Genomic DNA, 57,671 nt, shown 5'->3' with positions numbered 1-57,671 from the left:
GGTGGGGAAGTCCTGGCCGGTCAGGGCGTGGATCTCGGCGAGGACGGCGGGTTCGGCGTCGACGGTGATGCGGCCCGCTCTGACCTCCTCGGCCCAGGCGTCCAGCGCGGGCCCCGGCCGGACCGGGCCCTCCTGGCGCACCGTCTCGTCGGTGAAGACGGTGACGTCCTGGGCCATGGAGTTCATCCAGAGCAGCGGGGACTGGTCGTGGCGCCAGACGCGCCCGCCCCCGGCGGGGTGGGGGTCCACGAGGTGGATGTCCAGCCGCGCGCCCTCGTACAGCTCGGCGGCGTTGGCCGCGATGCGCTCGATCAGACCGGTGCCGCGAGGTCCGGCGCCGATGACGACGAGGGTGGGTACGGGAGTCATCGGGCGTCCGCCGTTCCGCGTGCGTAGTAGCGCTCGACGTAGTGCTGGCCGATGCTGAGGAGGGAGGTGACGACGACGTACCAGATGGTGGCGACCAGCAGCAACGGGATGATCTGGTAGGTGCGGTGGTACACGAGCTGCACGGAGTAGAGCAGGTCCTGCACGGCGATGATGCTGACGATCGAGGTGCCCTTGAGCGCGCCGATCAGCATGTTCCCGGCCGGCGGCACGATGGACCGCATCGCCTGGGGCAGCACGATCCGGCGGAACCGGCGCCAGGGGCCCAGGCCCAGGGACTGCGCGGCTTCCAACTGCCCGCGTTCCACGGAGAGGATGCCGCCGCGCACCACTTCGGCGGCGTACGCGGCTTCGTGCAGGGTGAGTCCGACGACGGCGACGGTGACGGGGCCCAGCAGATTCACGGTGTTGACCCCGAGGATCTCGGGGTAGAGGGCGCCGATGTTGAACCAGAACAGCAGCTGGACCAGGATCGGGGTGGACCGGAAGAGCCAGACGTACCCCCAACTGGTCGCCCGCAGTACGCGGTTGCCGGAGAGGCGCATGACGGCGAGCAGGGTTCCCAGCGCGAAGCCGAGCACCATGACGACGGCTGTCAGCCAGAGGGTCAGACCGAGCCCCCGCAGCACCGAGTCGGTGGTGAAGTACTGCCCGACGACGTCCCATTGGAAGGCGTCGTTGCGGACCACGGAGACGAGGACGAGGCCGAGCAGGACGAGGACGACCGCGGCGGCCACCCACTGGCCCGTGCGGCGCACCGGGACGATGCGGGGGACGACGTCCGTGCCGGCGCGTTCGGACCGGGGCGGGTCCGCCGCGGATTTCGGGTCGGAGGAGAGGGACACGGAAGTGAGGGATTCTGTCTGCGCGGACATGCTGGGGCTCCGTGGATGCGGGATCGAACACGGGGCGCGGCTTCACAGCGAGCACGAGGCGGACCAGGCCCCTCAGCACTGGTCCTCCCCTGAGATAAGCGGCGTACGCGCTCCCCTGTCAAGCCTGTCCACACTGTGGGCCTCGGCCGGGCGGCAGTTGACGCACCACCGAATGCCTGTTCAACTGGGCGCATGTATTCGCAGCAGTGGCTGGTCACCCGCTCCCACATCGACTTCGGTCGTGTGTGGTCCTGTTCCTGTTGAGCTGACGCCCTGCTCCTCCTCGCACGCTCGCGCCTTCGCGCGTCTTCGAGCGTTCCTCCCCGCGTGACTTCACCCGCACGAGAGCACCCTCCCCTCCCCTCGTACCACTGACGACCTCCCGCTCCGCCCCGCGCTGCCCAAGGGCCGTGTCCGGCGGGGCCGGTCGGCATACCCCGGTACATCCACAACACCCTCTTTGGAGCAGCACGTCCGGCACGTCCGGCACGCCTCGGCGCGTCCGGCGCGTCCCGGCGCGCCCCGACGAATCTGGAGCAGCCGCACCATGCCCCGTACCCGGCACACCGTCGCCTTCGCCCTGATCACCGCCGCCACCCTCGCGCTCGCCGGGTGCGGGACGGGCGACCCCGCCACGGCGCAGGCGGCCGGCACCGCCGCCGCGGACACCCCGAAGAACGACGTGGTGTCCACTGTGAAGAAGGACGACGCGGCGGCGGCCCTGCTGCCCGCCGACGTCCGCTCGGCGGGAACGCTGAGAATCGCCAGCGCCGCGGGCGCACCGCCGGGAGCGTTCTACGAGGCGGACGGCAAGACCCTGTCCGGAGCGGACGTCGACTTCGCCGACGCGGTGGCCCGCAAGCTCGGCCTGAAGCTCCACCGCGAGGTGGCCTCCTTCGAGGCGATCCTGCCCGCGCTCGGCAGCGGCAAGTACGACCTGGGCACCGGCAACTTCGGCGTCACCGACGAACGGCGCGCGACGATCGACTTCGTCACGTACATCAATGACGGCCAGGGCTTCGCCGTACGCGAGGACAGCAAGCTGAAGGAGGTCACCGACCTCACCCAGCTGTGCGGGCTGAAGGTCGCCACGGGGGCGGGGACGACCTTCGAGGTGACGCTGGAGAAGAACAAGGGGCTGTGCTCCGCGGCGGGCGAGAAGCCCTACACCGTGCAGACCTTCGCCGATCCGACCTCGATCTGGATCGGCCTCCAGCAGGGCCGGATCGACGTGGTGATGTCGACCATCAACGGGCTGCGCTACGCGGTGACCCAGCAGAAGGACGTCCGCTTCCTCAACGAGTTCAAGCGGCTCGACGTCGGCTTCGCCTTCAAGAAGGGCACCCCGCTGGCCCCCGCCTTCCAGGCAGCGGTGAACAGCCTCAAGAAGGACGGCACCTACGACCGCATCCTGGAGAAGTGGGGCACCACCGAGTCGGCGATCGAGACCTCGCAGATCTCGCCGCCCGAGATCAAGTGAGACCGCGCGGCGCCGGCGGACAGGGGCAGCCCGCCGGCGGCGCCCGGCGGGCTCAGCAGTCGCAACCGCAGTCGCAGCAGCACCCGTCGCCGCAGTTGGAGCAGGAGTCGGAGCAGTTCGAGCAGCAGTCGCAGCAGTCGCAGCAGTCCCCGGGGTCGTTGCAGAGCCCCTCGCGCCGCTGCCGCGACCAGGGGCCGTCGTAGGTGCCGCAGCACATCTGGCAGGTGCAGGCGAGTCCGGCCCAGACCAGGCAGCCGGCGATGAGCCCGCGCCGGTCACGGGGAGGCGGCTCGGGCGGCGGTGCCGCCGGACCACCGGGGGCGTGCGGACCACCGGGGGCGTACGGGTTGCCGGGAGGCGGCCCGTACGCCCCCCGGTGCGCGCAGGAGTCGGTCGCGAAGGCCCGGTCCACCGCGCGGCGCAGTTCGTGCACCAGCAGCACGTGCACCAGCTTGCCGTCGCTGAACTCCGTGTCGGCGAGCGCCAGACGGACCCCCCGCACGGCGTCGTCGCAGAGCCGTCGGGCCTCGGCGAGCGGGGTCCCGGTGACGGTGAGCGGGTTCCACGCCCCGGCCTCGGCGTCGGCCCGCTGGTCCTCCACGGCGTCCAGCAGGTGCGCCAGCCGGCCGAAGAGCCGTCCCGCCTCGGCGAGCGGGGCCGCGTTGCCCGGCCGGCCGGCGAGGACCGCGGTGTGCGCGAAGGCGGCGGCGGTGGCCGTCTCGGTGGGTTCGGTGACGAAGAGCAGCCCGGTGCCCGTCACGGCCAGCGCCTCGATCCCGGCCTGCCGGTCCACCGCGTCCACCAGGACCGAGGTGTCGAAGCCGAGGGCCGCGCCGCTGCGGGCCCCGGCCCGGTCCCAGCCCGCGGCGACCCGGCGGGCGGCGGCGGCGACCGGACGGTGCGCCAGCAGCCCGTCCCGGTCCGCGACATGGTCGCGCACCTTGGCGGAGGCGAGCACCAGGGAGACCGCGGCGGCAAGCCTGGCACCCTCACCCCTGGCGACGGGAGCGGTCCGCATGGCGCGCAGTGGACAGGGACCGGCGGTGCGTCTTCCGCCCGCGACGCGGCCGGTCTGAGCCTCCGTCAGGACCGAGACGATCAGGCCGTCATAGTTCGTCACGATCCGGGCGAACTGCCCGTGATCGGAGCGGAGTGCGAGGCAGAGCCCGCAGAGATGGGCCATCCACTCGGCCTTGAGCCCTTCGCTCAGCCGGTGCGTACACGGCCTGACGATTCCGAACACGAACGTTCCCCCCGAGAACCTGAACGACCGGTCCGCGATTCGTCGCGCACCCACGCGTCGGTCATCGTACCGATCCGGTCGTTCACCCGTACGTCCTCTGCGTCACCCGTACGGACGGGAGCATCCTATTTTCTTCCTACAAGCCCCCTTATTCGGTCGGAACCCTGACGAACCGCCACATGTTCTGCATCAGTACCGTCACGAATCGCCTGCGCGCCGACTATCCACTTGGCGCGCTATCCGCATGATGGACGACCATAGGGATACGAAAGACATGCGGAACATCAGAGAACCGCGGTGAGAGGAGGCGTCCATGGGATCGGTACGCAAGGCGAGCGCTTGGCTGGGCCTCGTGGAGGACAATGACGAGCGCTACTACGACGACGAGTACTCCGAAGGCGCCGAGACGGGGACGCACGGCCAGGCATGGGTGACCGACCCCCGGGTGCAGGTCGCCTCCGAGGCCGCCGAGGAGCGGGAACGCCGCATCGCCACGGTGACCCCGGACAGCTTCCGGGACGCGCGCACCATCGGCGAGCTGTTCCGGGAAGGCGTCCCGGTGATCCTCAACCTCACGGCCATGGATCCCGCTGACGCCAAGCGCGTGGTGGACTTCGCCGCCGGGCTGATCTTCGGCCTGCGCGGTTCGATCGACCGGGTCGCCACCCGGGTCTTCCTGCTGACCCCTGCCCACACCCACGTGGTCAGCGGCGAGGCCTCCGGCCGCCGGACCGGCGGCTTCTTCAACCAGAGCTGAGCAGGGCGCTCGCCACGACGCTCCGGACGCCGGCCCGCAAAGGCGGTCGGCCCTACCGGAAGGCGTCCAGGCCGGTGAGCGCCTTGCCCAGCACCAGCTGGTGCATCTCGACGGTGCCCTCGTACGTGAGCACCGACTCCAGGTTCGTCGCATGCCGCATCACGGGGTACTCCAGCGAGATCCCGTTCGCACCGAGGACGGTGCGCGAGGTGCGGCAGATCTCGATCGCCTCCCGCACGTTGTTGAGCTTCCCGAAGCTGACCTGTTCCGGGCGGAGCGAGCCCGCGTCCATCCGGCGGCCCAGATGGTGGGCGAGCAGGATGCCCTTGTGGAGCTCCACCGCCATGTCCGCGAGCTTGGCCTGGGTGAGCTGGAAGCCTCCGATGGGCCGGCCGAACTGCTCCCGGGTCCGCGCGTAGTCGACGGCGGACTCGAAGCTCGACCGCGCGGCGCCCATGGCGCCCCAGACGATCCCGTACCGCGCGTGGTTCAGGCAGCCGAGCGGGCCGCGCAGCCCGCTCACGCCCGGCAGCACCGCGTCGGCCGGCAGACGCACCCCGTCCAGCACCAGCTCGCTGGTGACGGAGGCGCGCAGCGACCACTTGTGCCTGATCTCCGGCGCGGAGAACCCGGGGCTGTCCGTGGGGACGACGAATCCCCTCACGCCCCGTCCCGCGTCGCCCTCGTCGGTCTGCGCCCAGACGACGGCGACCCCGGCGACCGAGCCGTTGGTGATCCACATCTTGCGGCCGGTGAGGATCCAGTCGTCCCCGTCGCGCTTCGCGTGCGTGCGCATCCCGGCGGGGTCGGAGCCGTGGTCGGGCTCGGTCAGCCCGAAGCAGCCGATGACCTCGCCCGCCGCCATGGCGGGCAGCCACTGCCGCTTCTGCTCCTCGGAGCCGTAGCGATGGATCGCGTACATGGCGAGCGAGCCCTGTACGGAGACGAGTGAGCGGATTCCCGAGTCGGCGGCTTCCAGCTCCAGGCAGGCGAGGCCGTACTGGACGGCCGAGGCGCCCGCGCAGCCGTACCCCTTCAGGGACATCCCCAGCGCCCCGAGCGAACCCAGTTCGCGGGCGAGCTCACGGATGACGGGCAGTTCGCCCTTCTCGTACCACTCGGCGATGTGCGGCAGAACCCGGTCGGCCGCCCAGGCGCGGACGGACGCGCGGATCGCGAGGTCCTCGGGGCCGAGGAGGTCGTCGATGCCGATCGGGTCGCCCGGGTCGAAGGGGGGCGGCTTCGGACGGTCGTGCTCGGTGCTCCGCATCGTGCCTCCGGCAGGTCGCGCGGTGTCCGGGACCGGGACCGGGTACCGGAAACTAGCAGTGGTAGTCAGGCTCGCGGTCGACGCTACGGCTCAGCGGGGCGCGCGTCCAGAGCCGGAGACCTCGGCCGGCCGGCGTCGCGCCGCGGGTACCTCGCGGCCGGGCGGCAGGCCGGACCGCTCCTGGTGGGCCGCCGTGCGGGGGCCGGCGATCCGGGGCTCCACGCCGGTGCCGCACGGATCCGGCGCGCACTCCATGGACCGCGGCAGCCGCAGCGCGGCCAGCGCGCCGAGCAGCAGCAGTCCGGCGCTGACCAGCAGGGTGAGGTGCAGGCCGTGCACGAACGCGTGCCGCGCGGTGGACCGCACCAGTCCCCCGGCCGGGCCGCCGAGCCGGTCCGCCACCTGGTACGCCTCGCCGAGGCTGTGCGAGGCGGCGCTGCCCGCGGCGGCCGGTACGCCCTCCTTGTGCAGGGCGGAGAGGCCGGGGGCGTAGGCGGCGTTCATGACACTGCCCAGCAGGGCGATGCCGAGACCCGCGCCGAGCTGGTACGAGGTCTCCCCGATCGCCGCCGCACCGCCCGCGCGGTCCGCGGGGACGTCGTTCAGCATCGACTCGTAGGCGCCGAAGAGAGTGGTCTGCAGGCCGTAACCCAGCGTCACGAAGCCGGCGGTCAGCAGGGCCGGGCGGTCGTGGCCGCCCATCAGGGTCAGCAGCAGTACCGAGGCGGCCGTCAGCACGAAGCCGAGCCCGACCATCCTGCGGGGGCCGAGGCGGCGCAGCGTGTACGTGCCCGTGGCCCCGGCGGCCATCGCCGCGAAGGTCAGCGGGAGCAGCCGCAGACCGGTCCGGAGCGGGCTCAGGTCCAGGACGAGCTGGAGGTACTGGACGGCGACGAGTTCGAGGCCGACCAGGGCCAGCATGGCGAGGACGATGCAGCCGACCGCCGTGGAGAAGGCGGGGCGGGTGAACATGCCGATGTCGATCAGCGGATGCGTGCGCCGCCGCTGACGGCGGACGAACAGGACGAGGAAGAGCACGCCGGCCACCAGCGGGACGAGCGAGGCCGGATCGACGAGGCCCTCTCCCGCGCCCATCCGCTTGATGCCCAGTACGGCGCCGAGCACGCCGACGGCGGCCATCAGCGCGCCGAGCACGTCCCACGGGCCTTCGCCCGAGCCTCGCGACTCGGGCAGCAGCCGGCGCCCGGCCGGGAGTACCAGCGCCATCAGCGGAACGTTGATCAGGAAGACCGATCCCCACCAGTAGTGCTCGACGAGAAAGCCGCCGATGACCGGTCCGGTGGCCGCGCCGACGGCGGCGACCGCCGTCCAGACTCCGATGGCGACGGCACGCTCCCGGCGGTCGGGGAAGACCTGGCGCAGGATCGACAGGGTGGCCGGCATGATCATCGCGCCGCCGACCCCCAGCAGGGCCCGGGCCGCGACGAGTGTCCCGGGACTGCCCGCGAAAGCGGCGAGTACGGAGGCGGCGCCGAAGAGCGCGTATCCGCAGAGCAGCACCCGCCGTCTGCCGACCCGGTCACCGAGGGTGCCGAAGAGGATCAGCAGCGAGGCGCAGACCAGCGGGTAGGCGTCCACGATCCACAGCAGGGCGACCGGCCCGGGCCGCAGGTCCTCGGTGACGGCCGGAACGGCGACGTGCAGCACGGTCGAGTCCAGCGCGACGAGCAGCAGGCTGAGGCACAGGACCACGAGGACGACCCAGCGGCTCCTGCCGGAACCCCTCTCGGAGGCGGGACCCGCCGCGGAGGCGGGACCCGGACCGTGGGCGGAACCCTCCGCGGAGGGGGGTTCCGGGCGCGTACCGGAGCCGGAACTCGGGGTGGTGGCCGCGCGCGGGGCGCTTTCGGCCGCGTTCCTCCCGGGCATCTGCGTACCTCCCATGTGTCCCTCGCGCTCGGCGGACCGGAGCGGCATTGGTGCGCGGCGCCCCCGGGGCCCGGCATCGACGGGCGAGTGAGCCGTCAGCGTACGCGAGACCTCCGCCGTCACACGTGGCCCAACTCATACCCCCAGCAGCAGGTGTTGTGGCGTGCGCCACACCCGCACCCGCCCGGCGCCCGCTCCGCCGCGGCCGGCGCTTCCCCCGCGGAGGCGGGCCGGGACCCCTTCCTCCCGGGCGGTGGCGGGCGGAAAGAGAGCGGGCGAATGCGGGCCGCGCCTTATCCGGCGAATTGGACCGGCCGTCACGCGGCCTTGACGGAACTACCCGGAAGGAGGAGGAGACCCGATCCCGTTGTTTTTCCTCCGGGACCGTAAAACGGCACGTCCGGCGACATGGGTCACATCACATCGTCATCACAAACCCGTGGGATCGACCGGGTCACACACTCACTCGCTGTAACGTCGATTGGGTGCGTACCGACATCTTTGCCCGGCTGGACCGGGAGCCGGAACCGCCGAAGATAGAGATCCCGCGGATGAGTCGTCACCGTGTGGCCCTCTTCGGCGGGACGTTGGCGTTCTATCTCGTCATCGTCCACCTGGTCCTGATCTCGTCGTGGCTGGTGGCTCTGGACTGGAAGGTCATGCTCTTCCGGCCGTACCAGCAGTGGCCGTCGCTGCACGCCTTCCTCGACTACTACGTCGTGCTGGGACAGCGAGGACCGACCGCGGTGATGATCGCGAGCTGGCTCGGCTGGCGCTCCTGGCGGCAGCACACCCTGCGGCCGCTGCTCACGCTCGGCGCCGCCCTGCTGCTGCTCAACGCGTCGGTGGGAGGCGTCAAGCACGTCCTCGGGCGCCTCGGCCCGCACTACGCGACGCAGATCGGGTCGGCCGAACTCTTCGCCGGCGGCGATATATTCCCGTCCGGGCACACCGCCAACGCCGTCGTGACCTGGGGAATCCTCGCCTACCTGGCCACCACCCCGAGGGCCAGACGCTACCTGTCGGCCATCTCGGCGACGGTGTCGCTGGGCGTGGGGCTCACCACCGTGTACATCGGCACGCACTGGCTCAGCGACGTCCTGCTGGGCTGGGCGGCGGGGCTCCTGGTCCTGCTGGCCCTGCCCTGGACGGAGCCGCTCATCACCCGCACCGAGCAGCTGATCCTGGCCGGGCGCGAGCGCTGGCGGCAGCGTGGGAGCCGCGGGGCGGGCATCTCCGTCCCGGTCGCCACGGGCGGGCACCGGCCCGCACTGCCGTTCGCGGGCGCGGACGGTCCCGCCGCCGCACCCGGGGGGACGGAGGCCGTCCCGGGGCTGATGCCCGCCGGGGCCTCCGCCCGCACCCGCCCGGCCCCGCACGGGGCGCACCCGTTGCGTGCGGAGCGCTCCCCGGGAGCCCCGGCGGGTTCCCGGCGGCCGTCGCACCCGGGCGGGCCGCCCCGGGGCGCCACCACCCCGGCCCGCCCGATGTCGGGCGGCTGAGCGCGCCCCGCAGCACCGCGACGCACGGTTCAGGCCCTGGCTCCGGCCGGGGCCTGAACCGTGTCCGGGCCGCGGCGGGTACGGGTGACGGTCAGGGGAGGAGGGCCCGCGGGCGATCGGGCGACGGGGGCTCAGCCGATCCAGCACCGGGTCACGGTGTCGTTCTCGACCTGGAAGTTGATACGTCCCGTGCGGAACTCCATGGTCAGGAACGTGCCCGGCGGTACGGCCCGGACCGTGGTCCAGCCGTGCGCCGCGGCCCGCCGCTCGGCGGCTTCGGCACCCAGGCCGACGTACGGTCCGGGCTGGTCGTCGGGTTGGGCGGGCGGGGTCGGTAGGGATGCCATACCTTCCACCGTAGAGCGTGCGGGGCACCCCCGGGCAGGGTCCGACCGCGCCGGAATCCGTGCGGAACCCCCGCTCCCGGGCCCCCTGCGGGTGCGGCATCGGTCACACTTGTGTCACAAGATCCACATCCGCATTCCGGTCGAACAATTAACTCGAACAAGTCGTCCGACGAAGCGAAAAGGGAATGCGGGCGGCCGCCGCCACACCCGTCGACAGGACCGGGGAATTGTGCGCGGGTCCCGGAGGAAGGCCCGGCCCCGTACTTCTTCCGCATTTTCACGGACATGAGGAAGCCGCCCGGAATTCACTCGCCCTTATGTCGGACTTACCCGCCCACACCAATCCCTCACATCCTCCCGGCGCGTCCACTATGCGGAATGCCCCGCCCTGCGCAACGCCGAGGTCAGCAGATCGCGGGCGGCCAGGATGCGCCCGGTGAGCTCGGGCGGCTCCACGACCGCGAACTCGAACCCCGCCATCAGCACGTGGACAACCAGTGCGTCCAGGCTCGCCGCTCCCGCGGTGAGCAGACAGCTACCCGCGTCGACGGCCTCCAGTACGCCTGCGGACGGGCTGATCCTGGCGGCCGCCTCCTCCGCCGAGACCATCAGCCGGACCACCCCCCGGACCGGGTAGACGGCGGTCGAGACGCCCCGCGAGACGTAGGCGGCCAGGTCCTCCGCCGGAGGCGGGCGGGGCGTGAAGCGGGAACCGTGCGGAGGGGTCGGCGTGATCCGGTCGGCCCGGAAGGTGCGCCAGTCCTCCCGCTCCACGTCCCAGGCGACCAGGTACCAGCGGCGCTCCGCGCACACCAGCCGGTGCGGTTCCGCGTGCCTGCGGGACTCGGAACCCCCGTGGTCCCGATAGCTGAACCGGAGCCGTCGGCAGTCCCTGCAGGCGCCCGCGAGCTCGGTCAGCAGGCCGGGGTCGACGGCGCTCCCCTCCGGCCCGGGCCCACGCACCATGGGCACCGTGAAGGCGCTCAGCGCGCCGACCCGGCGGCTCAGCCGGTCCGGCAGCACCTGCTCGACCTTGGCGAGGGCGCGGACCGAGGTCTCGCCGATGCCCTCGACCCCGTTGCCCGCGGCCGTGCGCAGCCCGACCACCACCGCCACGGCCTCGTCGTCGTCCAGCAGCAGCGGGGGCAGCGCCGCCCCGGCACCGAGCTGGTAGCCGCCGCCCGTACCCGGGCTGGCGTGGACGGGGTAGCCGAGCTCGCGCAGTTTGTCGACGTCGCGCCGTACGGTCCGCGGGGTGACGCCGAGGCGTTCGGCCAGCTGGTGTCCGCTCCAGTCGCGGTGGGCCTGGAGGAGCGAGAGCAGGCGCAGCAGTCGTGCCGAGGTCTCCAACATGCCGGGGAGTCTGCCAGCACTCGCGGACACCTCCGGTCCGCGAGTGCCCCGGGGACGGAAGCGCGGAAGCAGAGTCCTCCCGGGAGCGGCCGGTGGACCGGTCCCGTCCGGACCTCCTGACGGACCGGACGGGCGGGCGCACCGTCGTCGATCGTACGGACGCTGCCCCCGATGCTGTACGCGCGACGGACCGGAAGGCCCCTGCCGGCACCCCGGTCACGCACGCGTGAATCGGGGGTGCCGGCACCCCGCGACGGGGGCCGACCGGGCACGGAGCCCGGAATCCCGGTCCCGCTCCTCGCCCGGCCGGCGGACCCGGCCGCCCGGCCCGGGCACCCTGCGAGCCCGGGTGCCGCCGTATCGGTGGGCCCGAGGGCGTGACCCGGGCGACGGATCGTCCGTTGTTCTTGCATGAGCCGGGACCCGCCCGGCCACGCACCGACTCCTAGGAGCGACCCGTGCCGCGCATGCTCGACGTCAGCGAGGACGTACGCGCCGAAATCGGCGACGCCGAAGCAGACCGGCTGCTCGTCGGCGACAACGCCCCGGGCAGCTACGACTGCACCTCCTGCCGCACCCCCGGCGACTCCGAGCAGGAACGCACCAGCACCGTGCTGTTCGTGGGCGACGAGACGGCCGTACTGGCCTTCGCGCACGCCTCGTGCATCCCGTCCCAGGTCGTGCGTGTCGCGGAGGACCAGCTCCAGGGCGCGGTGCGCAGTATCACCGGCAGCGAGCCGCAAGATCCGGAGGGTCCCATGCCCGAACAGGCCGTCCTCGGCGTCACCAGCGGACTCGTCCTCATCGAGGACGATCTCCGCCCGGCCCTGGTGGTCGAGCCGACCGGCCCGATCGCCCGGCCCGGCACCGACGGCAGCGGGGGCGACGAGTTCCTCCAGCTGCTCCGGGAGCAGGGCTTCCGCCAGTCCTACGACCTCGACCGGCTGCCCGGGCCGCTGCCCGGCTGGTCGGTGCTGCTGGCCGTGGGCCGGCTGCACGCGGTGCTGCAGCCGGGCTCCGGCGGCGGTACCCCCGTCGCCTGGTGGCAGGCGCACCAGCCGCTCCAGGTCACCGACGGGTGGCGGGCCGCGGTCAACCGGTCGCAGCAGGTGCTGGTCTTCGCCGCCCCGGCGGGCTCGATCGGCCAGCAGCCCCGGGAGGACCTGCTGAGGGACGCGCTGGACAAGGCGGCGGTCAACGGTCTGCTCGTCGCCGCCTCGATGCCGCTGGCCGGCACCTGATCGTGTCCACCCCTCCCCCGGACCCGGGCCGCGTGGCGATTTCTCCCTCGGGGCCGCATCCGACGGAGGCCGGGGTCGTTGGCCCTCATGTGCACTCATACGACCCGCCCCGCCAGCATCTGAGTCCGATCCCCGGCATGCGTCCCTCCAGGGACCTCCCGGGGGGCTCATCGCCCACCCCGATCTACGACGCGCTGTACTCCGAATATCTGCGGTCGTTCCGGGCGCTTCCGGGTGACCGCAGCGGCGAGGAGAGTCTGAGCTTCCTGAACTTCACGAGTCCGGGCAGACTCGTCGGACGCCCGGGAAGCCTCGGGCACGCCGCTGCCGCCGCGCAGCAGGGGCGTACGGCCGCCCAGAGCGGCGGCGGCATGGGCGCGGCCGGCGCCTGGCAGCGGGTGGGCCGGCACGCCGGGCGCCCGCAGCCCGCGGCCTTGCCCCCGGGCTCGCGGGAGCCCTGAGGAGCCGCCGCTCGGACCGCCGCCGCATCGCCGGGCCGGCCCGCTCGTGAACGTCCCGCGCGGTCCGAACATCCTGCGCGGTCCCCGTTACCCGGTCCCGGTACACGACGGAGCCCCGGACGCCTCCCTCCCCGACCAGGGGAGAGGCGGATTCTGGGGGTCCTCGCAACACCTGATGGCTTACGCGGCTGTCAGCAGATCACGCAGGCGCTCGGCTGGTGTTTTCCAGCCGAGCGTTTTGCGTGGTCGGCGGTTGAGTTTCTGGGCGACGTGTTCGAGGTCTTCGGGGCTGTGCACGGACAGGTCGGTGCCTTTGGGGAAGTACTGCCGCAGCAGGCCGTTGGTGTTCTCGTTCGATCCGCGCTGCCAGGGCGAGTGCGGGTCGCAGAAGTAGACCGGCACCCCGGTGGCCATGGTGAACGGCTTGTGCGCGGCCATCTCGCAGCCCTGGTCCCAGGTCAGCGAGCCGCGCAGGTGGGCGGGCAGGGTCTGGATCAAGGGCACCAGCACGTCGCGGACCTCCTCGGCGGTGTGCCCGCCGGGCAGGTGCCCGAGCAGGACGTAGCGGGTGGAGCGCTCGACCAGGGTCACGATCGCGCTCTCGCTGCGAGTGCCGACGATCAGGTCGCCTTCCCAGTGCCCGGGAATCGCCCGGTCTTCCACCTCCGGTGGCCGTTCGGAGATCATCACCATCTCGTCGACGAAGCGGCGGGTGCGCTGCTCAGGACTGCGATGCGGCTTGCGGCGGGTGCGTCCGGTGCGCAGGGCGAGTGCGACCTCGCGACGCAGTCCGCCACGGGCCTGGATGTAGATGGCCTGGTAGACCGTCTCCGGACTCACCCGCATGCTCTCGTCGTGGGGGAACTCCATGTCCAGAGCGTGACAGATCTGCTCGGGCGACCACTGTTCCTGCAGCTTGCCTGCGACGTACTCGCGCAGCGGTCCGTCCTGGGCAAGCTTGGAGTCCTTGGGGCGTGACCTGCTCCTCGCCCATGCCCGCTGGGCCCGGTGCGGCCGGTAGAGGCCATCGACCGACCGGCCGTCGATCTCGCGCTTGACCGTGGAGGCCGACCGGCCCAGTGCCCGTCCGATCGCGCGCAGCGAGTGGCCTTCACGGCGCATGTCGGCGATCAGCTCCCGCTCGGTCACCGTGAGGAACCTGGGGTGCAGCTCGGCCTCGACCGCTGCGAGGGAGGAGGACTCCGAAGCGGTAGCGCCGGTGGGGGTGGTCACACCGGTCTTGTAGTCGATGCGGCGCCCGTCGGGGTGCAGGCGCGAGTGGCCGATCTGCCGGATACCGCGGTCCCAGTCCTCGGCGGTGCGCTCATGGACGCCGGCCCGCGCGGCGGCCTCACGACGCCGGACTCCCGCCGCCCGCAGCCGCTCGTACTCCGCCCGACCCGGGTGCCCGGGCCTGTGAGGCTTTCCGCGACCACGGACTCCGGCCTGCCGCGCCCACCCGTACGCCGTGTTGCGGTTCACTCCGACCGCACGGGCCGCGGCAGTGATACTGCCGTCCGTCCTGACCAACGCCTCGAAGAACCTCGTCCTCAGCACCTCGAAATCCACGATCCCCGCAACTCCCTGAACTCCAGGGTGTTGCGGGGATCAATAGAACCCGCCCCGAGCGTCCGGGGCTCCGTCGTGTACCGGTGGTTCACGCACCGGTCCGTGCGCTACTTGTTGCGGCCGCGCTTCTCGCGGACCCGCACCGACATGTGGATCGGGGTGCCCTCGAAGCCGAACTCCTCGCGCAGACGGCGCTCCACGAAGCGGCGGTAGCCGTGCTCCAGGAAGCCGGAGGCGAAGAGGACGAACCGCGGCGGCTTGGTGCCCGCCTGGGTGCCGAAGAGGATGCGGGGCTGCTTTCCGCCCCGGACCGGGTGCGGGTGGGCGGCGACGATCTCACCGAGGAAGGCGTTCAGCCGGCCGGTGGGGATGCGGGTCTCCCAGCCCTCGATGGCCGTCTCGATCGCCGGTACCAGCTTCTCCATGTGCCGGCCGGTCATCGCGGAGACGTTGACACGGGGGGCCCAGGCGATCTGCGCGAGCTCCGTCTCGATCTCGCGCTCCAGGTAGTAGCGGCGCTCCTCGTCGAGGGTGTCCCACTTGTTGAACGCGACGACGATCGCGCGTCCGGCGTCCACGGCCATGGTGACGATGCGCTGGTCCTGGACGCTGATGGACTCGCTGGAGTCGATCAGGATGACGGCGACCTCGGCCTTTTCCAGCGCGGCGGCGGTACGCAGCGAGGCGTAGTAGTCCGCGCCTTCCTGGAGGTGGACGCGGCGGCGGATACCGGCCGTGTCGATGAACTTCCAGGTGATGCCGCCGAGGTTGATCAGCTCGTCGACCGGGTCGCGGGTGGTGCCCGCGAGCTCGTTGACGACGACGCGGTCCTCGCCGGCGACCTTGTTCAGCAGCGAGGACTTGCCGACGTTCGGGCGGCCGATGAGCGCGATGCGGCGCGGGCCGCCGAGCGGGGTGCCGCCGAAGCGCTGGGCCGGGGCGTCGGGCAGGGCTTCGAGGACGGCGTCCAGCATGTCGCCGGTGCCGCGGCCGTGCAGCGAGGAGACCGGGTGGGGCTCGCCGAGACCGAGGGACCAGAGGGAGGTGGCGTCGGCCTCGCCGCTCTGGCCGTCGACCTTGTTGGCGCAGAGCACGACGGGCTTGCCGGCCCGGCGCAGCAGCTTGACGACGGCCTCGTCGGTGTCGGTGGCGCCGACCGTGGAGTCGACCACGAAGACGACCGCGTCGGCGGTCTCGATGGCGTACTCCGCCTGGGCGGCGACGGAGGCGTCCAGCCCCAGCACGTCCTGCTCCCAGCCGCCGGTGTCGACGACCTTGAAGCGGCGTCCGGCCCACTCGGCTTCGTACGTGACGCGGTCACGGGTGACGCCGGGCTTGTCCTGGACGACTGCCTCGCGGCGGCCGATGATGCGGTTCACCAGCGTCGACTTGCCGACGTTGGGTCGTCCGACGACGGCGAGAACGGGCAGCGGGCCCGCTCCGGCCTCGTCGAGGGCACCCTCGATCTCCTCGGCGTCGAAGCCTTCCTGCGCGGCGAGCTCCATGAACTCCGCGTACTCGGCATCGCCAAGTGCTCCGTGCTCGTGGTCCGAGCCGTCGGAGTGAATCTGGTCGTTCATGAAGTCCGTTCCTCTGTACGTCATCATCGATGGGCCGCGGTGACGCGGCTCACTACTCAGGTCTTGACCGGACGCCCGGTGAGGCGCCTGGCGTCTTCCAGGTGCGCGGCCAGCTTCCGCTGGATGCGCGTGGTGGCCTCGTCCAGGGCCGTGCGGGTCCGGCGCCCGCTGCCGTCGCCCGCGTCGAACGCGTCGCCGAAGACCACGTCCACCCGGCTGCGCAGCGGAGGCAACGCGGATATCAACCGTCCCCGGGCCTCCGTGCTTCCCAGGACCGCCACGGGGACGATCGGCGCCGCGCCGCGCAGGGCGAAGTACGCGAGTCCGGCCCGCAGCGAGGCGAAGTCGCCCTCGCCCCGCGTGCCCTCGGGAAAGATCCCGAGTGCCCCGCCGTCCGCCAGGACACCGAGCGCCCGGGTGACGGCGGCGCGGTCGGCGGTCGTACGGTCCACCTTCAGCTGCCCGATTCCGCGCAGGAACGGGTCGAGGGGGCCGACGAACGCCTCTTTCTTGATCAAGAAGTGCACCGGCCGGGGCGCGGTACCCATCAGCATCGGTCCGTCGATGTAGTGCGAGTGGTTCACCGCGAGTATGACGGGTCCGGCGGCCGGAACCCGCCAGGCACCCAGAACCCGGGGCTTCCACAGCCCGTACATCAGCCCGATGCCGATGCCGCGCCCGACGGCCGCTCCGCGCGGCGAGGGCGCGGAAGTGGCATCCGTCACTTCGCGGCCCGCTTCTCCTCGACGAGGGTGACGACGCACTCGATGACCTGCTCCAGCGTCAGTTCGGTGGTGTCGACCTCGACGGCGTCGTCGGCCTTGGCGAGCGGGGAGGTCTTACGGCCGGAGTCGGCCGCGTCCCGCTTGATCAGGGCTTCCTTGGTGGCGGCGACGTCCGCGCCCTTCAGCTCACCGCTGCGGCGGGCCGCGCGGGCCTCCGCCGAAGCGGTGAGGAAGATTTTGAGGTCGGCGTCGGGCAGCACGGTGGTGCCGATGTCCCGGCCTTCCACGACGATGCCCGCTCCCGCGCCCGCGGCGATGGAGCGCTGGAGCTCCGTGATCAGGGCGCGCACCTCGGGGACCGCGCTGACGGCGCTGACGCCGGCGGTGACCTCCTGGGTACGGATCGGCCCGGAGGCGTCCTCGCCGTCGACGGTGATCGTCGGGGCGGACGGGTCGGTGCCGGAGACGATCACGGGCTTGGCGGCGGCGTTCGCGACGGCCGACGCGTCGGCGATGTCGACGTCGTTGGTCAGCATCCACCAGGTGATGGCCCGGTACTGGGCGCCGGTGTCCAGGTAGCTCAGGCCGAGCTCGGCGGCGACGGCCTTGGAGGTGCTCGACTTGCCGGTGCCGGAGGGGCCGTCGATGGCGACGATCACTGCGGAGCTTGCGGTTTCCACGGCGGTGGGCACCTTCCTGGTACACGGGGCGGGACGGGCGGGCCGCAGGACGGCCTCGGACAAGGTTACCGAGTGCCGGGGACACACCTGTACCCCGTTCGGACGCACCCGGTACGGGGCGGGGTGCCGGGACCCCGTACCGGGCGGTGCTCTCAGGGCCTGAGCGACCAGCCTCGCTCGGTGAGGGCGGAGCCGAGCGCCGCGGCGGCGCTGGGCTCGACCATGAGCTGGACCAGGCCCGCCTGCTGGCCGGTGGCGTGCTCGATCCGGACGTCCTCGATGTTCACCCCGGCCCGTCCGGCGTCCGCGAAGATCCGGGCCAGTTCGCCGGGGCGGTCGCTGATCAGGACGGCGACGATCTCGTACGAGGCGGGGCCCGCGCCGTGCTTGCCGGGGACCCGGACCCGGCCGGCGTTGCCGCGTCGGAGTACGTCCTCGATGCCCTCCGTGCCCGTACGGCGCTTCTCCTCGTCGGCGGACTGGAGGCTCCGCAGGGCCCGCACCGTCTCGTCGAGGTCGGTGGCGATGCCGGCGAGCACGTCGGCGACGGGTCCGGGGTTGGCGGAGAGGATCTCCACCCACATCCGGGGGTCGGAGGCGGCGATCCGGGTGACGTCGCGGATGCCCTGCCCGCACAGGCGTACCGCGGTCTCGTCGGCCTCCTCCAGCCGGGCGGCGACCATCGAGGAGATCAGCTGCGGGGTGTGCGAGACCAGGGCGACGGCCCGGTCGTGCGCGTCGGCGTCCATCACCACGGGGACGGCCTTGCAGACCGCGACCAGCTCCAGGGCGAGGTTGAGCACCTCCGTGTCGGTGTCCCGGGTCGGGGTGAGGACCCAGGGGCGGCCCTCGAAGAGGTCCCCGGTGGCGGCGAGGGGCCCGGAGCGCTCCTTGCCGGCCATCGGGTGGGTACCGATGTACGGGGTCAGGTCGATCCCCAGCGCCTCCAGCTCCCGGCGGGGGCCGCCCTTGACGCTCGCCACGTCGAGGTAGCCCCGGGCGACGCCGTCGCGCATGGCGCCGGCCAGCACCGACGCGGTGTGCGCGGGCGGTACGGCGACGACGGCGAGGTCCACCGGACCCTCGGGCGGCGCCTCGGTACCGGCCCCGAGCGCCGCGGCGGTGCGGGCGGACTCGGGGTCGTGGTCGGCGAGGTGGACGTGGATGCCACGGCCGGCCAGGGCGAGGGCGGCGGAGGTGCCGACCAGTCCGGTACCGATGACGAGCGCGGTTCTCACTGGGCGATGTCCTTGCGGAGGGCGGCGGTGGCGCCGGGGCAGACGTGCTGGCATCCGCTCCCGGGGAAGGCCGGTCTCGATTGGGGGCGAGCATCCGGACCACCCGGGACATGGCCCCCTCGACGTCGAGTCCCCGGGCGCGGATCAGCGGGACATCGACGATACCGAGCCCGCGGCAGCCGCGGGGAAGCCGTTGCGGGGTTCCACAGTAGAGGGAGCGTCCGGCGGGTGGGACCGGTGTCCCTCACCGTGGGACGCGGCGGGCGGGTGCGGGCCGTGGCCGCCCCGGTCGTCCCGGTCCGCCACCCGGGTGGCGGCATCCACCGCCCGGTTGCTTCGCCCGGGGCGCGTACGCCGCCACGATGCGTGGTGCCGGGACGGCTTCGTACCCGGCCGGGTACGGACACGGGTGGCGCGCCGGGCTGATTCCGGTGGTGGCCGTCCGGGCGAGGGAGCAGACCATGGACGCACGGCGCAGGGCGGTCCTGGCGGCCGGGGCCGGAGGCGCGGCGGCGCTGGTGGCGGGGTGCGGGTCGTCCGGCGGCGGGGGCGGGGACACGGAGAGCTCTCCGGCCGCATCGACCTCGTCGACGGCTTCGGCGCCCGACGCCGGTACGGAACTGGCCAGGACCTCGGACATCCCGGTGGGCGGCGGGGAGATCTTCAAGGAACAGAAGATCGTGGTGACGCAGCCGAAGGAGGGCGAGTTCAAGGCGTTCTCGGCCGTGTGCACCCATGCGAGCTGCCTGGTGTCGTCCGTCAGCGACGGAACGATCAACTGTCCCTGCCACGGCAGCAGGTACAGCATCACCGACGCGGCCGTGGAGGCCGGGCCGGCCCCCCGCCCGCTGCCGGCCGAGAAGATCACGGTCAGCGGCGGCACCGTCCGGACCGCGTGAGCGGCGGGGCGGGCCCGGTCGTCCCGCTCACTCGCGCTGCCGGAGCTGCGCCACGAGAGCCGCCTCCACGACTTCGGGACGGCCGTGGGCCGCCAGCTGACGGAGCCGGGCGGTCCAGCGCTCGGAGGGGACGCCGGGGCCCGCCGCCTGGGTCACCAGCCGGACCGCGGCGAGGCCGCCCGTGGCCGATCCTTCGGCCAGCAGGCCCGCGACCACCGCGTCGACGGCCTCCTCGGGAAGGTTCCCCGGTGCTCGAATCCGTACGGCGTCCAGGCACCCGGGACGGTCCCCGGCCAGCGCGAGCCACCGCTCCCAGCGCCTCATCGAGGCGTCTCCCTCGGCCAGGGCCGTGGTCGCGGCCTCCAGGGCGGTCCGGGAGGCGGTGTGCGGGAGGCCGGCCCGCTCCAGCGCGTCGGCCAGCGCCTCGTACGCGCCCACGGGCCATCCCGGTACCGGCCCGGACAGGTCGAGCAGCACCGCGAGCGCGTCCAGGTGCTCTGCCGCGTCCCGGCCCGCACCCGGGTACGGCGCGCCGAGTGCCCGCGTCAGCAGGGCCCTGCCGGACGGTTCCCGGGCCAGGCGGCCGAGCGTCCTCAGCACCGCGCTCCGCACCCGGCGCGGGCGCTCCGGGGTGGTGGCCACCGTGACGAGCCGCTCGGCGGCCTCCGGCTCCAGCGGCCCGTCGTGTGCCAGGGCGCGGGCCGCCCCCACCGCCGCGGCCGAGTCCTCGGTGGCGGCGGCACGGGCGAGGAGGCCGTGCCGGGCTCGCCGCGCCTCCGGCCGGACGGGGCGGGCCGCGAAGAACGGCTCGCTCAGAGCGGGGAGGTGCAGCCCGCCGCCGAGCCGTCGGGCCACCTCCGGGTCGTCCGCCCGTTCGGCGAGGGCCGGCACCATCGCCGCGCGGACGTCGCGGTGCTGCCCGGGCGCGTCCCAGCCCGCGAGCAGCGCGTCGAAGGCGGCACCCCGCCGGTCCCGGTCCATCGCGGCCAGACCGTGGGCGGCGGCCTTCCGGCTTCCCACGGAGCCGCCCGTCCCCGCGAGGACCGCGCCCAGCCTCCGTACGGCCTCGCGGTCCGGCACGGTGGCGAGCAGCACCGTCGCCCCGGTCATCGCCGCCCGGCCGCGTACGCCGCCGCTCGCCGCCCGGTCGAGGAGGTACTCCAGGGTCCGGGGGTGCGCGTCCGCCCCTCCGCGCCCGGCGGCCAGGACGCCCAGCGCGGCGAGCGCGGCGGCGGCCACCGGCTGCGGGGCGCCCACGGCGAGCCGCCGCAGCTCACCGGGGTCGGCGAGCAGGGCGGCGGCGTCGGTCCGCTCCCGCAGGGGCACCCGGTCGTCCACCGCGACCCGGGCGAGGTGTGCGTCGAGCAGAGCGCGCTGCTCCGGAAGCATCCGGCCCAGGGCGCGCCCTTCCGGCCGGGGTACCCAGTGGGCGGGAAGTTCCGCGCCGAGCACCGCGCCGAGCAGGTCGGTGCGGCGGCGGACGAGGGTCCGCCAGACGAGTGGGACGGCGATGAGGGAGGCGTCGGCCGCGAGCAGCCGGGCCAGGCGTTCTTCCCGGGTCGCGGGGTCGCGCAGCCACAGCGTCGCGGCGGCCTCGCGTACGGGCGCCGCTCCCGCCGTCGCCGACCGCCCGGTCTCCGCGTCCAGCCCGGCCAGTCGGGGCAGGCCGGGCGCCAGCAGTGCGGCCAGGATCACCGGGTGCTCGCGCACCGGGGCGGCGGACCGTTCCCACAGGGCCCCGGCCTCGGTGCCGGTGAGCGCCAGGGGCCGTACGGGGGCGTCGTACCGGGCGTCGGCGAGAACCGGCAGCAGCAGTCCGGCGACGGCTGCTGCCCGGTCGGCGTCCTCGCGGCGGGCGGCCGACTCCAGTACCCGGCGGAGCCAGTGCTCGGCGGCGGCGAGGGTGTCCCGCGTCGAGTCCCTGGACTGCGTGGTGGTCGTCGCCGCGTCCCGCAGTACGGCGAACGGCACGGCGGGCAGGAGGTGTCCGGGTGCCCTCCCGGCGGCCAGCAGGGCGTTGTGGCGCACGGACTCCTGGTCGTGCCAGGCCCGTTCGCAGCTCTCCAGGACGCGCGCGTACTCCACCGGGTCACCGCGCAGTGCGGCACACGCCAGGAGGGCCGGCCATCCGGAGGCCCGGTCGAGCGGCCGGTGCGCGTCGGTGAGTTCCCTCAGCGCAGGCTCGGCCTCCTCGAAGGGGAGCAGGGCCGCGAGCCGGGAGCGGTGCGTGAGGCGGCGCGGCAGCGGCGACCACCGCTCGGCGATCGTCCGGGCCCGGTCGGCCGAAGGCAGCGAGGCGAGCACCCCGAACCCGGCCGGCAAGAGGGACTGCCCGCGCGGCCCGAGGCGTTCCTCGGCCACACGCCGTCGCTCCCGCGGGGGCAGCAGGGCGATCAGGGGCTGGGGTTCCTGGCGGATGCCCGGGTAGGGGTACCGGCTGAAGTCGTCGACGTGCAGGACGCGGGCGAGCAGGAGGAGATCGTCGCCGTCGCACGCCTTGAGCGCCCGCCGGGTGCGCGGGGACAGCGGGCCGTCCTCCAGCGGTACGCGGGTGGTCCCGGTGCGCCGCAGAACCGCGGCGAGTGCGGCGGGCCGGGCGAGCAGGGCCATGGCGGCGCGTCCGCCGATCAAGTGCGGCGCCCGTTCCATCAGCAGCAGCCCGGCCGCCGGATCGCGCTGGGCGATCGTCGTGGTGGTCGCCCCGCCGCCCTCGCACCGCGCCCCGGCGTCGGCCGTGCGGCCGGCGAGATGTTCCGCGAGCACGCCGGGAGCGGTACGGGCCAGCACGTGCAGGATCTCGGGCCGCACCCGGCCCAGCCTGCCGAGCCAGTGACGGACCGTCACGGGTGTGCACGCCGCGAGCAGCCGGGCCGTGTCCTCGTCACCGTGCCGGGCGTGGACACGTCCGGCCAGCCGGTCGGCGAGAGCGTGCCGCCGGGAGTGCCGCAGCACGCCGTAGGTGTCCCGGCGCACGGACGCGGGGCCGTGGAGGGCCAGTTCCTCCAGGGCGTGGTCGGGTACGGGGAGCCGGACGGCGGCCGACAGCGCGTGCCGCCTGAGCAGCGGGTCGGCGAGGGCCGCGGTCACGGTGGCCAGGTCGCGGCGGACGGTGGCGAGGAAGAGAGCGAGTACCCGGTCGTCCGGGGTGCCGGAGTCCAGCGCGGCGTGGGCCGCGCGGTATCCGGCCTCGTCCAGGGAACGGGTGCGCACGGCGACGGCCCGCATCCGGGCCGGGTGGGGCAGGTGGTCGAAGGCGATCGACATGCGGGTCTTCTTCTCTGCGGATGCTCCGCCGGTTCTCTGTCGTCCGCCTGTGCGGACGGGCGTCCCCGTCGGCGTCGGGGGCGGTCGGCTCCCTGCCGACGAGGTGCGATGTTCGCACTCCGCCCGGCACCGGCACAAGGAAAATTCGCGGCAGCACGCGCCTTTCCCCGCGTAGCCTCACGCCCATGGCCAGCCCCGATGCCGAATCACTCGTCCGCGACCACACGGTCTACTCCTGCGTGATGGGCTCGCGGGCGTTCGGGCTGGCCACCGAGGGGAGCGACACCGACCGGCGTGGGGTGTTCCTCGCCCCGACCGCCTCGTTCTGGCGGTTCGAGAAGCCGCCGACGCATGTGGACGGCCCGGCGCCGGAGCAGTTCTCCTGGGAGCTGGAGCGTTTCTGCGAACTGGCCCTGCGCGCCGACCCGAACGTCCTGGAGTGCCTGCACTCCCCGCTGGTGGAGCGGATCGACGACACCGGCCGCGAGCTCCTCGCGCTGCGGGACGCCTTCCTGTCCCGCGAGGCGTACACCACCTTCACCCGGTACGCGACGGGCCAGCGACGGAAGCTGGAGGCCGACGAGCGGACGCACGGTGCGCCGCGATGGAAGAACGCCATGCATCTGCTGCGGCTGCTGATGTCCGCCGGGGACCTGGTGCGCACGGGGGCGCTGACGATCGACGTCGGTGAGCGGCGGGAGGAGTTGCTCGCGGTGAAGCGGGGCGAGGTGGAGTGGCCGGAGGTCGAACGCCGGATGACGCGGCTGGCCGGGGAGTGCGAGGAGGCCCTCGGCCGTTCCCCGCTGCCGGACCGCCCCGACCGGGCCCGGGTCGAGGAGTTCCTCGTACGGACCCGGCGGGCCTCGGCGCTGAAGGACGGCTGAGCGGCGGCCACCGGCTACGCCGGTCAGGGCCTCACTCCCCCGGCCGGGCCCGTACGACGAGCTCGTCCTGCGCCTCGAAGCAGGTCGGCCGCTCCGCAGCCGGGTCGCCCGCTGGGCGGTGTCGAGCACCCCGTGCGGCGCCGCGAAAGGCCCCTGGTCCGTCTCGACCCCGTCCCGCACCCGCGTCCGGGTACGGGTCTCCTCCGGATCGCCCGGTCCGACCAGGTCCCGGGCGCCGTGCCGGCCGGTATCCCGTCGGCCCGTACCGCTCCGGCCGGTGTCGCCCCGCCCCGGCCCGCGTCGCCGCGGTTCATGGATCAAGCATCCCAGAGCGCCCCCAGCGACAGCAGGTCGCTCCGGTACTCGATCCGCTCGGTCCACTCCTTGGGCCAGGCCGAGGCTCCCAGGTGGGCGCCGGCGAGTGCCCCGGTGAGGCAGGCCAGCGAGTCGGAGTCGCCCCGGGTACAGGCGGCCCTGCGCAGGGCGGTGACGGGCTCCTCGGGGAAGAGCAGGAAGCAGTGCAGGGCGGTCGCCAGGGCCTCCTCGGCGATCCAGCCGTCCCCGGTGGTCTCGCAAGGGTCGGTCTCCGGGGAGGGGTGGCGCAGTGCTTCCTGGACGCGGGTCAGGACGTCCAGGCACTCGTCCCAGCCGCGCTGGATGTAGGACTGGGCGGAGGCGTCGTGGGTGTGGCGCCAGAGGTCGCCGAGCCAGCGCTCGTGGTAGCGGCTCCGGTTCTCGTACGCGTAGCTGCGCAGTTGTCCGACGAGGCCGAGGGGTTCGGCGCCCCTGGCGAGCAGGTGGACGGCGCGGGCCATCAGGTCGGAGGCGGCCAGTGCGGTGGGGTGGCCGTGGGTCAGGGCGGCCTGGAGCTGGGCGGCGCCGGCGCGCTGTTCGTCGCTGAGTCCGGGGACCAGCCCGACGGGGGCGACGCGCATGTTGGCGCCGCACCCCTTCGAGCCGGTCTGACTCGCTTCCTGCCAGGGGCGGTCGCTGTCGAGGAGCCGGCAGGCGACCATGCAGGTACGGCCGGGGGCGCGGTTGTTCTCCGGCGAGTGGTACCAGTCGACGAACTCTTCCCGGACCGGGCGGGCCAGCCGGAGCCCGGTGAGCAGGCCCCGGTCCATGGCGGTGCGGATGCCCCGTCCGAGGGCGAGTGTCATCTGGGTGTCGTCGGTGACGAGCGCGGGCCGGGGGAGCTCCATCCCGCGCCACGGACCGCACTTGGCGAGGATGGCGGGCACGTCGTTGAACTCGGTCGGAAAGCCCAGCGCGTCACCGAGGGCGAGACCCACGAGGGAGCCGGTGGCGGCCTGTTTGGTGCGGGTCCTGGTGGCGACGGTCATGGGGTTCTTCCTTCCGGTCGCAGGAGCGGCGGGTGCAGGACGGTGGCCGTGCCCGCCCGGTAGAGGGCGGCGGGTTTCCCCCGCCCCCCGGTGCGGCGCGGCGGCCCTTCGACGGCTTCGACGAAGCCGGAGGTGGCGAGGACCTTGCGCCGGAAGTTGGGGCGGTCGAGTGCGGTGCCCCAGACGGTTTCGTAGACCTGCTGAAGCTCGCCGAGGGTGAACTCGGCGGGGCAGAACGCCGTTGCCAGGCAGGTGTATTCGAGCTTGGATCCGACGCGGTCGTGGGCGTCGGCGAGGATGGTGTCGTGGTCGAAGGCGAGCGGCCCGGGCGCCCCGGTGCCGCCCTCGCCGAAGACCCACCAGCGGGCACTGACCGCGTCGCCTCCGCCGCGCGGTTCGGGGAGGTCCGGAAGGAGCGCGGCGTACGCGACGGAGACGACCCGCATCCTCGGGTCGCGGTCCGGGTCGGTGTAGGTGCGCAGTTGTTCGAGGTGCACCTCGCAGACGGTGTCCTCGTCCAGGCCGGTCTCCTCGGCCAGCTCGCGGCGGGCGGCCTGCGGGGCGGACTCCCGGGGGGCGACGAAACCGCCCGGAAGCGCCCAGCGCCCCCTGTACGGTTCCTCGCCGCGTTCCACCAGCAGCACGTGCAGCCGTCCTTCGCGGACGGTGAAGACGGCGAGGTCGACGGTGACGGCGAACGGGGTGAAGGCGTACGGGTCGTACCCCTCGGGGGCTCCTGCGACCCCCTGTGCACGGGAGTTCATCGTCGCTCCGGGAGTGGCGGGTTGAAGTGCCAGCCGGTGGCGAGGAGTTCGTCGACGGCGGCGACCGCGGTGGCGAGCCGCTGTTCGCGGGAGCCGGTGACTTCCACGAACCTCCGCCCGGTGCGGGCGATTTCGGCGCGGAAGCGGCTCGTCATCCAGGGCCGCAGCTCCTCGCCGTCGCGCAGTCCGTCGTCCTCGAAGGGGACACCTTCGTGGTCGGTGAGCAGCCACAGGTGGTGGTCGACACGGTCCGCGGTGGCCTCGACGCGCGGATTGCGCCCGCCGACGTACCGCTCGTGCCAGACGGTGGTGGCGAAGGAGTCGGTGTCGCAGAAGAGCACCGGCGAACCGGTCCGCGCGGCGGCCTCCTCGCGGTCGTTCTGGACGGCGGCGATCAGCGGGAAGTCACCGGTGGTGAAGACGACGTCCTCCCACTGCGCGCCGGGGTGGTCGGCGCGCAGGGCGGCGAGTTTCTGTTCGCTGAACTCCCGCCCGTACTCCGGCACGCCGCGGGTCCGGGCCCACACCCCGCCGCGCCGCCGGTAGTGCTCGGCCAGGGCGAGCGTCAGGGTGGTGGTGCCGGTGGACTCCGCGCCGAGCACGACGACCCGGCGGGTGAGCGCGGCGCGTACGGCCGGCTCCAGGAAGTCCCAACAGGCGACGGGGTCCTCGCGGACCGCCGTGCCGGAGACCGGGAAGACGGTGCGGTCCGGGTCGACGCAGACCGGCTCGGCGCCGAAGCGCCGGGCGAGCTCGTCGCCGTACGCCTCCGAGGAGAAGACGGCGTCCACCCGTTCGGGGACGGCGGCGGTGAACACCGCCATGTGCGCGTCCCAGACCGCGGGGTCGTGGACGTCCATGCGTATGTCGTCGACGGCTCCCACGACCGTGGCGTCGGGGTGCGTCTCGCGCATCCAGGCGACCCGGTCGGCGAGCGGCACCGATTCGACACCGGCGGCGCAGACGAGGACGGTCAGCCGCTCGCAGCGGTCCTGGGCGGTACGGACGAGGTGGTGGTGGCCCGCGTGCGGCGGGTAGAACTTGCCGAGCACCAGGCCGTGGGCGTACTTCTTCACGCCCTCACCTCCGCGCGGGCGGCCGGACCGTCCGTGGTGTCCTCGGCGAGGTCGCGCCGCCAGGAGCGCAGCCCGGCCACGCAGAGCGCGAGGAAGCCGACGTACAGCAGCGAGGTCAGATACAGGCCCTTGTGGGCGTAGAGCGGGATGTAGACGAGGTCGGCGGCGATCCACAGCCACCAGGACTCGACCCGCTTGCGGCTCTGCCCGTAGGTCGCCGCCAGGGAGAGCGCGGTCGTCAGCGCGTCCCAGAACGGAACGGTCGAGTCGGTGGCCCCGGAGAGCAGGAGGGTCAGCGCGAGGGTCCCCACCGCCCCCGCCGCGAGCAGCCAGGCCCCTTCGGTGCGCGGCGTACCACGCACCGGCAGGACGGGTGCCCCTGGTCCACCCCCGTGGGTCCAGGTCCACCAGCCGTACGCGGCGAGGGCGATGAAGACGATCTGGAGTCCGGCGTCGGCGTAGAGGCCGGACTGTGCGAACAGCAGGACGAAGAAGAGGTTGTTGGCGATGCCGACCGGCCAGTTGGCCAGGTGCTGGCGCACCACGAGCCAGACGCAGAGCGCCCCGCTGCCGAATCCGAGCACCTCGGTCCAGCTGACCGGCGTGTCCAGCCAGGTGAACAGGGGCTCCTGCAGGGGATCCAGGACATCCGCGAGACTCATGCCCGCCTCCTTAATGGTCACTCTGACTATAAAGGCATCCGCAGGCATGCGAAAGGCCCGCGGCCGGTCCTGTTCTGAAAATTCGAACAGGACCGGCCGCGGGCCTTCGGGACGGAGCCCAGGGGCTCCCCGGGGTCCTACAGACCGACCTCGCGCATCAGCATGCCGACCTCGGTGTTGGTCAGGCGGCGCAGCCAGCCGGACTTCTGGTCACCCAGCGGGATGGGCCCGAAGGAGGTCCGCACCAGCCGGTCGACCGGGAAACCGGCCTCGGAGAGCATCCGGCGGACGATGTGCTTGCGGCCCTCGTGGAGGGTCACCTCGACCAGGTAGTTCTTGCCGGTGTTCTCGACGACGCGGAAGTGGTCGGCGCGGGCGTACCCGTCCTCCAGCTGGATGCCGTCCTTGAGCCGCTTGCCCAGGTCGCGCGGGAGCGGGCCCTGGATCGCGGCGAGGTACGTCTTCTTCACGCCGTACTTCGGGTGGGTGAGGCGGTGGGCGAGCTCCCCGTGGTTGGTGAGCATGATGATGCCCTCGGTCTCGGTGTCCAGCCGGCCGACGTGGAAGAGCCGCGTCTCACGGTTGGTGACGTAGTCGCCGAGGCACTGGCGGCCGTCCGGGTCCTCCATCGAGGAGACCACACCGGCCGGCTTGTTCAGCGCGAAGAAGAGGTACGACTGGGTCGCGACGGTGAGGCCGTCGACCTTGATCTCGTCCTTCTGCGGGTCGACGCGCTTGCCCTGCTCCAGCACGATCTCGCCGTTGACCTCGACGCGCGCCTGCTCGATCAGTTCCTCGCACGCCCGCCGCGAGCCCATGCCGGCCCGGGCGAGGATCTTCTGCAGCCGCTCGCCCTCCTGCTCGGCACCCGGGTGGGTCCTGACCACCTTGAAGTCCGGCTTGTCGGCGTACCGGTCGCGGTTGCGCTGCTCGATCTTCGCGTCCAGCTCGCGCGGCCTGGCCTGGCCCGAGGGGCCGCGCCGGAAGCCGCCGCGGGCGTTGCCGGGCTGCGGGGCCTTCGGCCCGCCCTTGGCGCCGCCGCGCGCCGCGGCGCCGCGGCCCCTGCGGGCTTCGCTGTCGCCCGCGCCCGACGAGCTGGTCGAGGGGCCTACGTCGTAACGGCGCTCCTCCGGGCGGGGGCGGCGCGGACGCTGCTCCTGCTGGTCGTCGCGCCCGCCGCGGCCCTGGGCGCCCTGGGCGGGCCCCCGACCGCTCTGACCGCGACCGCCCTGGCCGCCCTGGGCCGGTCCGCGACCACCCTGGCCACCGCCCTGGCCGCGACCACCCTGGCCACCGCCCTGGCCGCGACCACCCTGGCCACCGCCCTGGGAGTTGGACCGGAAGGACCCGCCGCTGCCGCCCCGGGGGTTCCGGTTGCCGCCGCCGCTGCTGCCGCTTCCGCTGTTACTGCCACTGCTTCGCATCAAAATTCCGTCTTGTCGTCTGCGTGAGTATCCGGGGTGTCCGGTGCGTCCGGATCGAACGACGGCACACCCTCTAGCGTCTCAGCCTCGATCGCGTCCGCTTCCGGGAGGAAGGGAGCGAGTTCCGGGAGCTCGTCCAGACCACGCAGGCCCATACGCTCCAGAAAGTAGTTCGTCGTCCTGTACAGGATCGCACCTGTTTCGGGTTCCGTCCCCGCCTCCTCGACCAGAGCACGCTGGAGGAGGGTCCGCATGACCCCGTCGCAGTTCACTCCGCGCACCGCCGAGACCCTCGAACGGCTGACCGGCTGGCGGTACGCGACGACCGCGAGGGTCTCCAGTGCCGCCTGGGTGAGACGGGCCTGGCGGCCGTCCAGGACGAAGCTCTCCACCGCCTCCGCGTAGGCGGGCCGGGTGGAGAAGCGCCAGCCGCCCGCCACGAGTCTCAGATCGAATCCGCGGCGCTGGACGGTGTACTCGTCGGCGAGCTCCCGCAGGGCGAGGGCCACGGCCCTCGGGGGCCGCTGGAGGACCTTGGCGAGGTGGTCCACGGTGGCCGGCTCGTCCACGACCATCAGCACCGCCTCCAGGGCGGGCTTCAGCTCCAGTTCCGCCACGCTCCCGGACCCGGCGGGCTCCCCCTCGTACCCGGGCTCCCGCTCGTCCGCGGACCCCCGCGCCCCGCCGTGCCGCGGTGCGCCCCCATGCTCCCGTCCGGCGGCGAATTCGCCGGTACCCCCGCTCGCGCCGACTCCGCTCACGTCTCCACGCCCTCTTCCGTGTCCGGCTGGACTTCCTGGTCGAACTCGTCGGTCACGACGGGCTGTGCGCCCTCCTCGCCGCACCACCGCACGAGGAGCTCGCCGAGTGCCTCCTCCTGGTCCAGCGCGACCGCCTTCTCCCGGTACAGCTCCAGCAGCGCGAGGAAGCGCGCCACCACCGTGAGGGTGTCGGCCGCGTCCTCGGTGAGCTCACGGAAACTGGCCGCACCCGACGTCCGCAGCCGCGCGACCACGATCTCCGCCTGCTCGCGCACGCTGACCAGCGGCGCGTGGATGTGGTCCACGTAGACCTGCGGCTCGGGACGTGGCTGCATGGCCTTCGCGGCGAGCCGCGCGAACCCCTCGGGGCCGATGCCGAGGACGACCTCCGGCAGCAGCGCCGCGTGGTGCGGCTCCAGCCCGACCGTGCGGGGGAAGCGGTGCGACTCGGCGTCCAGCCGGTCGCGGAAGATGTCGGCGACGCGCTTGTACGCCCGGTACTGCAGCAACCGCGCGAAGAGCAGGTCCCGCGCCTCCAGGAGGGCGAGGTCGGCCTCGTCCTCCACCTCGGCGGTGGGCAGCAGCCGGGCGGCCTTGAGGTCGAGCAGCGTCGCGGCGACCACCAGGAACTCGGTGGTCTGGTCGAGGTCCCAGTCCGCGCCCATCGCGCGGATGTGGGCCATGAACTCGTCGGTGACCCGGGAGAGCGCGACCTCGGTCACGTCCAGCCGGTGCCGGGTGATCAGCTGGAGCAGCAGGTCGAAGGGGCCTTCGAAGTTCGCCAGCCGTACGGTGAACCGCCTGCCGTCCTCCGGAGCCCCCTGCGGGCCCTCGGGCGGCCCGCCGGGCGCATCGGGCACCTCGGGCGCTCCGGACGGCTCCGGGGGCTCTGGAGGCGCGTGCAGCGCCTCGGGGGGTTCCGCGGGGGCGGGAGCCGCCTCGGCCGGCGAAGGGGGTTCCGCGGGGGCGGGAGCCGCCTCGGCCGGCGCCGGCTCCGCCACCCCGGGTCCTCGTCCGAGGGCGCGGCGGCGCGGGGCGGCGGAGTCGTCGGGCGGGGGCAACGGCACGGAGCAGTCCAGGTGTACGGCGGGCGGCGGACCGGCCGCGCCGTGCGGTCGCGCACGGGCCGGGCGTCCGGCGGGGAGCGGGAGCCGGCCGCGCGGGGCGGGCGGCAGGGTTTGCGGCCCTGCCGGGCAGGCTACCTGCGGCGGACCGCTCAGCGGCCGCGCAGCCGCCGTACGAGGATGCTCGCGTCGCCGCGCGATTCCAGGTCGGCCAGGACGACGGCGACCGCTTCGCGGACGATGCGCCCGCGGTCGACGGCGAGGCCGTGCTCGCCGCGCAGGACCAGCCGGGCGTGTTCGAGGTCCATCAGTTCCTCGGCCGAGACGTAGACCGTGATCTTCTCGTCGTGCCGTTCCCGGCCGCTGGGCCGCCGGTTGGCACCCCTGCCCTGGCCGGTGCCGCGTCCGCGCTGCTGCTCCCCGGTCTGTTCCTGGGCCGGCGGCCGGCCCTGGGGCCCGGGGCCGGTCCGGGGCACCGTCACACGGTCGGGACCGCCCGTGCGTCCGCGCGGGTCGACCCCCTCGGCGCCGGTCGCGGAGTGGTCCTCGCGCCCCGCCGGCCGCTCCGGTGGGGCGCCGCCCGCCGGGGCGGACGGCGCTGTGTCGCCCTCCCCGGCGGGTGCGGGCACCCGTGCCTCGCCGTTCGCCTTGCGCCGCCGCTCCGCCGGGGAGGAGGACTGGAGTCCCGTCCCCCCGGTGGTGCGGAACAGTTCGTCGGCACCGGGCAGACTCACTCGGCGTGACACCGGGCGAGCACCTCCCTGGCGAGCTGTCGGTAGGCGGCGGCGCCGACCGAGTTGGAGGCGTACGTGGTGATGGGTTCACCGGCGACCGTGGTCTCCGGGAAGCGCACCGTGCGTCCGATGACCGTGTGGTAGACGTGGTCGTCGAAGGCCTCCACCACACGGGCGAGCACCTCGCGGCTGTGCACCGTACGGGAGTCGTACATCGTGGCGAGGATGCCGTCGAGCTCCAGCTCGGGGTTGAGCCGCTCCTGGACCTTCTCGATGGTCTCGGTGAGCAGGGCCACACCGCGCAGTGCGAAGAACTCGCACTCCAGCGGCACGATCACCTTGTGTGCGGCCGTCAGGGCGTTCACGGTGAGCAGGCCGAGCGAGGGCTGACAGTCGATCACGATGTAGTCGTAGTCGGCCATCAGCGGCTTGAGCGCGCGCTGCAGGGTCGACTCGCGGGCCACCTCGCTGACGAGCTGCACCTCGGCGGCGGACAGGTCGATGTTGCTGGGCAGCAGGTCCATGTTGGGGACCGCCGTCTTCAGCAGAACCTCGTCGGCCGCCATGCCCCGCTCCATGAGCAGGTTGTAGACGGTGAGGTCCAGCTCCATCGGGTTGACGCCGAGGCCGACCGAGAGGGCGCCCTGCGGGTCGAAGTCGACGAGCAGGACACGTCGTCCGTACTCGGCGAGCGCGGCACCCAGGTTGATGGTCGAGGTGGTCTTTCCCACCCCGCCCTTCTGGTTGCACATCGCGATGATCTTGGCGGGACCGTGCTCGGTCAGCGGTCCCGGGATCGGGAAGTAGGGCAACGGGCGCCCGGTCGGGCCGATCCGCTCACGGCGCTGTCGCGCCGCGTCGGGGGCGAGTGTGGCCGCGTACTCCGGATCGGGTTCGTACTCGGCGTCGGGGTCGTAGAAGTGCCCCTCGGGCATATCGGCGAAGTCGGCGAGGTGGGCGGTGTCGCGGCCACTCTCGTTGCCGGCCATGGCGTTCACGTGTAGGCCGTCCATCATCTGGGGGGGCGTCGTCATGTGCTGGTGGGTCGCGAAGGTGCGGACCGCGACGGAGCCGACAGCTTCGAGCCCGTTCGGGCCCTGACCCCGTGCAGGCATCCCTGGTTGACCACCCCCGGGAGTAAATGTCGACTCATTCACAAGTCGTCTTACCTCCTTGGATGTGACCAGGAAACTTATCGATAGGTCAGCGTGGCACCATGCCGACGATGGGCGACTCTATGGCGTGTCACCGGTCCGCAGCAACACAATCTGCCGGACCCGGCCCGATGTGTCGGCAATCGAACACCCTCCTGTCAAGGGTGTGCGGGGAGCGAGGCGCGCATTTCACGAGGGAATGAATCGGGTAAAGCGGGGCGTTCAGCGCGTGTTGCCCGCGAGCCCCGAACCCCCTCACACGTCCGGCCGGACCTTGTCGCGCAAGGTCCGGCCGGACGTGTGGGATTGACGGGACGGCGGGCGGAAAGAGGCCTTCCCGTCAGCCGACGATCGAGCCCAGCTCGACGTGCGGAAGGTCGTGCGCCTCGGCGACTTCGCGGTAAACGACTTGCCCGTCATGGGTGTTGAGGCCCCTGGCCAGGGCCGCGTCCCGGCGCAGCGCCTCGACCCATCCCCGGTTCGCCAGCTCGACGATGTACGGGAGCGTGGCGTTGGTGAGGGCGTAGGTGGAGGTGTTCGGAACCGCGCCGGGCATGTTCGCGACGCAGTAGAACACCGAATCGTGGACCGTGAAGGTGGGTTCGGCGTGTGTGGTCGGGTGCGAGTCCTCGAAGCAGCCGCCCTGGTCGATCGCAATGTCGACAAGAACACTTCCGGGCTTCATCTTGGCGACGAGCTCGTTGGTGACCAGCTTCGGGGCCTTCGCGCCCGGGACGAGGACGGCACCGACGACGAGGTCGGCCCCGACGACCGCCTTCTCCAGTTCGAAGGCGTTGGAGACCACGGTCTGCACCCGGGTCCCGAAGACCCTGTCGGCCTCGCGCAGCTTGTTGACGTCCCGGTCGAGCAGGGTGACGTGGAAGCCGAGCCCCACGGCGATCTGGGTGGCGTTCCAGCCGGAGACGCCGCCGCCGATGACGACCGCCCTGGCGGCGGCCGTGCCGGGGACGCCGCCGGGCAGCACGCCCCGGCCGCCCGCCGAGCGCATCAGGTGGTAGGCGCCGACCTGCGGGGCCAGCCGGCCCGCGACCTCGGACATGGGGGCGAGCAAGGGCAGCGCGCGGTTCGCGGTCTCGACGGTCTCGTACGCGATGGCCGTGGTACCCGACCCCAGCAGCGCGTCGGTGCACTCGCGGGAGGCCGCGAGGTGGAGGTAGGTGAAGAGAGTCTGGCCCTTGCGGAGCCGGTGGTACTCCTCGGCGACCGGCTCCTTGACCTTGAGCAGCAGGTCGGCGGCGGCCCAGACCTCGTCCGCGGTGGGCAGGACGCGCGCGCCGGCGGCGGCGTACTCCTCGTCCGGGATGGACGAGCCCGCACCGGCGTTCCGTTCGACGACGACCTCGTGGCCGTGCCGGACCAGCTCGTGCACTCCGGCCGGCGTGATCGCCACCCGGAACTCGTTGTTCTTGACTTCGCGGGGGATGCCGACCTTCACGTCGATCACGGTCCTTGGCTCGGAGGGGCGCCCGGGCAGCGGGCGGCCGGCCGGGGCCGGGAGAACGCCGGATTGCACGGACTTGCACGGAAACGCACCTCACCCGTGGGGCACCACGGAAGCAGGCGGCAGAGCCAGTCTAATGAAGGACTTCCCGCTGTCTAGCCTTGCAAAGAACTAATTTTCGACCGAAGCGCCAAGGTTTTCGTAGGTGGATTCCGTCTCGCCCAGCAGCCGGTCCGCCGTGGCCCGGTGCAGCGCGGCCGCCGCGGGATCGCCGAGCCGGTCCAGGGTGTCGGCCAGCCGCAGCTGCAGCGCCGCCTGGAGCCGCACGTCCTCGGCCCGCCGGGCGAGGTCGACGGCCTCCCGGCAGGTGCGCAGCGAGTCGTGCGGGCGGCCCGCGTACTCCTGGACCCGGGCCGCCTCGCTGAGCGCCCTGGCCTGGGCCGGGAGGTCACCGATCCTGCGCAGGCCGGACGCGGCGGCCCGCCAGTTCCGCAGCGCCTCGCCGTACCGTCCGGCGTACGCGTGCACCGCGCCGAGCCGCCCGTACAGCCGGGCCTCACCCTCGCGGTCGCCCTGGGCGAGCCGCTGCGCGAGCGCCCGGCCGTACCAGTCGGAGGCGCGCGGGTAGTCCCCCAGTTCGGCGTAGGCGCCCCCTACGGACTCCATGGCGCGGCCGGTGGCGTAGAGGTCCTTCGCCTCCCGTCCGGCGTCCAGGGCGGCCCGGTAGCGGGCGAGGGCGGTGCGGGTGCGGCCCGTACCGGCGTCGAGGTCGGCGAGGTTGAGCAGCGCGGCTGCGCGTTCCCGGGGCAGCTCCCGGCGCTCGGCGACGTCGAGCACCAGGCCGTGCAGCCCGTACAGCTCGGGCGCGGCGGCCTCCGTGCCCAGGTGCGCGGCGAGCGCCCGCACCAGGGCCGCCACCAGGCGGCGGGCGAGGGTGTCCAGTTCTCCGTCCGCCACCGCCATGCGGGCGGCGGCCACCAGGGAGGGCAGCCTGACGCGCAGCCAGACGGCCGCCTCCTCCGGGGCGGCGAAGCGGAGCGTCTTGGGCAGTCCGGCGAGCTTGCCCCGGGCCGGGGAGTCCTCCGGCTCGGCGACCGCCCGGCAGGAGTGGAGCAGCCGTACGGTGCGCTCCAGCATCCGGGCCCGGGCCAGTTCGATCTCGGCCGGCCGGTCCCGCTCCTCCAGGAGGGCCCGCAGCAGGGGTGCCAGGGCGCCCGGCACCTCGTACTGGGGTTCGGCGGCGCCGTCCGTGCGCAGCAGCCCGAGGCCGGTGAAGTCGTCCAGGGTCCGGCGGGCGGCCAGGACGGAGCAGCCGGCCAGCGCGGAGGCGGTGTGGGCGTCGGCGAGGCCCCCGGGTGCCAGCGCGAGCAGTCGCAGTATCCGGGCGGGGGTCTCCAGCAGGGAGTCGTGGGCCATCCGGAAGGCGCGGACCAGCGGCCGGGCGCCCACCGGCTGCTCCGTGTCCTGCGGAGTGCGCAGCAAGTGCTGGGTGGCGTCGGCGACGGAGGCGGTCGGACGGGCGGCGATCCACCCGGCGACGAGCAGCAGGGCGGCGGGCTGGCCGCCGCACTCCTCCACCAGGGTCTCGGCGCTCCGGGGGTCCACGGTGATCCGCACCTGGCCGACCACCCGCGCCAGGAGGCGCACGGCGGAGCCGGTGTCCAGCCCGCCGATGGTGCAGGGACGGACGTCGGGGACACCCGTCAGCGGGCCGGTCGCGGTGGCCAGCACCAGGCAGCCGGGGCCGTCCGGGAGGAGGGGGTCCACCTGCTCGGCGTCCACCGCGTCGTCGAGCAGGAGCAGCAGCCGCCGCACGGCGAGGGCTTCGCGGACCATCTCGGTGAGCTCGTCGGCGTCCGCGCCGGGCGGCGTGGCCAGGGAGAGCAGGCCGAGGATCTCGCGGGCGGTGCGCTCCGACGGCACCCGGGTGCCGTCGGGGTCGGTCAGGCTGACGCGCAGGACACCGTCCGGGTAGTCGCCGGTGCCGGTGCCGGGCGCGGCCCAGGGAAGGGGGCCCGTGGAGCCGCCGGCGGGGGCCGTGCCGGTCAGCGCGTGCGCGAAGGCGGCGGCGAGGGCACTGCGCCCCGATCCCGCGCGTCCGGCGATCAGCAGGACCCGGGCGCGGGCCGCCTTGCGGCCGGCGATGGTGTTCAGCCCGGCCCGCTCGATGTCCTCCTGAAGGGCTTTCAACTCTCGCTGACGGCCGAACAGTTCGGGTGGGACGACACCGGAGGGCTCCTCGGTGCCGGGCGCTCGGGCCGGGCCGCTGGTGTCCACCGCCTGATCCGTCACGAGCCACGCTCCACTTCGCCGCACCCGGTGCCCCGCCGGAGCTCCGGCGGGCCTTTCGAGCGTAGTTCAGCGGCGCCGCCGATCAGGGCGGAGCGGGGCGGGGACTCCCCCGATCGGATCAGCGATTCTTACGATCGTCCGACGGGAAAAGGGCGAGGACGGGAGGCGGGGCAGCGGCGCGGGGGCGGGGCCTCTGCCGTGAGACGGAGGCCCCGCGTTCCGCTACGCCTCGAACGGACGGGCGGGCCAGGGGGCCTCGGCCGGGCGCAGCGACTGCTCGCCGTCCGCCGTCCGGGCCGCGGTCAGCGCCAGTACCCCCATGACCAGGCAGCTGTTGTGCAGGTCGCCCGCGAGGACGCCGCGGACCAGGTCCTTCAGCGGGACCCGCGCCAGCTCCATGTCCGCCTCTTCCTCGGCGACCGCGAAACGCTCGCCCACCGCTTCGGAGAGATCACGGGCGAGGAAGATGCGCACCGCCTCGTCGGAACCGCCGGGGCTGGTGTAGACGTCGGTCAGGACCCGCCAGTCCTCCGCCTTGACGTGCGCCTCCTCGTACAGCTCGCGCTGGGCGGCGGCGAGCGGGTTCTCGCCGGGGACGTCGAGCAGTCCGGCCGGGATCTCCCAGAGCTTCTGGCGCACGGGGTGGCGGTACTGACGCAGCACCAGGACGTGGTCCTCGTCGTCGATCGCCAGGATCGCGACGGAGCCGGGGTGGACCTGGTAGTCGCGGCCCACGACCGTACCGTCGGGCATCACGACGTCGTCCGTGCGGACGCTGGTCTTGTTGCCGGTGAAGGGCGTCACCGTCGCGGTGACCCGCCATTCCTCGGCCCTGTCCTGGATGCCCATCTGCGTCCTCCCGCTCACGTCACGAAAAACCGGGGCACCCGTCCTCTTCGGACGCGTACCCCGGTCAACGGTAATGCCTCGGGACTACTTGCCCGATTCGGCGGCCTGCGCCTGACGCGCGACGGCGGCCTTCACCAGACCCGCGAAGAGCGGGTGCGGGCGGGTCGGGCGGGAGCGCAGCTCCGGGTGGGCCTGGGTGGCGACGAGGTAGGGGTGGACCTCGCGCGGGTACTCGACGTACTCGACGAGCTTGTTGTCCGGAGAGGTGCCGGAGAAGACCAGTCCGGCCTTCTTCTCCAGCTCCGTGCGGTAGGCGTTGTTCACCTCGTAGCGGTGACGGTGGCGCTCCTCGACGTACGGCTCGCCGGAGTACGCCTCACGGACGAGCGAGCCCTCGGCGAGCTTCGCCGGGTAGAGGCCCAGACGCATGGTGCCGCCCAGGTCGCCCGCGCCCTCGACGTACGCGAGCTGCTCCTCCATCGTGGAGATGACGGGGTGGGAGGTCGCCGCGTCGAACTCGGTGGAGTTGGCGTCCGGGATGCCGGCGACGTTGCGGGCCGCCTCGATCACGATGCACTGGAGGCCCAGGCAGAGGCCGAGCAGCGGCACCTTGTTCTCGCGGGCGTACTGGATGGCGCCCACCTTGCCGTCGACACCGCGCTCGCCGAAGCCGCCGGGGATGCAGATGGCGTCCACGCCCGCGAGGTGGCGGGCGGCGCCGGCCGGGGTCTTGCAGTCGTCGGAGGTGACCCACTCGACCTTGACGCGGGCCTTGTTCGCGAAGCCGCCGGCGCGGATGGCCTCGGTGACCGAGAGGTAGGCGTCGGGGAGGTCGATGTACTTGCCGACCAGGGCGACGGTGACCTCGTGGTCGGGGTTGTGGACGCGGTCCAGCAGGTCGTCCCAGGTGGACCAGTCCACGTCCCGGAAGGGCAGGTCGAGCTTGCGCACGACGTAGGCGTCGAGGCCCTCGGTGTGCAGCACCTTCGGGATGTCGTAGATCGACTTGGCGTCGACGCAGGCGACGACGGCGCTCTCGTCCACGTCGCACATCAGCGAGATCTTGCGCTTGATGGCGGTGGGGACCTCGCGGTCGGCGCGGAGCACGATGGCGTCCGGCTGGATGCCGATGTTGCGGAGCGCGGCCACGGAGTGCTGGGTCGGCTTGGTCTTCAGCTCGCCGGAGGGGCCGATGTAGGGCAGCAGCGAGATGTGCACGACGAAGACGTTGTCCCGGCCGACCTCGTGGCGCACCTGGCGGACGGTCTCCAGGAACGGCAGCGACTCGATGTCGCCGACGGTGCCGCCGACCTCGGTGATGACCACGTCGACGTCGCCGGTCGCCATGCGGCGGATGCGGGACTTGATCTCGTTGGTGATGTGCGGGATGACCTGGACGGTGTCGCCGAGGTACTCGCCGCGCCGCTCCTTGGCGATGACCTGGGAGTAGACCTGCCCGGTCGTGACGTTGGCGGAACCGTCGAGGTCGACGTCGAGGAAGCGCTCGTAGTGGCCGATGTCCAGGTCCGTCTCGGCGCCGTCGTTGGTGACGAACACCTCACCGTGCTGGAACGGGTTCATCGTGCCGGGGTCGACGTTGAGGTACGGGTCGAGCTTCTGCATCGTGACCCGGAGACCACGCGCCTTGAGGAGTGCACCCAGGCTGGAGGCAGTCAGACCCTTGCCGAGGGAGGAGGCGACACCCCCGGTGACGAAGATGTGCTTGGTCGTCGTGGATGTGGGCTGCATAGCCAAGAGGGGGCTCCCGTGGTAGCGAAATCTGGGTACGTACCGGCTGCCTAACCGGAGATTCCGGGGGTGCCGTCGCTGCGGTTCGGAGGCCTCGTCGCTCTCGGACACGACCACCCGTCCACGGGCTACCAGCCTAACAGCGACCTGGGGACACTGCTTCCGGTCACACGCTCCGCACGAGCGCCACGAAACCCCCTCACACGCCCCGAGCCCCACTCTTCGGCCACGACAAGATCCACGGAGTATCGCGCGGATCACATCGGTGCGTCGTATCCTGCTCGGACACTCGCTGACGAGCGGGGACGGTCGGCCCGCGGCATCACCCCCGCCCGCTCCCGCCGGTCCAAGGGCTCATCGGCCCCTCCTGAACATTTTCCCAATTCCGCAGCAAGCGCCCCCGAGCGGGGCGACACATGGCCGTTCGACTGGAGACGCACGTGGCCGGGCGCATCGAGGATTACGCACTCATCGGAGACATGCAGACAGCGGCGCTGGTCTGCCGGGACGGCACGGTCGACTGGCTCTGCCTCCCACGCTTCGATTCCCACGCCATCTTCGCGGGACTTCTGGGTACCGAGGAGCACGGCTTCTGGCGCCTGGGTCCGCTGGAGCCCGACGCCGCCGAGGACGGCAGCCGCGGCGAGCCGCCCGCCGCCGACCGGCGGCGTTATCGCGGCGATTCGCTCATCCTGGAGTCGGAGTGGGACACACCACGCGGCACGGTACGCGTGATCGATTTCATGCCGCCCCGTGACGGCGCGCCCCAGCTCATCCGGATCGTGGAGGGCGTCAGCGGCCGGGTGCCCATGCGCTCGTCCCTGCGGATGCGGTTCAGCTACGGCCGGATCACCCCCTGGGTGCACAAGGTCGACAACCGCACGGTCGCCGTGGCCGGACCGGACTCCGTCTGGCTGGACACATCGGCGGAGACGTACGGCAAGGACCTGACGACGTACTCCGACTTCACGGTCTCCCCCGGCGACCGCATCGCCTTCACGATCAGCTGGCAGCCCTCGCACCACCAGCCGCCCGGCCTGCCGGAGCCGGAGGGTTCGCTGGAGGCGACCGAGAACTTCTGGGAGGAGTGGGTCGCGCAGTGTACGTACCACGGCCCCTACCGGGAGGCCGTGATCCGTTCGCTCATCACGCTCAAGGCGCTCACCTACGCGCCGACCGGCGGCATCGTCGCCGCGCCCACCACCTCGCTGCCCGAGGAGATCGGGGGCGTACGGAACTGGGACTACCGCTACACCTGGCTCCGCGACGCCGCGATCACGCTCTCCTCGCTGCTGCGCACCGGCTACCGCGAAGAGGCCCGCGCCTGGCGCGAGTGGCTGCTGCGGGCCGTGGCGGGCGACCCGGAGAACCTGCAGATCATGTACGGCATCGCCGGCGAGCGCGAGCTCGGTGAGGCGGAACTGGACTGGCTGCCCGGTTACGAGAACTCCGGCCCGGTCCGCGTCGGCAACGGCGCCGCCGACCAGCTCCAGCTCGACGTGTACGGCGAGGTCACCGAGGCGCTGCACCTGGCACACATGACGGGCCTGGCCCGCAACGACTACGCCATGGGCCTCCAGCTCAAGCTGATCAGCTACCTGGAGCAGCACTGGTACGAGCCGGACGAAGGCATCTGGGAGGTGCGCGGTCCCCGTCGGCATTTCGTGCACTCCAAGGTGATGGCCTGGGTCGCGGTCGACCGGACGATCAAGCTGATCGAGTCCGGCGACGTGGAAGGGCCGCTGGAGCGGTGGCGCGAGTTGCGCGACGACATCCACCGCGACGTCTGCGACCGGGGCTACGACCCCGAGCGCAACACCTTCACGCAGTCCTACGGGTCGAAGGAACTGGACGCCTCGCTGCTGCTGATCCCGCAGATGGGCTTCCTCCCGCCGGACGACAAGCGGGTCATCGGCACGATCGAGGCGATCCAGCGCGAGCTGTCGACCGAGGACGGGTTCGTGCTGCGTTACCCGACCTCCGGCGACGACGCGGGCGTGGACGGCCTGGAGGGCGACGAGGGCGCGTTCCTCGCGTGCTCCTTCTGGCTGGCGGACGACCTGGCGATGATCGGCCGGGTCGACGAGGCCCGCCAGCTCTTCGAGAAGCTGCTCTCGCTCCGCAACGACCTGGGACTGCTCGCCGAGGAGTGGGACTCCCGGCTCCAGCGCCAGGTGGGCAACTTCCCGCAGGCGTTCAGCCACGTCCCGCTCATCGACACCGCGCTGCGCCTGACGGCCAGCGGGGCGTACGCGGGCTGAGCGGCGGGCCGGTCCGGCCGGGCCCTGGCCGTCACCCTGCTGACGGTCCGGGCCGGCCGGTGTGCCGGCGTGCCCGTAGGTTCCCGGGCCTCGCGGCCTTCCCCTCGGCGGCCGCGTCCGGCACCCCGTGGGGCTTGAAGGGCTGAGCGATCTCGCGGCCGTCGAGGCGCCGGCCGCCCGGCGTGGCCGGGACCTGACCGCCGAGGGAGTGTGTGTCGTGCCGATGGGCGGGGCGATGAGCGTCGGCCATCATGCCGGGCTCCTCGGGCCGCCGGCCTCGGCCTGCGCCTGACAGGACTGTGCGACGAGGGCGAAAAGGGCTTCTACGAGCGCGGTCCGGCCCGGGCACACGCACCGCTGCGGGACGTCTACGTATGCGCCGCGGATCTCGAGGACGAACTCATCCGCGCGCTCGGCACGGCAGAAGTCGAGGAGATCTTCCGCGCCGAGGGCGACTCCCGTGCCAGGCAGCCCTACCAGCGTCAGCCCGCACAACGGGGCCGGCCCCGACATCAGCAGGTGCGGCGCTTCCTCGGCACGAAGAAGGGCCGCAAGATCCGCTACGGCCGCCTCCTTGTCGAGGCTCTCGCACCGGGCCGGACACCGCCCCCGCTCGACGGGCTCCTCGCGAGTCCGTGATCCAAAAAATGGCCTGTGATCAGGCCGGAGGACAGGCCGAAACGGAACCCACGGAACAGGAGCGACAGAATGGCGGACATGACCGCGAGTGGCCTCCCCGCCGAAGTGAAGCCCCTGCTCGACCGCTTCGCGGCCGACATCGGCGCCGTGGTGCCGCTGGTCGCCCTCTGGGCCCACGGATCGCTGGCTCTGGGGGACTACCAGGTGGGCCGGAGCGATCTCGACCTGGTGGCGCTGGTCGGTACGGAGCTCGGCCCCGCACAGCAGAAGGGCCTGCGGGCCGTCCACGGGCGCTTGGTCACCGGTCATCCCCTCGCCCGGACCCTGCACTGCACCTACCTGCCCCTGGGGGCCGAGTCCGACGCGGCGCGGGAACATCCGACCTGGGCCCACGGCGAGTGGTTCGAGCGTCCCGTCTCCCCGGTGAGCCGGCGCGAGCTGTCCCTGGGGGCCGCCGTCCTGAGCGGGCCCCCGCCGGCCGGTCTGCTGCCCGCGGTGAGCGACCGGGAGCTGACCGGTTTCGTCCGTGCCGAGCTGGAGCACTACTGGCTCCCGGTGACCGCCGACGCCAAGGCGGAGCTGTGGCTGAGGGACGTCTGGGTGGACCTGGGGATGCTGACCTTCGCACGGGCGACGGTGACCCTGCGTGACGGCCGGCTGATCACCAAGGGGGAGGCCCTCGACGAACTGCTCGCCCTGGGAGCGCCCGTGGCGGTCGTGGAGGACATCCGTGGGCGCAGATACGGGGCGGCCCTCCCCGAAGACCCGGCCGGTGAGTGGCGGGCCCGACGCGCGCTGCTGGCACGGGAATTCGTCCGCGCGGGAATCTCCGGCCTGACGGCACGGCACGGGAGACGGTCGGCGGACCCGTCCAGCGACGACCTCGCGCGCTGATCCCGGGGCCCGTCCGCCGGGCCCGTCCACAGCTCCGGGACTACCCTGGAGAGGTACGTTTCCGCCCCTCGGAAGGGGGCGCCATGACGCCCCGCACGTTGTTCGACAGCTCCCTGGCACACCTGCGGGACGGTTTCTCCGGTGCGATCCACACCCCCGAGGACGAGGGGTACGACGAGGCCCGCGCCGTCTTCAACGGCATGATCGACCGCCGTCCCGCCCTCATCGCCCAGTGCGCGAGTGCCGAGGACGTCGCCTCGGCGCTGAGGTGCGCCCGCTCGGAAGAACTGGAGATCGCCGTACGGGGCGGCGGCCACAGCGTGGCGGGCATGGCGTCGAGCGAGGGCGGACTCGTGGTCGATCTGCGCCTCATGCACGAGGTGGGCGTCGACCGCGAGGCGGGTACCGCCCGGGTCGGTGGCGGCGCCGTCATGAGCCATCTGGACCGGGCCACCCAGCCGTTCGCGCTGGCCACCACCGGCGGGCGGGCGTCCACGACCGGGGTCGGCGGGTTCACACTGGGCGGCGGATCGGGCTGGCTGGAACGGAAGTTCGGGCTGGCCTGCGACAATCTGCTCGCCGCCGAGGTGGTCACCGCCGACGGCACCACGGTCCGGGCGAGCGACAAGGAGAACCCCGACCTCTTCTGGGCGTTGCGCGGCGGCGGCGGGAACTTCGGGGTCGCCACCTCGCTGACGCTCCGTCTGCACGACTTGCCCGCCATGAGCATGGCGCTGATCGTCTTCCGTCCCGAGGACGGCCCGGAAGCCGTCACCGCCTTCCGTGACCTGATGGCCACGGCGCCCGACGAGGCGGGCGGCGGCTGCCTCTACCTGACCGGGCCGCCCGAGGACTTCGTGCCTCCGCAGCTCGTCGGCAAGCCCGTCTGCGGTGTGCTGGTCACCTGGGCCGGTACGGAGACCGGGCTGCGGGAGGTCGCCGCACCGCTGCTGGCCCTCCCCCACGAGGCGGAGGTCGTCGCCGAACTCCCGTACGCGGACCTCCAGTGCATGCTCGACGATCCGCCCGGTCGGCGGAACTACTGGTCGGCCGAGTACCTGGGCGGGTTCCCGGACGAGGCGGTGGCCGCCTTCTGCGCCACCGCGGGCGCCATGCCCGTCCCGTCCGGGTCGCAGCACATTCTCTTCCCGCTGGGAGGGGCGGTCGCGAGCGGCCCGGCGGACCTGCCCGTACGGTGGCGGTCCTCTCCCTGGGTCGTGCACCCCTTCGGCATCTGGGACGACCCGGCCGACGACGCGCGCGCCCGGAACTGGGTCCACGAGGCTCGCGCCGGAGTCGGGCCGTGGGCGGACGACGCCGTCTACCTCAACTTCATCGGCCAGGAGGGCCACGAACGTGTCGTCGCCGCGTTCGGTGAGGAGAACTACGCACGGCTCGCCGGAGTGAAGCGCCGTTACGACCCCGACAACGTGTTCCGCCTCAACCACAACATCGAGCCGGCGGCAGCCTGAGCCCGCCGCACACCCCGCATGTCGCTCCGGGCCCGCCGGCCCGCCCCTCGCTCCGGGGGACGGGTCAACGGGCCCGGGTGAGCGGCTGCGCCAACTCGTCGTAGACGCTGAGCACATGGGTGATGGTGTCCTCCTCGGTGGGCCAGCCGGCGGCCTGCGCCCGGCCCTCGGCGGCCAGCAGGGCGCGCCGGTCCGGATCGAGGAGAAGCCCAGCGACCGCACGGGCGAGAGCCCCGGCGTCGCCGTACGGGACGAGTTCGGCGGCGTCGCCCACCAGTTCGGGGATGCCGCCGACCGCGGTGGCCACCAGCGGCGTCCCGGCGCGGAGGGCTTCCTGCGCGAGGCGGGAGCGGGCCTCCCAACGGCTCGGGATCACCACGAGGTCCGCGGCCGCGACGAGTTCACCGATGTCGTCCCGGGCGCCGAGCAGCCGGACGGGCAGCCGCTCGCCCTTGACGCGGCGTTGCAGGGCGGCCCGCTCGCGCCCCTCACCGGCGACGACCACCTGGGGCACGGGGTCCAGTTCGCCCAGCAGCCGAGCGGCGTCGAGCAGGAGCCCGTACCCGTGACGCGGCATCAGGCTGCCGGCCGAGAGGAGCAACGGGCTTCCCACCGAACCGAGTTCGGCCCGCACCTTGTCGAGGTGCGCGGCGTCGACGGGGTAGCGGGAGACCGGTGCGGCGACGGGCGCCAGCCGCGCGTCCCTGGCTCCCCTGCGGCGGGCCCGGTCCACCAGGTCGGAGGAGGTGCCCAGCACCACGGCCGCGGCTCGGGCCGCCCGGACCTCCAGCAGGTGCCGCAGACGCCTGCGGGCGCCGTCGGCGTGGCCCCGGCCGTGCCAGGTCACGACCAGCGGGGTGCCCAGGCCGCCGAGTGCGGCGGCGGCGCGGAGGGCGGCGTGCGGGCCGTGCGCGTGCACCACGTCCGCGCCGAGGCAGGCGGAGCGCAGCGCGGCCATGGAGACGGGGTCGCCGCGCCGGGGCACCGCCGCGAAGCGGGCACCGGTCGCGGAGAAGTCGTGGAGCAGGTCCACCGAGGCGGGCGCGCAGACGGTGACCTGCACCCCGCGCGCGATCAGCCCGGCGGCGAGGGATCCGACGTGGGCACCGCTGCCGGCCCCGCCGCCGCCCAGGACCTGCACCGTTCGCAGCTGTGACACGTTGATTGGCTCCCGGACTTCCCGTGTCGGTGAGGGTTGCGCGCCACGACGGCACAGTCCCAAGGATGCCAGTCCGTACGGGTGTTACGGACCGCCGGAACGTTGCTGCACCCCGGTGGGAGGACAACCGGCCGTTCCGTACCACTCGCACGAGTGACAACCATGGCGCGAAATCGCTGCCGGGTGCGTGCGGCGACGTGCGTGCCTGCCGCGTCGGCCGGGCGCCGCGTCGGCCACCGGCGGCCGACGCGGCGGTGCCGCGCGTCAGGCGGTGTCCGCCCGCGCGGTGGCCAGCAGCTCCTCGGCGTGGGCGCGGGCCGTCTGCGAGTCCTCCTGGCCGGCGAGCATCCGGGAGAGTTCGCGTACCCGGTCCTCGCCCTCCAGGACGGTGACCCCGCTGCTGGTCACCGAGCCGTCCACGGTCTTCTCGACCAGCAGCTGACGGTCGGCGAAGGCGGCGACCTGCGGGAGGTGCGTCACGACGACGACCTGCGCGGTCCTGGCGAGCTTGGCGAGGCGGCGGCCGACCTCCACCGCCGCCTTGCCGCCGACGCCCGCGTCGACCTCGTCGAAGAGGTACGTGGGCACCGGATCGGAGCCGGCGAAGACCACCTCCACGGCGAGCATCACCCGGGAGAGCTCACCGCCCGAGGCTCCCCGGGCGATCGGCCGGGGCTGGGCTCCGGGATGCGGGGCGAGCAGCAGCTCGACCTCGTCGGCCCCGGACGGCCCGTAGACGACGCTGCGGCCGCCGACGTCGATGCCGGAGGGTTCGTCGGGCGCCTCGGCCTGCCGGACGGCGAAGGAGACGCGGGCGTGCGGCATGGCGAGGGATGCCAGCTCCTCGGTGACCGCCGCGGCGAAACGGGCCGCCGCCTCGGTGCGGGCGTCGGTCAGTGCCTGGCCCAGTTCGGAGAGTTCCGTGCGCAGGGCGTCGCGTTCCCCGGCGAGTTCACCGATCCGGTCGTCGTCGCCCTCCAGCTCCGTGAGGCGTGCGGCGCCCTCCTCGGCCCAGCGCAGCACGGCGGTGATGTCCTCGCCGTACTTGCGGGTGAGGGCGGTGAGCGCGGCCCGGCGCTCCTCCACCGAGGCGAGGCGCAGCGGGTCCGCGTCGAGCTGGTCGGCGTATCCGGCGAGTTCGCCGGACACGTCGGCGAGCAGGATGGAGATCTCCCCGATGCGGTCCGCGAGGGCGGCGAGGGCGGGGTCGTGGGAGCGCACGGCGTCCAGCGAGCGGCCGGCCGCGGCGACGACGGTCGTGGCGTCCACGACCTCCTGGTCCTCCGGGTTGCCGGCCAGCGCGGTGTGCGCGAGGGCGGCGGCGGAGGAGAGTGCCTCGGCGTGCCCGAGACGCTCGGCCTCGGCGGCGAGCTCGGCGTCCTCGCCGGGCAGGGGTTCGACGGCCGCGATCTCGTCGAGGCCGAAGCGCAGCAGGTCCGCCTCCTGGGCCCGCTCCCGGGCCCGGGTGGTGATCTCGTCCAGCTCCACGACGACGGCGCGCAGCCGCCGGTAGGCGGCCGAGTACTTCTCGTGCGGCACGGCGACCCCGTCGCCCGCGTACCGGTCCAGGGCCTGCCGCTGCCGCGCGGGCTTGAGCAGTCCCTGCTGGTCGGTCTGGCCGTGCACGGCGACCAGTTCGTCGGCGAGTTCGGCGAGGACCCCGACGGGCACGGATCTGCCCCCGAGGTGGGCCCGTGAGCGGCCCTCCGCCGAGACGGTACGGCTGATCAGCAGCGCACCGTCCTCGATCTCCGCACCGGCCTCCTCGGCCCGCAGCGCGACCGCGTCGCCGTCCTTGACCGTGATCCGTCCTTCGACCACCGCGGCCTTGGCGCCGATCCGCACCAGGGCGGGATCGGCGCGTCCGCCGAGCAGCAGCCCGAGGCTCGTGACGACCATGGTCTTGCCCGCTCCGGTCTCACCCGTGACCGCGGTGAATCCGGGCGACAGCTCGACCACGGCATCGTCGATGACTCCGAGCGACCGTATCCGCATCTCCTCCAACACGGACACGACCATACGAGGTTTCACCGCCCCCGTGCGACGGACCCCTGCCGCGACTCACCCGCACGCGTCCGCGCAGGGCCCCGGACCACCGCTTCGGGGCGGTCTCCGGGGCCGTGCGCGGCCTCGTCACTGCGGCAGGCCGCGCCACCCGGACACCGGCAGCGCGAACTTCGCGACCAGCCGGTCGGTGAACGACGCGTGGTGCAGACGCGCCAGCCGTACGGGTACGGCGCCGCGCCGCACCTCGACGCGGGCACCGGCGGGCAGCTCGACGTTCCGGCGGCCGTCGCACCAGAGGACCCCGTGCGGGGTGTGCGGCTGGACCTCCACCGCGAGCACCGACGACGGCGAGGTGACCAGCGGCTTGGCGAACAGGGCGTGCGCGCTGATCGGCACCATCAGCAGGGCCTCGACCTCCGGCCAGACGACGGGACCGCCGGCGGAGAACGCGTAGGCGGTCGAGCCGGTGGGGGTCGCGCAGACGATGCCGTCGCAGCCGAACCCGGTGACGGGCCGGCCGTCGATCTCCAGGACGACCTCCAGCATCCTTTCGGGCGAAACCTTCTGCACCGCGGCCTCGTTGAGTGCCCAGTCGGTGTGCACGACGGCGCCGTTGCTGTGCACCACCACGTCGAGCGTCATGCGTTCCTCGACCTCGTACGCCCGGGTCACCACGCGGGCGACCACCCGGTCCAGGTCGTCGCGCTCGGCCTCCGCGAGGAACCCGACCCGGCCGAGGTTGACCCCGAGCATGGGGACGCCCGAGGCGCGCGAGATCTCCGCTCCGCGCAGCAGCGTGCCGTCGCCGCCGAGCACGATCAGCAGCTCGCACCCGTCCACCGCGGCGGGGGTCGCGTCGGCGACCGTCTCCACCGTCGACGGGAGCGGCAGGTCGGCCGCCTCGGCCTCCAGGACGCGCACGCCGAGGCCGTTGCGCAGTAGTCCCTGCACCACGAGCTCCGCACTGCGGATCGCGGCCGGACGGCCGGTATGCGCCAAAAGAAAGACTGTTCGTGCCGTACTTGTCGTCGTCGTCAACGAGGCCCCTCCGCCACTGCACGGTCCACATCTGCCGGATCCAGTTCGGGTGCGCCGGCCCGCAGCCACAGAAAGTACTCGACGTTCCCCGAAGGGCCGGGCAGCGGACTGGCCGTCACCCCGCGCACACCGAGTCCCAGCGCCGCCGCCCGGCGGGCGACTTCGCGTACCGCCTCGGCGCGCAGCTCGGGGCTGCGCACCACTCCGCCGCTGCCGAGGCGTTCCTTGCCGACCTCGAACTGCGGCTTGACCATGAGGACCAGGTCGGCGTCGGGGGCGGCGCAGCGCACCAGCGCGGGCAGTACGAGACCCAGCGGGATGAACGAGAGGTCGCCGACCACCAGATCCACCGCCAGTCCGTCGATGTCGTCGAGCGTCAGTTCGCGCACGTTGGTGCGGTCCTTGACGACGACCCGCTCGTCCGACTGGAGCGACCAGGCGAGCTGTCCGTAGCCGACGTCGACGGCGAGGACCTGCCGGGCCCCGGCGCGCAGCAGCACGTCGGTGAAGCCGCCGGTGGACGCCCCGGCGTCCAGCGCGCGGCGGCCCTCCACCTCCAGGCCGAGGGGGACGAACGCGGCGAAGGCCCCGGCGAGCTTGTGCCCGCCGCGCGAGACGTACTCCGGATCGCTCTCGTCCTTGGCCACGACCACGGGGGCGCTGGTCTCCACCTGGGTGGCGGGTTTGGTCGCGACCAGGCCGCGTACGGAGACGCGTCCCGCGGCGATCAGCTGGCTCGCGTGCTCGCGCGAGCGGGCGAGCTTGCGGTGTACCAGCTCTGCGTCGAGGCGGCGACGGGCCACTCCTGCCACGGTTACGTTCAGCTCCTGTTGTCGTGCGGGGGTGCGGGTGCGGGCCTGGCGTCCAGCGCGGTCAGCGCGGAGCGCAGCCCACGGTGTACATCCTCGTACACCTCGGTGTGTCCGTCCGCCGCGAGGTGGTCGGCGTCGGCCAGCCGCTCCAGCGCGGCGTCCACGTCCGCGTTCCCGGTGGGTGTGCGGACGACGCCGAGGGGGGCGGGCGCGGCGGGCTCGTGGGCGGGCGCGCCGCCGGGGCCGGCCGTGGCGCCGAGGCCGGCCGCCTCCTCACCGGGGGTGGTCGTACCGAGGGCGTCGGCCCCGTCGCCGGAGGGAGCCGGGGGTGTCTGCGCGGGGGCCGTGCCGGACCCCGCCGTCCAGTCGCTCATGCGGGAACGCTACCCCGGTGGGCTGCGGTACCGTCGATCACGATGGCGACCATGGCAGAGTGCCGCAGCGCACTGGACAGACTTTCCGACAATCTCGCGGGCGCGGACGGCGACGTCCGCGGCGCCGCCTCCCTGGACCGCTCGCTGAGCTGTCACATCAAGGATCTCGATGTGACGTTCGCCGGCCGGCTCACGGACGGCCGCATCCGGGTTCTCGACACGGTCGAGGGCCCACCCCGGGAGAAGGCCGAGATCAGGCTGGCGATGACCGGCGACGACCTGGTCGCGCTGGTGGACGGCGACCTCAACTTCGCCAAGGCGTGGGGCGCGGGCCGGGTCCGCCTGGAGGCGGGGTTCCGGGACCTGCTCAAGCTCAGATCGCTGCTCTGAGAGGCGGCCCGGGCCCCACCGCCTGAGCCCCGCCGTCAGAGCCCCAGGCGGGCAACTGCCGTACCGGCGTCGAGGGCGCACGCCTCCGTGCCCCCATGGGTCCACGCGGCGCCGCAGAGCGCCCGCAGCCCGTCGATCGCGTCGAGGGCGTCCCCCTCGCCCTCCAGGGCCAGCTCCTGCCCGTGTACGGACGCGCTCCACCCGCCGCAGCGGGCCGTGCCGTCCTCCATCGTCACCTCGGGCTGCCCGGTGAGCAGCCCGCGCAGGTCCCGGTCGACGTAGGTCGGGCGGTGCTCCGGCACCGCCGCGACCAGCTGGGCCGCGTCGGTCACCCCGGTCAGGACGAGCAGCGAGTCCACTCCGCCGTTGAACGCGCCCTCGATGTCGGTGTCCAGGCGGTCGCCGACGACGAGCGGCCGCTCGGCCCCGGTACGCAGCACGGTCTCCCGGTGCATCGGGGGCAGCGGCTTGCCCGCGACCTGCGGCTCGGCGCCGGTCGCGATCCGGACGACCATGACCGCCGCGCCGTTGCCGGGGGCGATGCCCCGCGCGCTGGGAATGGTCAGGTCGGTGTTGGAGGCGAACCAGGGCAGGCCCCGGTTGATCGCGTAGGAGGCCTCGGCAAACCGCGACCAGGGGAAGTCCGGGCCGCCGTACCCCTGCGCCACCGCCACCGGGTCGTCGTCCGCCGAGTCGACCGGGACGAGCCCGCGCTCTTCCAGGGCGACCCGCAGCCCCTCTCCCCCGATGGCGAGGACCCGGGAGCCCGCCGGGAGCTGGTCGGCGACCAGCCGGGCGACCGCCTGCGCGGAGGTGATCACGTCCGACGGCTCGGCGGGCACCCCCAGCTCGGTCAGATGGGCGGCCACCGCGGCCGGGGTCCGCAGCGCGTTGTTGGTGACGTACGCGAGGTGCATCCCGCCGTCCCGCGCGGTTCCGAGCGACTCGACGGCGTGGGTGATGGCCTGGCCGCCCGCGTACACGACCCCGTCGAGGTCGAGCAGAGCGGTGTCGTACGCCTCGCTCAGCGCCGTGGTGCTGCCGAGCGGCCGGGACCTGTCCTGCTGACTCATTGTGTTCGCTCCTCGTTCGATGCCTCTGCCCCGATCATCCCGCATCGCCCCACCCCACCTACGATGCGGGGATGGACACAACGGGGGACGCCACGAAAGGGCTGCGCCTGTTCCCGTTCCGCGGACTGCGCTACGTCCCGGAGCGGGTGGGCAGCCTCGCGGCCGTGACCTCTCCGCCGTACGACGTGGTGGTACGGCCGGACGGCCTGCACCACCTGGAGTCGGCGGACCCGCACAACATCGTGCGGCTGATCCTGCCTCAGGACGGCTCACCGGGCGCCCGCAACCGGCAGGCGGCCCGGACCCTGGCCGAGTGGCTCGCCGAGGGCGTGCTGGCCACCGACCCCGAGCCCGCGCTCTACGTCTACGAGCAGCGCGGCAACGGCGTCCTCCAGCGCGGCCTGATCGGCGTCCTGGAACTCTCCCCCGCCGCCGACCGGGTCGTCCTCCCGCACGAAGAGGTGATGGACGACGTGGTGGCGGACCGCGCGGCCCTCATGCGTGCCACCGGCGCTCACCTCGAACCGCTGCTCCTCACCTACGTGGGCGACGGTACGGTCTCCGGCGCGGCGGCGGTCGTCGAACGGGCGGCCCGGCGGCCACCGCTGCTCACGACCACCACGGAGGACGGCCTGCGGCACCGGCTGTGGGCCGTGACCGACCCGGCGGAACAGGCCGGGGCCGCCGCCGGACTCCTCCCCCGGCAGGCCCTCATCGCGGACGGCCACCACCGGTGGGCGACCTATCTGCGGCTCAAACGGGAGCAGGGCGTCCCGGGGCCGTGGGACTTCGGCCTGGTCTTCCTGGTCGACACCGCCCGCTACCCGCTCCAGGTACGCGCGATCCACCGGGTGCTCCGCCGGCTCGCCCCCGCCGACGCCCTCGCCGCGCTCGACGGGCGGTTCCGGGTGCGCGAGGTGGCCGGCCCGCTGCCCCGCGCGCTGGGCGCGCTCGCCGCCGCGTCCGAGGAGGGCAACGCCTATCTGCTGGCGGGCGACGGTACGTACCGCCTCGTCGACCGGGCGGACTCCGCCCTGCTCGCCCGCACGGTCCCGGCGGGCCGGCCCGAAGCCTGGCGCACCCTGGACGCGACGGTGCTGCACGAGACACTGCTCACCCGGGTGTGGCACGTCCCGGACACCGCCGAGGACATCGCGTACCTCCACGACCCGGCGGCCGCGGTCGAGCAGGCCGAACGCTCCGGCGGGACGGCCGTCCTGATGCATCCGGTGCGCGAGGCCGTCGTCCGGGACCTTGCCCGACAGGGCGTCACCATGCCGCGCAAGTCCACGTCCTTCGGCCCGAAGCCGGCGACGGGCCTGGTGATGCGGAGGGTCGGCGCGGGCTGAGCGGGCGGGGCGTTCGGCGTACACACCGGCGGAAACGAAGAAGGGCGGCACTCCCGGAGGAGTGCCGCCCTTCTTCTACGTTCCACCGCTCACGCGGTCCTTACCGTTCAGGCCTTGGCCGGTCCGTCGGCGTCGGGCCGCTCGGCGTCCTGGTCGGCCGCCGGGGCCTTCTCGGCAGCCGCGTCGGCACGGTCGGCCCACGCGTTCAGCTCGTCGGTGTCGTCCTCGGCGTCATCGTCGTCGCGGTAGTCGCCCTCCTCGTCACCGTCGGCGATGTCGTCGTCCGCGATGTCGTCGTCCGCGACGTTCGCCGCCCGGTCCTGGGCCGCGGGAGCCGTCCGCTCCTCGGTGGGAACGGTGCCGGCGGCGCCGGTCACGTCCTCCCCGTCGTCGTCCAGGGCGTCGACGAACTCGACCCCGTCCAGCTCGGCGAGCCGGTCGGAGGCGTCGGTCGAACCGTCCTTGTCCGACTCCAGGGCCTTGCCGAACCACTCGCGGGCCTCGTCCTCGCGGCCCGCCTCCAGGAGCGCGTCGGCGTACGCGTAGCGCAGGCGCGGGGTCCACGGGTGGACGGCGTTGGAGGCCAGCTCGGGGCTCTGCAGGGTGACGATGGCTGCGTCGATCTGCCCCATGTCACGGCGGGCCCCGGCGGCCACCAGGCGCATCTCGACCTGGCCGGCCTTGTCCAGCTTCTGGACCTCGGGATCGCCCGCCATCGCCATGGCGCGCTCGGGGCGGCCGAGGCCGCGCTCGCAGTCCGCCATGACGGGCCACAGCTCCACGGACCCGGTCATCCGCCGGGCGGCACGGAACTCGGCCAGCGCCTCCCCGTACTTCTGCGTGGCGTACGCGGCGAAGCCCGCCGCCTCGCGGACGGCGGCGACGCGCGAGGCGAGCCGGAGGGCGACGCGGGAGTACCCGTACGCCTCCTCGGGGTCCTCGTCGATGAGCCGGGCGACCATGACGAGGTTGCGCGCGACGTCCTCGGCAAGGGTCTTCGGCAGGCTCATGAGCTCCTGACGCACTTCCTTGTCGATTTCAAAGCCCGTGACGTCGTCCGGGATCGGCAGCCGCTTGATGGGCTCGCGGTCACGGTCCCCCTGGTAACCGCCACGGTCGTCACGCCCCTGGTAACCGCCGCGGTCGTCGCGCTGACCCCGGTAGCCACCGCGGTCGTCGTCGCGGCGCGGGCCACGGTCGTCACGGCGGAAGCCACCGCCGGAACCGCCACGGCTGTCGTCACGGCGGAAGCCACCGCCGGAACCGCCACGGCTGTCGTCACGGCGGAAACCGCCACCGGAGGGACGGTCGTCGTCACGGCGCGGGCCGCGCGGACGGTCGTCACGGCGCTCGAAGCCGCCCGGACGCCCACCACGGTCGTCGTCACGGCGAGGAGCGCGGTCGTCACGGCGGAAGCCACCGCCGGAACCCGAACCGCCACGGTTGTCGTCGCGACGGAAGCCACCACCGGAGGGACGGTCGTCACGGCGCTCGAAGCCGCCCGGACGCCCACCACGGTCGTCGTCACGGCGAGGAGCGCGGTCGTCACGCTGACCCCGGTAGCCACCACGGTCGTCGTCGCGACGAGGCGCACGGTCGTCACGGCGGAAGCCACCGCCCGAGCCGGAACCGCCACGGTTGTCGTCGCGACGGAAACCGCCACCGGAGGGACGGTCGTCACGGCGCTCGAAGCCGCCCGGACGCCCACCACGGTCGTCATCACGACGAGGCGCACGGTCGTCACGACGGAAGCCACCGCCCGAGCCGGAACCGCCACGGTTGTCATCGCGACGGAAACCGCCACCGGAGGGACGGTCGTCACGGCGCTCGAAGCCGCCCGGACGCCCACCACGGTCGTCATCACGACGAGGCGCACGGTCGTCACGACGGAAACCACCGCCGGAACCCGAACCACCACGGTCATCGCGACGGAAACCGCCACCGGAGGGACGGTCGTCACGGCGCTCGAAGCCGCCCGGACGCCCACCACGGTCGTCATCACGACGAGGCGCACGGTCGTCACGACGGAAACCACCGCCGGAACCCGAACCACCACGGTCGTCACGACGGAAACCACCGCCGGAACCCGAACCACCACGGTCATCGCGACGGAAACCACCGCCGGAACCCGAACCACCACGGTCATCGCGACGGAAACCGCCACCGGAGGGACGGTCGTCACGGCGCTCGAAGCCGCCCGGACGCCCACCACGGTCGTCATCACGACGAGGCGCACGGTCGTCACGACGGAAACCACCGCCGGAACCCGAACCACCACGGTCGTCACGACGGAAACCGCCACCGGAACCCGAACCACCACGGTCATCGCGACGGAAACCACCGCCGGAACCCGAACCACCACGGTCATCGCGACGGAAACCACCGCCGGAACCCGAACCACCACGGTTGTCATCGCGACGGAAGCCACCGCGGTCGTTGTCGCGGCGCGGGGCGGCAGAGCGGTCGTCACGACCGCCGTGGGAGCCGGCCCTGTCGCCACCGTCCCGGCGACGCGGCTCGCGATCCGGACGTTCGTCGGGAGAGTTGGTGGACATGGGTACGACTCCTGTCTTTGGGTACTGCAAACATTCTCGCGCAGCCGACCTGACGACGCGCTTCGGGAAAACAAAAGGACCCTTGGTCCCAGCGTGAACGCTGGGACCAAGGGTCCTTGAAAGATTGTTCGGCGGCGTCCTACTCTCCCACAGGGTCCCCCCTGCAGTACCATCGGCGCTGAAAGGCTTAGCTTCCGGGTTCGGAATGTAACCGGGCGTTTCCCTAACGCAATGACCACCGAAACCCTATCGGGTTCTAGCGAACAAGCACACTTTTCAATTAAGTAGTGAAGCTGTTCAACCGGAAGCGACTGTTCGCAACCCGGGAACAACACAGTGGACGCGAGCAACTGAGGACAAGCCCTCGGCCTATTAGTACCAGTCAGCTCCACCCGTTACCGGGCTTCCACATCTGGCCTATCAACCCAGTCGTCTACTGGGAGCCTTAACCCCTCAAAGGGGGTGGGAATACTCATCTCGAAGCAGGCTTCCCGCTTAGATGCTTTCAGCGGTTATCCTTTCCGAACGTAGCCAACCAGCCATGCCCTTGGCAGGACAACTGGCACACCAGAGGTTCGTCCGTCCCGGTCCTCTCGTACTAGGGACAGCCCTTCTCAATATTCCTACGCGCACAGCGGATAGGGACCGAACTGTCTCACGACGTTCTAAACCCAGCTCGCGTACCGCTTTAATGGGCGAACAGCCCAACCCTTGGGACCGACTCCAGCCCCAGGATGCGACGAGCCGACATCGAGGTGCCAAACCATCCCGTCGATATGGACTCTTGGGGAAGATCAGCCTGTTATCCCCGGGGTACCTTTTATCCGTTGAGCGACAGCGCTTCCACAAGCCACTGCCGGATCACTAGTCCCGACTTTCGTCCCTGCTCGACCCGTCGGTCTCACAGTCAAGCTCCCTTGTGCACTTACACTCAACACCTGATTGCCAACCAGGCTGAGGGAACCTTTGGGCGCCTCCGTTACTCTTTAGGAGGCAACCGCCCCAGTTAAACTACCCATCAGACACTGTCCCTGATCCGGATCACGGACCGAGGTTAGACATCCAGCACGACCAGAGTGGTATTTCAACGGCGACTCCACAACCACTGGCGTGGCCGCTTCAAAGTCTCCCACCTATCCTACACAAGCCGAACCGAACACCAATATCAAACTGTAGTAAAGGTCCCGGGGTCTTTCCGTCCTGCTGCGCGAAACGAGCATCTTTACTCGTAGTGCAATTTCACCGGGCCTATGGTTGAGACAGTCGAGAAGTCGTTACGCCATTCGTGCAGGTCGGAACTTACCCGACAAGGAATTTCGCTACCTTAGGATGGTTATAGTTACCACCGCCGTTTACTGGCGCTTAAGTTCTCAGCTTCGCCGACCCGAAAGTCAGCTAACCGGTCCCCTTAACGTTCCAGCACCGGGCAGGCGTCAGTCCGTATACATCGCCTTACGGCTTCGCACGGACCTGTGTTTTTAGTAAACAGTCGCTTCTCGCTGGTCTCTGCGGCCACCCCCAGCTCACCGAGTAAATCGGATCACCAGTGATGGCCCCCTTCTCCCGAAGTTACGGGGGCATTTTGCCGAGTTCCTTAACCATAGTTCACCCGAACGCCTCGGTATTCTCTACCTGACCACCTGAGTCGGTTTAGGGTACGGGCCGCCATGAAACTCGCTAGAGGCTTTTCTCGACAGCATAGGATCATCCACTTCGCCACAATCGGCTCGGCATCAGGTCTCAGCCTTAACGTGTGACGGATTTGCCTACCACACGGCCTACACCCTTACCCCGGGACAACCACCGCCCGGGCTGGACTACCTTCCTGCGTCACCCCATCGCTTACCTACTACAAGTCTGGTTCATCGGCTCCACCACTACCCTCAACTCCGAAGAGATCGGGCCGGCTTCACGGACTTAGCATCGCCTGATTCAGTACTGGGCGTTTCAAAGCGGGTACCGGAATATCAACCGGTTGTCCATCGACTACGCCTGTCGGCCTCGCCTTAGGTCCCGACTTACCCTGGGCAGATCAGCTTGACCCAGGAACCCTTAGTCAATCGGCGCACACGTTTCTCACGTGTGTATCGCTACTCATGCCTGCATTCTCACTCGTGAACCGTCCACAACTCGCTTCCGCGGCTGCTTCACCCGGCACACGACGCTCCCCTACCCATCCCAGCCCCCGTTGGGGGTATGTGCTGGAATGACACGACTTCGGCGGTACGCTTGAGCCCCGCTACATTGTCGGCGCGGAATCACTTGACCAGTGAGCTATTACGCACTCTTTCAAGGGTGGCTGCTTCTAAGCCAACCTCCTGGTTGTCTCTGCGACTCCACATCCTTTCCCACTTAGCGTACGCTTAGGGGCCTTAGTCGATGCTCTGGGCTGTTTCCCTCTCGACCATGGAGCTTATCCCCCACAGTCTCACTGCCGCGCTCTCACTTACCGGCATTCGGAGTTTGGCTAAGGTCAGTAACCCGTTGGGGCCCATCGCCTATCCAGTGCTCTACCTCCGGCAAGAAACACACGACGCTGCACCTAAATGCATTTCGGGGAGAACCAGCTATCACGGAGTTTGATTGGCCTTTCACCCCTAACCACAGGTCATCCCCCAGGTTTTCAACCCTGGTGGGTTCGGTCCTCCACGAAGTCTTACCTCCGCTTC

General features: G+C 72.4%; 45 protein-coding genes, 2 rRNA genes and 2 pseudogenes (2 of these 49 cut by a window edge). 13 read left to right on the top strand and 36 right to left on the bottom strand.

All coding sequences use genetic code 11. The features are described 5' to 3' along the window. Together OHT52_RS25475 and OHT52_RS25470 are read right to left on the bottom strand one after the other, a co-directional pair. On the bottom strand, positions 1–369 hold the beginning of the coding sequence (locus OHT52_RS25475) for an FAD/NAD(P)-binding protein (protein WP_328722514.1). Its footprint begins 1,473 nt before the window's first position; only the first 369 of its 1,842 coding nucleotides appear in the window; it begins with the start codon at positions 367–369; its stop codon lies off the left edge, out of view. Continuing rightward, positions 366–1,262, bottom strand: coding sequence for an amino acid ABC transporter permease (locus OHT52_RS25470; RefSeq protein ID WP_328722513.1), 897 nt, complete (start codon positions 1,260–1,262; stop codon positions 366–368). The genes OHT52_RS25475 and OHT52_RS25470 overlap by 4 nt, the downstream gene beginning before the upstream one ends. 547 nt (positions 1,263–1,809) lie before the next feature. Between OHT52_RS25470 and OHT52_RS25465 the strand changes: the two genes are divergently transcribed. Next, positions 1,810–2,742: an ABC transporter substrate-binding protein gene (locus tag OHT52_RS25465; RefSeq protein ID WP_328722512.1), complete on the top strand. Its 933-nt coding sequence runs from the start codon at positions 1,810–1,812 to the stop codon at positions 2,740–2,742. A gap of 52 nt (positions 2,743–2,794) precedes the next feature. Here the strand turns inward: OHT52_RS25465 and OHT52_RS25460 are convergent, their stop codons facing one another. Continuing rightward, a complete protein-coding gene (locus tag OHT52_RS25460) occupies positions 2,795–3,985 on the bottom strand; it encodes a DUF5685 family protein (RefSeq protein WP_328722511.1) in 1,191 nt (396 codons plus the stop codon). 313 nt (positions 3,986–4,298) lie between these two features. On the opposite strand from OHT52_RS25460, the gene OHT52_RS25455 reads away from it, so the two are divergent. Further along, a complete protein-coding gene (locus tag OHT52_RS25455) occupies positions 4,299–4,742 on the top strand; it encodes a cell division protein SepF (RefSeq protein WP_266702820.1) in 444 nt (147 codons plus the stop codon). 52 nt (positions 4,743–4,794) lie between these two features. Here the strand turns inward: OHT52_RS25455 and OHT52_RS25450 are convergent, their stop codons facing one another. Together OHT52_RS25450 and OHT52_RS25445 are read right to left on the bottom strand one after the other, a co-directional pair. Beyond that, entirely contained in the window at positions 4,795–6,012 is a 1,218-nt protein-coding gene (locus tag OHT52_RS25450; protein WP_328722510.1) for an acyl-CoA dehydrogenase family protein, read from the bottom strand. A gap of 90 nt (positions 6,013–6,102) precedes the next feature. Next, a complete protein-coding gene (locus OHT52_RS25445; RefSeq protein WP_328722509.1) occupies positions 6,103–7,902 on the bottom strand; it encodes an MFS transporter in 1,800 nt (599 codons plus the stop codon). 485 nt (positions 7,903–8,387) lie between these two features. Between OHT52_RS25445 and OHT52_RS25440 the strand changes: the two genes are divergently transcribed. Continuing rightward, positions 8,388–9,404 carry a phosphatase PAP2 family protein gene (locus OHT52_RS25440; RefSeq protein ID WP_328722508.1) on the top strand — a complete coding sequence of 339 codons (1,017 nt, stop codon included), beginning with the start codon at positions 8,388–8,390 and terminating at the stop codon, positions 9,402–9,404. 131 nt (positions 9,405–9,535) lie between these two features. On the opposite strand, the gene OHT52_RS25435 is transcribed toward OHT52_RS25440, so the two are convergent. Further along, positions 9,536–9,751: an I78 family peptidase inhibitor gene (locus OHT52_RS25435; RefSeq protein WP_328722507.1), complete on the bottom strand. Its 216-nt coding sequence runs from the start codon at positions 9,749–9,751 to the stop codon at positions 9,536–9,538. 369 nt (positions 9,752–10,120) lie between these two features. Next, a complete protein-coding gene (locus OHT52_RS25430) occupies positions 10,121–11,104 on the bottom strand; it encodes a helix-turn-helix transcriptional regulator (protein WP_328722506.1) in 984 nt (327 codons plus the stop codon). A 458-nt stretch (positions 11,105–11,562) separates the two neighbouring features. On the opposite strand from OHT52_RS25430, the gene OHT52_RS25425 reads away from it, so the two are divergent. Both OHT52_RS25425 and OHT52_RS25420 read left to right on the top strand, forming a co-directional pair. Then, positions 11,563–12,345, top strand: coding sequence for a hypothetical protein (locus OHT52_RS25425; protein ID WP_328722505.1), 783 nt, complete (start codon positions 11,563–11,565; stop codon positions 12,343–12,345). 137 nt (positions 12,346–12,482) lie between these two features. Next, the gene (locus OHT52_RS25420) at positions 12,483–12,806 is read left to right on the top strand and encodes a hypothetical protein (protein ID WP_328722504.1); all 324 of its coding nucleotides are present in this window, start codon (positions 12,483–12,485) and stop codon (positions 12,804–12,806) included. A 180-nt stretch (positions 12,807–12,986) separates the two neighbouring features. On the opposite strand, the gene OHT52_RS25415 is transcribed toward OHT52_RS25420, so the two are convergent. The 5 genes from OHT52_RS25415 to OHT52_RS25395 all read right to left on the bottom strand — a co-directional run bounded on the left by OHT52_RS25415 (position 12,987) and on the right by OHT52_RS25395 (position 18,598). Continuing rightward, entirely contained in the window at positions 12,987–14,186 is a 1,200-nt protein-coding gene (locus OHT52_RS25415) for an IS30 family transposase (protein ID WP_328723896.1), read from the bottom strand. Positions 14,187–14,482: 296 nt separating this feature from the next. Beyond that, entirely contained in the window at positions 14,483–15,955 is a 1,473-nt protein-coding gene (gene der, locus OHT52_RS25410) for a ribosome biogenesis GTPase Der (protein ID WP_328722503.1), read from the bottom strand. Positions 15,956–16,011: 56 nt separating this feature from the next. After that, positions 16,012–16,680, bottom strand: coding sequence for a lysophospholipid acyltransferase family protein (locus OHT52_RS25405; RefSeq protein WP_328722502.1), 669 nt, complete (start codon positions 16,678–16,680; stop codon positions 16,012–16,014). Next, on the bottom strand, positions 16,677–17,372 hold the full coding sequence (gene cmk, locus OHT52_RS25400; RefSeq protein WP_328722501.1) for a (d)CMP kinase: 696 nt from the start codon (positions 17,370–17,372) through the stop codon (positions 16,677–16,679). The genes OHT52_RS25405 and cmk overlap by 4 nt, the downstream gene beginning before the upstream one ends. A gap of 140 nt (positions 17,373–17,512) precedes the next feature. Next, the gene (locus OHT52_RS25395; protein ID WP_328722500.1) at positions 17,513–18,598 is read right to left on the bottom strand and encodes a prephenate dehydrogenase; all 1,086 of its coding nucleotides are present in this window, start codon (positions 18,596–18,598) and stop codon (positions 17,513–17,515) included. Between the two features lie 461 nt (positions 18,599–19,059). On the opposite strand from OHT52_RS25395, the gene OHT52_RS25390 reads away from it, so the two are divergent. After that, complete coding sequence (locus tag OHT52_RS25390; RefSeq protein ID WP_328722499.1) at positions 19,060–19,497, top strand: Rieske (2Fe-2S) protein; 438 nt, start codon at positions 19,060–19,062, stop codon at positions 19,495–19,497. A 27-nt stretch (positions 19,498–19,524) separates the two neighbouring features. Here the strand turns inward: OHT52_RS25390 and OHT52_RS25385 are convergent, their stop codons facing one another. Continuing rightward, positions 19,525–22,761: a hypothetical protein gene (locus OHT52_RS25385; protein ID WP_328722498.1), complete on the bottom strand. Its 3,237-nt coding sequence runs from the start codon at positions 22,759–22,761 to the stop codon at positions 19,525–19,527. A 185-nt stretch (positions 22,762–22,946) separates the two neighbouring features. On the opposite strand from OHT52_RS25385, the gene OHT52_RS25380 reads away from it, so the two are divergent. Continuing rightward, entirely contained in the window at positions 22,947–23,645 is a 699-nt protein-coding gene (locus OHT52_RS25380; protein ID WP_328722497.1) for a nucleotidyltransferase domain-containing protein, read from the top strand. A gap of 317 nt (positions 23,646–23,962) precedes the next feature. Here the strand turns inward: OHT52_RS25380 and OHT52_RS25375 are convergent, their stop codons facing one another. From OHT52_RS25375 to OHT52_RS25315, 13 genes are all read right to left on the bottom strand, one after another. Then, complete coding sequence (locus OHT52_RS25375; protein WP_328722496.1) at positions 23,963–24,988, bottom strand: ADP-ribosylglycohydrolase family protein; 1,026 nt, start codon at positions 24,986–24,988, stop codon at positions 23,963–23,965. Next, positions 24,985–25,752 (bottom strand): NUDIX hydrolase, encoded by a 768-nt coding sequence (locus tag OHT52_RS25370; RefSeq protein ID WP_328722495.1) that lies wholly within the window; start codon positions 25,750–25,752, stop codon positions 24,985–24,987. The genes OHT52_RS25375 and OHT52_RS25370 overlap by 4 nt, the downstream gene beginning before the upstream one ends. After that, entirely contained in the window at positions 25,749–26,828 is a 1,080-nt protein-coding gene (locus tag OHT52_RS25365) for an AAA family ATPase (RefSeq protein WP_328722494.1), read from the bottom strand. Before OHT52_RS25365 ends, OHT52_RS25370 begins: the two co-directional genes overlap by 4 nt. After that, positions 26,825–27,490, bottom strand: coding sequence for a nicotinamide riboside transporter PnuC (gene pnuC / locus OHT52_RS25360; RefSeq protein ID WP_328722493.1), 666 nt, complete (start codon positions 27,488–27,490; stop codon positions 26,825–26,827). Before pnuC ends, OHT52_RS25365 begins: the two co-directional genes overlap by 4 nt. A gap of 137 nt (positions 27,491–27,627) precedes the next feature. Continuing rightward, entirely contained in the window at positions 27,628–28,914 is a 1,287-nt protein-coding gene (locus OHT52_RS25355; RefSeq protein ID WP_328722492.1) for a pseudouridine synthase, read from the bottom strand. After that, positions 28,914–29,531: an SMC-Scp complex subunit ScpB gene (gene scpB, locus OHT52_RS25350; RefSeq protein WP_328722491.1), complete on the bottom strand. Its 618-nt coding sequence runs from the start codon at positions 29,529–29,531 to the stop codon at positions 28,914–28,916. The genes OHT52_RS25355 and scpB overlap by 1 nt, the downstream gene beginning before the upstream one ends. A 140-nt stretch (positions 29,532–29,671) precedes the next feature. Next, positions 29,672–30,736 carry a segregation and condensation protein A gene (locus OHT52_RS25345; protein WP_328723895.1) on the bottom strand — a complete coding sequence of 355 codons (1,065 nt, stop codon included), beginning with the start codon at positions 30,734–30,736 and terminating at the stop codon, positions 29,672–29,674. 155 nt (positions 30,737–30,891) lie between these two features. Further along, positions 30,892–31,485, bottom strand: coding sequence for a hypothetical protein (locus OHT52_RS25340; RefSeq protein ID WP_328722490.1), 594 nt, complete (start codon positions 31,483–31,485; stop codon positions 30,892–30,894). After that, positions 31,470–32,588 carry a ParA family protein gene (locus OHT52_RS25335; RefSeq protein ID WP_328722489.1) on the bottom strand — a complete coding sequence of 373 codons (1,119 nt, stop codon included), beginning with the start codon at positions 32,586–32,588 and terminating at the stop codon, positions 31,470–31,472. The genes OHT52_RS25340 and OHT52_RS25335 overlap by 16 nt, the downstream gene beginning before the upstream one ends. A 379-nt stretch (positions 32,589–32,967) precedes the next feature. After that, positions 32,968–34,083 carry an alanine dehydrogenase gene (gene ald, locus OHT52_RS25330; protein WP_328723894.1) on the bottom strand — a complete coding sequence of 372 codons (1,116 nt, stop codon included), beginning with the start codon at positions 34,081–34,083 and terminating at the stop codon, positions 32,968–32,970. Between the two features lie 177 nt (positions 34,084–34,260). Beyond that, positions 34,261–36,381, bottom strand: coding sequence for a tetratricopeptide repeat protein (locus OHT52_RS25325; RefSeq protein WP_328722488.1), 2,121 nt, complete (start codon positions 36,379–36,381; stop codon positions 34,261–34,263). Between the two features lie 222 nt (positions 36,382–36,603). Further along, complete coding sequence (locus OHT52_RS25320) at positions 36,604–37,230, bottom strand: NUDIX hydrolase (protein WP_328722487.1); 627 nt, start codon at positions 37,228–37,230, stop codon at positions 36,604–36,606. A gap of 84 nt (positions 37,231–37,314) precedes the next feature. After that, positions 37,315–38,979, bottom strand: coding sequence for a CTP synthase (locus tag OHT52_RS25315; protein ID WP_328722486.1), 1,665 nt, complete (start codon positions 38,977–38,979; stop codon positions 37,315–37,317). Between the two features lie 440 nt (positions 38,980–39,419). On the opposite strand from OHT52_RS25315, the gene OHT52_RS25310 reads away from it, so the two are divergent. The 4 genes and pseudogenes from OHT52_RS25310 to OHT52_RS25295 all read left to right on the top strand — a co-directional run bounded on the left by OHT52_RS25310 (position 39,420) and on the right by OHT52_RS25295 (position 44,245). Beyond that, the gene (locus OHT52_RS25310; RefSeq protein ID WP_328723893.1) at positions 39,420–41,240 is read left to right on the top strand and encodes a glycoside hydrolase family 15 protein; all 1,821 of its coding nucleotides are present in this window, start codon (positions 39,420–39,422) and stop codon (positions 41,238–41,240) included. An 85-nt stretch (positions 41,241–41,325) separates the two neighbouring features. Continuing rightward, positions 41,326–41,879: pseudogene (locus tag OHT52_RS25305) on the top strand (ATP-dependent endonuclease); the annotation flags it as partial. Between the two features lie 78 nt (positions 41,880–41,957). Beyond that, positions 41,958–42,773 carry a hypothetical protein gene (locus OHT52_RS25300; RefSeq protein WP_328722485.1) on the top strand — a complete coding sequence of 272 codons (816 nt, stop codon included), beginning with the start codon at positions 41,958–41,960 and terminating at the stop codon, positions 42,771–42,773. An 83-nt stretch (positions 42,774–42,856) separates the two neighbouring features. Further along, positions 42,857–44,245, top strand: a complete 1,389-nt coding sequence (locus tag OHT52_RS25295) for an FAD-binding oxidoreductase (protein WP_328722484.1) — start codon at positions 42,857–42,859, stop codon at positions 44,243–44,245. Between the two features lie 64 nt (positions 44,246–44,309). On the opposite strand, the gene OHT52_RS25290 is transcribed toward OHT52_RS25295, so the two are convergent. The 5 genes from OHT52_RS25290 to OHT52_RS25270 form a co-directional block, all read right to left on the bottom strand. Beyond that, entirely contained in the window at positions 44,310–45,404 is a 1,095-nt protein-coding gene (locus OHT52_RS25290) for a glycosyltransferase family 4 protein (RefSeq protein WP_328722483.1), read from the bottom strand. Between the two features lie 264 nt (positions 45,405–45,668). Beyond that, the gene (gene recN / locus OHT52_RS25285; protein WP_328722482.1) at positions 45,669–47,423 is read right to left on the bottom strand and encodes a DNA repair protein RecN; all 1,755 of its coding nucleotides are present in this window, start codon (positions 47,421–47,423) and stop codon (positions 45,669–45,671) included. Positions 47,424–47,537: 114 nt separating this feature from the next. Continuing rightward, positions 47,538–48,449 (bottom strand): NAD kinase, encoded by a 912-nt coding sequence (locus OHT52_RS25280; RefSeq protein ID WP_328722481.1) that lies wholly within the window; start codon positions 48,447–48,449, stop codon positions 47,538–47,540. Further along, on the bottom strand, positions 48,446–49,261 hold the full coding sequence (locus OHT52_RS25275; RefSeq protein ID WP_328722480.1) for a TlyA family RNA methyltransferase: 816 nt from the start codon (positions 49,259–49,261) through the stop codon (positions 48,446–48,448). Before OHT52_RS25275 ends, OHT52_RS25280 begins: the two co-directional genes overlap by 4 nt. A gap of 8 nt (positions 49,262–49,269) precedes the next feature. Beyond that, positions 49,270–49,635, bottom strand: coding sequence for a hypothetical protein (locus tag OHT52_RS25270; RefSeq protein ID WP_328722479.1), 366 nt, complete (start codon positions 49,633–49,635; stop codon positions 49,270–49,272). 42 nt (positions 49,636–49,677) lie between these two features. Here OHT52_RS25270 and OHT52_RS25265 point away from each other — a divergent pair, with 42 nt between their 5' ends. Then, positions 49,678–50,025: an SCP2 sterol-binding domain-containing protein gene (locus OHT52_RS25265; RefSeq protein WP_328722478.1), complete on the top strand. Its 348-nt coding sequence runs from the start codon at positions 49,678–49,680 to the stop codon at positions 50,023–50,025. Between the two features lie 35 nt (positions 50,026–50,060). Here OHT52_RS25265 and OHT52_RS25260 read toward each other — a convergent pair whose 3' ends face one another. After that, the gene (locus OHT52_RS25260; RefSeq protein ID WP_328722477.1) at positions 50,061–51,098 is read right to left on the bottom strand and encodes an HAD-IIA family hydrolase; all 1,038 of its coding nucleotides are present in this window, start codon (positions 51,096–51,098) and stop codon (positions 50,061–50,063) included. Between the two features lie 71 nt (positions 51,099–51,169). Here OHT52_RS25260 and OHT52_RS25255 point away from each other — a divergent pair, with 71 nt between their 5' ends. After that, positions 51,170–52,447: a DUF1015 domain-containing protein gene (locus OHT52_RS25255; protein WP_328722476.1), complete on the top strand. Its 1,278-nt coding sequence runs from the start codon at positions 51,170–51,172 to the stop codon at positions 52,445–52,447. 107 nt (positions 52,448–52,554) lie between these two features. Here the strand turns inward: OHT52_RS25255 and OHT52_RS25250 are convergent, their stop codons facing one another. From OHT52_RS25250 to OHT52_RS25235, 4 genes and pseudogenes are all read right to left on the bottom strand, one after another. Further along, positions 52,555–53,526, bottom strand: coding sequence for a tetratricopeptide repeat protein (locus OHT52_RS25250; RefSeq protein ID WP_328723892.1), 972 nt, complete (start codon positions 53,524–53,526; stop codon positions 52,555–52,557). A gap of 504 nt (positions 53,527–54,030) precedes the next feature. Continuing rightward, positions 54,031–54,636, bottom strand: a pseudogene (locus OHT52_RS31550) (DEAD/DEAH box helicase); the annotation flags it as partial. A 492-nt stretch (positions 54,637–55,128) separates the two neighbouring features. Next, positions 55,129–55,245: ribosomal RNA gene (gene rrf / locus OHT52_RS25240) — 5S ribosomal RNA — on the bottom strand. Positions 55,246–55,354: 109 nt separating this feature from the next. Next, positions 55,355–57,671 (bottom strand): 23S ribosomal RNA (locus tag OHT52_RS25235); it runs 808 nt beyond the window's last position.

It is taken from the genome of Streptomyces sp. NBC_00247 (genome assembly GCF_036188265.1).
Lineage (GTDB): Bacteria > Actinomycetota > Actinomycetes > Streptomycetales > Streptomycetaceae > Streptomyces.
Note: the sequence above shows the minus strand (reverse complement) of the source record. Positions and strands in the feature narration are given on the sequence as shown.

Bases quoted from the DNA above. Each gene is read 5' to 3' on its own strand.
- OHT52_RS25375 (WP_328722496.1), bottom strand. From the start codon at position 24,988: ATGACCGTCGCCACCAGGACCCGCACCAAACAGGCCGCCACCGGCTCC.
- recN (WP_328722482.1), bottom strand. From the start codon at position 47,423: ATGGTCGTGTCCGTGTTGGAGGAGATGCGGATACGGTCGCTCGGAGTC.
- OHT52_RS25255 (WP_328722476.1), top strand. From the start codon at position 51,170: ATGGACACAACGGGGGACGCCACGAAAGGGCTGCGCCTGTTCCCGTTC.
- OHT52_RS25270 (WP_328722479.1), bottom strand. From the start codon at position 49,635: ATGAGCGACTGGACGGCGGGGTCCGGCACGGCCCCCGCGCAGACACCC.
- OHT52_RS25385 (WP_328722498.1), bottom strand. From the start codon at position 22,761: ATGTCGATCGCCTTCGACCACCTGCCCCACCCGGCCCGGATGCGGGCC.
- OHT52_RS25300 (WP_328722485.1), top strand. From the start codon at position 41,958: ATGACCGCGAGTGGCCTCCCCGCCGAAGTGAAGCCCCTGCTCGACCGC.
- OHT52_RS25450 (WP_328722510.1), bottom strand. From the start codon at position 6,012: ATGCGGAGCACCGAGCACGACCGTCCGAAGCCGCCCCCCTTCGACCCG.
- OHT52_RS25335 (WP_328722489.1), bottom strand. From the start codon at position 32,588: ATGCCTGCACGGGGTCAGGGCCCGAACGGGCTCGAAGCTGTCGGCTCC.
- OHT52_RS25295 (WP_328722484.1), top strand. From the start codon at position 42,857: ATGACGCCCCGCACGTTGTTCGACAGCTCCCTGGCACACCTGCGGGAC.
- OHT52_RS25390 (WP_328722499.1), top strand. From the start codon at position 19,060: ATGGACGCACGGCGCAGGGCGGTCCTGGCGGCCGGGGCCGGAGGCGCG.
- OHT52_RS25455 (WP_266702820.1), top strand. From the start codon at position 4,299: ATGGGATCGGTACGCAAGGCGAGCGCTTGGCTGGGCCTCGTGGAGGAC.
- OHT52_RS25445 (WP_328722509.1), bottom strand. From the start codon at position 7,902: ATGCCCGGGAGGAACGCGGCCGAAAGCGCCCCGCGCGCGGCCACCACC.
- OHT52_RS25470 (WP_328722513.1), bottom strand. From the start codon at position 1,262: ATGTCCGCGCAGACAGAATCCCTCACTTCCGTGTCCCTCTCCTCCGAC.
- OHT52_RS25315 (WP_328722486.1), bottom strand. From the start codon at position 38,979: ATGCAGCCCACATCCACGACGACCAAGCACATCTTCGTCACCGGGGGT.
- OHT52_RS25430 (WP_328722506.1), bottom strand. From the start codon at position 11,104: ATGTTGGAGACCTCGGCACGACTGCTGCGCCTGCTCTCGCTCCTCCAG.
- OHT52_RS25435 (WP_328722507.1), bottom strand. From the start codon at position 9,751: ATGGCATCCCTACCGACCCCGCCCGCCCAACCCGACGACCAGCCCGGA.
- OHT52_RS25380 (WP_328722497.1), top strand. From the start codon at position 22,947: ATGGCCAGCCCCGATGCCGAATCACTCGTCCGCGACCACACGGTCTAC.
- OHT52_RS25260 (WP_328722477.1), bottom strand. From the start codon at position 51,098: ATGAGTCAGCAGGACAGGTCCCGGCCGCTCGGCAGCACCACGGCGCTG.
- OHT52_RS25320 (WP_328722487.1), bottom strand. From the start codon at position 37,230: ATGGGCATCCAGGACAGGGCCGAGGAATGGCGGGTCACCGCGACGGTG.
- OHT52_RS25465 (WP_328722512.1), top strand. From the start codon at position 1,810: ATGCCCCGTACCCGGCACACCGTCGCCTTCGCCCTGATCACCGCCGCC.
- OHT52_RS25420 (WP_328722504.1), top strand. From the start codon at position 12,483: ATGCGTCCCTCCAGGGACCTCCCGGGGGGCTCATCGCCCACCCCGATC.
- der (WP_328722503.1), bottom strand. From the start codon at position 15,955: ATGAACGACCAGATTCACTCCGACGGCTCGGACCACGAGCACGGAGCA.
- OHT52_RS25355 (WP_328722492.1), bottom strand. From the start codon at position 28,914: ATGCGAAGCAGTGGCAGTAACAGCGGAAGCGGCAGCAGCGGCGGCGGC.
- OHT52_RS25370 (WP_328722495.1), bottom strand. From the start codon at position 25,752: ATGAACTCCCGTGCACAGGGGGTCGCAGGAGCCCCCGAGGGGTACGAC.
- pnuC (WP_328722493.1), bottom strand. From the start codon at position 27,490: ATGAGTCTCGCGGATGTCCTGGATCCCCTGCAGGAGCCCCTGTTCACC.
- OHT52_RS25265 (WP_328722478.1), top strand. From the start codon at position 49,678: ATGGCGACCATGGCAGAGTGCCGCAGCGCACTGGACAGACTTTCCGAC.